The following is a 56,833-nucleotide window of genomic DNA, read 5'->3' as shown; positions in this document are numbered from 1 at the left end:
TGGCCGATGGAGAGAAGGCCGGTGAGTTCGACTACTATGTCCTGTCGCTTAGCTGGTCGCCAAACTGGTGCGCGCGCGAAGGCGATGCGCGCGAGTCGGATCAATGCGACGCGCGCCATGACCATGGTTGGGTGCTGCACGGGCTTTGGCCGCAGTTTCATCAGGGCTGGCCGTCGTATTGCAGCACCTCAGAGGCGCCACCCACCCGTCGCATGACGGGGGAAATGCAAGACATTCAGGGCAGTTCCGGTCTTGCCTGGCATCAGTGGAAGAAACACGGTTCCTGTTCGGGTCTCAGCGCAACGGACTATTTCGCGTTGTCTCGTGCGGCGTATGAAAGCGTTCAGCGCCCGCAGGTATTCCGCAAGCTGGACACGTCGGTCAAACTGCCCGCGTCGGTAGTCGAGGATGCATTTCTGAAGGCTAACCCATCCTTGGCGCCCGATATGATCACCATCACCTGCAAACAGGGTTACATCGAAGAAGTTCGCCTGTGCCTGTCCCGCGATTTGAATCCCGTGCCCTGCGGCCGCGACGTGATCCGCGACTGCACGGCCGAAGATGCGCTGTTCGATCCGATTCGCTAGAGCGTCTTGTTCTGGCAGTCCCGGGCGTAATCCAACGCCTTGGCGGTGCCTTTCAGGTCGATCGCCATGACGACCTCACCCGCAGGGTTGTAAACGGTCATGGACTTGTTCTGGGCGATTGCATTGACGAAGTCGCGGTCGGTGAAAAACACCGTCGCGCCGGGCACGCGATCCTGTTTGAACCCGATGGCAGTAGCGTCATAGCTTTTCCCATCCAGCTCGAACCGGATCGGATAACTCTGTCCCGGCTCGATATCACCCCAAGCCTTATTGTAGACTGTGAAATAACCGCGATTGTCCAGCGCGTCATAGCCCAGGCGAACCACCGAGAGGTCCTGATAGACAGTCTGGATCAGGCAGCCATTGCCGAGGTTCGGGTCCATCATGATGTTCCACCCCTCGACAAAACCTTTGTCGATCAATTCCTGCGACCAGGCGGCGGTGGCAGTGAAAGTGGCTAAAATCAGGGCGAGAACACGGCTCATATAATTTGCTCCGGACAAATGTACGTTAAAGTCCCCTCTTCCTAACCGTTATCCTCTTCTGCCCCAACGACATTTTGAAATCTGAATGAGGATGCCATTCCGAAATGGGCAGGGGCTTTCTTGAAGCGGGTTAGTTTTCGTTGAATGCTTTTCGTATCTGTCGAGCATTGATCAGCTCTTCGCGGACTTCCATCCGAGGCCGCCAGTCGTATCGTTTATCGGCATCGAGCTTTGACCAGAACAAGACGCCACCGTACCGCCAGGGGTCCAGCAATATACCATCGTGCACTGTATCGCCTCGTTTGCTGATCACGGCCGAATGATGGATGATCCTGAAGTCTGTTGGCGGAGAGGTGGCCCAATGCATGGTCAGCGTGCGGAAGTTTTCCTGGTTCAGGCGTTTTTGAAGATCCTCGGCCCAGTCGTTGCAAAGACCACGTTCTCGAAATCCATGAATGACCTTGGCATTGTGAATGATTGGTGGATCTGTGACCCGATATTCCTGTGCGAGTTGAAGTGAATAGCTGTGCGCGATTTGGGCCGCTCGCGTGGCCTCTTCCGGATCAACATCTGGTCCAAGTCCGCGAATTTCCGACGCCAGCCCATCGATATCAGATTGCTGGGCAGTTGGCTTTGTGGTGCATCCAGCAAGTGTTAAGGCAAATGCTGCAACAATTAGCCATGCAAAGATCTTTGGCATCTTTTCTCCAATGGAACAGGCAGCGTGCGCCCTGTCTCAGTAAGTTTGGACATCTACGTGCTTGGGTTCGGGCGTAAGCTTCGTTGGTGATTTTCCAATTGGCAAGCCTCAGCCGTCACAGTTCTTTTCGTGCCCTGAGTGCTGCGGAAATCGTACCGTCATCCAGATAATCCAGTTCGCCGCCGATCGGCACGCCTTGCGCCAATGACGTCAGGCGCACCTGACCCTCCAACTGATCTGCGATGTAATGGGCGGTGGTTTGGCCATCTACGGTGGCGTTCAACGCCAGAATAACTTCGGTGATCCCTTCGGCTGTCACCCGGTCTTTAAGGCGGGGAATGCGTAACTCGTCTGGGCCAACCCCGTCCAGGGCTGATAGGGTCCCGCCCAGAACGTGATAGCGGCCTTTGAAGACTGCAGCGCGCTCCATGGCCCAAAGGTCGGCGACATCCTCGACCACGCAGAGCTCTCCGGTCGCGCGGACTTCGCTGTCGCAGATGTCACAGATGTCGGTGGTGCCTACATTTCCGCAGTTCAGGCATTCACGGGCAGTGGCCGCCACCTGCTGCATGGCGTCGGCCAGAGGTGTCAAAAGCAAAGCACGCTTGCGGATCAGGTGCAGCACCGCACGGCGGGCCGAGCGGGGCCCGAGACCGGGTAGCTTGGCCATCAGGTCGATCAGGTTGTCGATGTCGCTGTTCGAACTCACCGGCGCGCTCCCGTAAATGGGCCGGGCGTTGAGCCCGGCCGATAACCCGTCAGGCGGGTGTATCAGAACGGCAGCTTGATGTCTTTCGGCAAGCCCATGCTTTCTGTTAGCCTGCCCATCTCATCTTGCGAGCGTTCAGCGGCCTTGGCCTGTGCGTCTTTGATCGCGGCCAGGATCAGGTCTTCGACCACTTCCTTGTCGTCCCCGTTAAAGATCGACGGGTCGATGTCCAGACCTTTCAACTCGCCTTTTGCCGAGGCAGTGGCCCTGACCAACCCTGCGCCGGATTCGCCGACAACCATGATGTTGTTTAGCTCTTCCTGCATATCCGTCATTTTGGTCTGCAAATCCTGTGCGGATTTCATCATCTTGGCCATATCGCCCAGACCGCCGAGTCCTTTGAGCATCGCTGTTCTCCTGCAAATCGGTTTGAGCCTTAAATACGGACGGCATCCGTGCGGCACAAGGGGCGAGGGGCTTCCCGCCCGTCGTCAAGGTATTTGGCAAGGCCCTTCTTACCGTTGAGCCCCGGTTTCGTTTCATCCAGTTTGGACAGTTTGGACGTCAGTCTTCCTCGAACGGATCCCATTCGTCCTCAACTTCGGGCAGGGCTTCTGTCTCGACCTTTGCTGCCCGTTGTTCCGGCGTTTCAATTCTAGTGATCCGGGCTTTGGGAAACTGCGTCAGAACGGCTTGAACCAAAGGATGTTCAGATGCAGTTGCTTTCAAGGCCAATTCGGAAGCATCGCGCACTTCACCAATAGTGGGCGCATCACCATGCGACACAATCGAAACGGCCCACCGATTGCCTGTCCAACGTTGCAGCGCGGATCCCAAACGAGGGGCCAAGTCTGTTGGGGCGGGTGCAGCCGGCGTAAACTCGATGCGACCCGGCTGGTACGAGACAAGGCGCACCCCGTTTTCAACCTCGACCAGCAACTTTACATCCCGATTTGAGCGGATCATTTCGACAACGTGCTCGAATGTTGGATAGCGCGCGAGTGCTGCTTGCACATCCTGCGCAAGCGCGGCAACAGGCGCACCGCCCGACCCGTGTGAGGCCGGTATGGCAGACGTCGAAATTGCGGCACTCGCCTGAACGGGAGCAGTGCTTTTTCCAGACACCGGGACACCTCCGCCCAGTCCACCAACAGTCGGAGGTGGCGAGTCTTGCAGCCTCTTGATCAGCTCTTCGGGGCTTGGCAAATCGGCCACATGGGTAAGACGAATGACAGCCATTTCCGCCGCCATCATGGCGTTCGGGGCTGCGGAGACTTCTTCCAGCGCTTTCAGCAGCATTTGCCACATCCGTGTCAGAACGCGCATTTGCATCGCCTCGGCCATTTGTTGACCACGGGCGCGCTCGTCCGGTGATACTGTCGGATCCTCGGCTGCATCGGGTGTGATTTTCACAACCGAAACCCAGTGTGTGATCTCGGCCAAATCGCGCAGGACTGCCAGCGGGTCAGCCCCTTCGGCATATTGACTGCTCAACTCTGTCAATGCCCCTGCTGCATCACCGCGCAGGATCATATCCATCAGATCCAGTACGCGTCCGCGGTCTGCCAGACCCAGCATGGCGCGCACCTGATCTGCGGTGGTCTCGCCCGCGCCATGAGAAATCGCCTGATCCAACAAAGAGGTAGCATCACGCGCCGAGCCTTCAGCGGCCCGCGTGATCAACGCCAGCGCGTCATCTGCAATCTCGGCGTTTTCGGCCGCTGCTATCTTGCGCAGCAGGCCTATCATGTCTTCGGGTTCAATCCGACGCAGGTCAAATCGCTGACAGCGCGACAGAACCGTAACCGGAACCTTGCGAATCTCGGTGGTGGCGAAGATGAACTTCACATGTTCAGGCGGCTCTTCCAACGTCTTGAGCAGCGCGTTGAAAGCGCTGGTCGACAGCATGTGAACTTCGTCAATGATATAAATCTTGTAGCGAGCGCTGGCGGCGCGGTAGCGGACGCTGTCGATGATCTCGCGAATATCGTTCACACCCGTGCGGCTGGCGGCGTCCATCTCCATAACGTCGACATGACGGCCTTCCATGATGGCCACACAATGTTCGCATTGCCCGCAAGGTTCGGTTGTTGGTTTGCCTTCGCCGTCGGAACCGATGCAGTTCATGCCTTTGGCGATTATGCGTGCGGTGGTGGTTTTCCCCGTGCCGCGGATGCCCGTCATGATGAAGGCTTGCGCGATCCGATCCGCCTCAAACGCGTTTTTCAGCGTGCGCACCATTGCGTCCTGACCCACCAGATCAGCAAAGGTTTCCGGGCGGTATTTGCGGGCGAGAACCTGATAGGCGGGGCTGGGTGCGTCGGTCATGTTTACTCTGGCGGATTCGGGGCTTCGGCACAGCGTAGTGGTCACCATCGCCCGCGTCCACAGCAGCGTGCGAGGATTTTTATTTTGGAATCGGACCGGATGCGCGTATTGCTAGAGGGGTACATTTCACGAACTATTTTTCGCGACGGTAATTAAAGGGGGGAGAGCGTTACATGTCTCAGCTGGTGATCTACGCCTTGCAAGTTGGAGGAGGCACGCTTGCCCTTACATCAATGCCCGGTCGCGGCGGGGACTACGCAGGTGATCTGGACACAATCTCGAGCTGGAAGCCGGGTCTTGTGATTTCTACGGCAACCGAAGTCGAGATGTTTCAGGCCGGCGCGCAGGACTTTGGCAGCGATATTCAAAGTCGGGCTAGCCGATGGGTTCATCTGCCAATCGAAGACTTTAACGCGCCACCCCGCACCGTTCTGGATGAATGGCCGTCCGTCAGCTCTGCCGTGCGCCATGCCTTGTCTGGAGGCGGTCGTGTCATGCTGCACTGTAAGGGCGGTTGCGGCCGGTCGGGAATGCTTGTTCTACGGCTGATGGTCGAATGTGGCGAACAGCCCGACAAGGCGCTGGTACGATTGCGCGCCTTGCGCCCCTGTGCCGTCGAAACAGACGAACAAATGGCATGGGCCGTCGGTTCGACCCTGGAAGAGGTGAGCGTCAGATCAGGTTGAGATTTGCACGGCCATCTGCACGGGTTCGCGAGGTTTAAGAGCCAAAACCTCGAGCATTGCGCAAGGCGGCGTTGCGATGATCCCGGATGGCATGGTCTGGATATCGGTGCCAAAGATCATGTTGGCATAATCGTCCAGCTGTTTGGTGTTTGCCGCGGCATCGGTGCCGCAAAACACGCGCATCTGATCGGGCTGGGCCCGAAACCGCGCAGTGCACCCCTCAGGACAATAGGTCAACTCGCTGCTGCCTTCGATTTCGAATTCCGAAGTGGTGACTGGATGAGCTTCTGCCATAGCCTGTGCCATCGCGCGCGCCATTCGGGCCAGTGCAGGGCATGTCTTGCCTGTCCGTTGACAAACGGTTGCTGTGTATTCGTGGGTTCTTGTCTTCCAGATCATCTTGCGCCCTCTGCGCGGCGGACAGGGGCTTGGATCAGGCAGGACGGCGGTGTGCTGTCAGGACCTGCCCGGACACCCCGCCCGAGTTTCGGTTACAGTTCCGATGGCAGGTCTCCTGACTTGCGGGTCATCGCTTTGCCGACCTTCCCGGCCATTGGGCCAGTGGTATTTCGGCATTGCTTTCCGCTTACAGTTGCGGGGGCAGTCGCGGATTTGGATCGTCCGGAGTATCCGGTCAGAACCGCACCGTGTTCCCTTTTCATCCCGACCCCTAGTAGGGGGCAGGAACCATCACACAATCGCTAGCGTCTGATTGTGCCCTGAGTCAAGCTGGACTTTATGTCTTGCGCTCCTACTCAATCCCAAGCGGACGTGTGGTCAACCTGAACTGGTGTTGACTCGGGTACAGGAATTGGTGCCATTTGAGCGTGGTGAACCGATTGGTTCAGTTTTTCCGAGGTCGCTATGTTGGACACACAGCAAAGGGTATTGACCGAAGACTTTCGGTTCCCGTCCGGGCCGGCGATGCTTTCGGCACGGCTCTATCGGCCAGTTTCCGAGCCAGAAATCGTTATTGTTCTAAACAGCGCAACCGGAGTTCCACGAGATTACTACCGATATTTTGCGCAGTGGCTGGCGGAAGAACAGGGCATGGCCTGCCTGACATATGACTACCGGGACTTTGGGCACTCTCTATCCGGAGATCTCAACAAATCCACAGTCACTATGGCAGACTGGGCGCTGATTGATATGCCCGCGGCCAGGGCCGAGATGCGCCGGCGCTTTCCGAAAGCGAAGCAATGGACCATCGGTCACTCGGTGGGCGCGATGCTGGGCCCGGTTCAACCCGACATTAGTCAGATCGACCGAATGATTGGGGTATGTTCGGGGCTGGTCACACTGAAAGATCACCCTTGGCCGTATCGTGCGCTGGCGTGGTTGTTCTGGTATGGGCACGCACCCTTGCTTGCGCGTCTTTTGGGGTACCTGCCAGGAAAGGCCATCGGGTTCGGCACGGACCTGCCAGCTTCGGTTTACTGGCAATGGCGCAAATGGTGCACGGCGCCATTGAATTACGTTCCTGAAATAGGCCTCGATTTACCGGCGGTCAAATGGTCAGAAACAGGAACTCCCGCAGACCTGTTTGCCTTCGAAGATGACGAGATGGTCCCTCCGGACGCAGTGTGGCGGCTGGCGGATCTTTACGGCCCTGACACCAAACAGCATCTTTTGTCTGCGTCTGAGTTTGGTCTAACCGAAGTCGGTCACATCGGGGCGTTTGCCCGCCGGAATGCGGCTGTCTGGCCTAGGTTGATAGCGTAAGGGATGGGCGCCGAAAACTCGGCGCCCAGATATCATCGGCCGTTGCGAGAGTTTTTGTCTTTCATCACCGAACGGACCATTTTGCCAAACGCCTTGTCGCGCGCGCGGGACTGGGCCACGGTTTCCGAGTTTCGCTGATCCTCACGTCGCAGTTTTCTCCATCGTTCCAGACGCGAAGCGTCCAGCACGCCGTCTTCAATGGCACCTTGAACTGCGCAATCTGGTTCCGCGATATGCTGACAATCCGAGAAGCGGCACTTGCTCGCCAACTCTAAAACGTCTGAGAACACCTCATCCACGCCGTCTTGCGCGTCTAGCAAACGCAAGGCACGCATTCCGGGCGTGTCAATCAGCCAGCCACCGTTTCGCATGCGATGCAGCGCGCGTGAGGTTGTCGTATGTCGACCATGCGCATCATCTTCGCGAATGCCTGCGGTTGCCTCGTCTTGACCCGTCATCCCATTGGCCAGTGTCGTCTTGCCGACCCCCGAAGATCCAACCAGCGCTGCGGTCTGGCCGGACGGGCACCAGGACAGGACCTGCTGGACTTCTGTCTGATCCAGCGCGTTGATTGCAACAACCGTCACAACAGGTGCCAAAGTCTGAGCTTGAGCAATGTATGTGTTCGGATCATCGCATACATCGGCCTTGGTCAGCACAATGACCGGATAGCATCCAGCTTGATTGGCCAGTGCCAAGTATCGTTCCAACCGGGGTAAGTTGAAATCAGCATTGCACGAACTGACAATAAACAGCACGTCGACATTTGCTGCTATCAGTTGCGCTTCGGCGCCGGTGCCGGCTGCGCGGCGTTTCAGGACGCTGCGCCGATCCAGCAGGGTCCGAATGCGATTGTGTTCGTCCGCCAGCACCCAGTCTCCGACCGCATAATCGCCTGTCGGTCGGTCAAGGGTGAGCAGAGGTGTTTCGCCATCCGTGCCCAGCCCGGTCAGGCGATCGCGATGAACGGCTGTGATACGAAACGGTACGCAAGACGAATTGGCCGCGTGTTGTGCGGCAAAGTGGTGGGACCATCCCAGGTCCGATAGAAATATGGACATTGTTCTGCCTGTGTTCAGGTACAGTAACCCGGACAGATGGCATGCGCGCACCTGTCGGCTATGTGTTCAGGCGGTTTGAGGTTCGAGTACTAGAACCGGGCTGCCCGAAGGGTGTCTGCTACAATCATAAAAGCCCTCCTTCGGCCAATGCTCTTTGGTGTCTAGCGTCAAGTGAGAGGTTGGACATCGACCCAAGCGGGGCTCGTTGTGGCTGCTTCCTTCCGGATCTGACCAGGTTGGCGAGGCGCTCGCCCGCGCCAACCTCTCAGGTGTCGATATAGGGAAAGCTTGAGAAAAAGACAACCCGTCAGAGCGTCAGGCGGATACGCACGAAACCATCCGCATCGGTGCCTAGCACCTGGGGCGAATACACATCCAACTCGCCCAGATGCCTGAGCGCGCCCTGGCCCGTCCTGAGAATCGCGCACGCACCTGATAGAGGCAGAATCGCAAAGGGATAGGGTGCTTGTTCCATCGGATCCGCTGGCAGGTGTTTTGACAAATAGTCCCGCAATGCGCTTTTTATATCCAATGGCGGCAAACTGATCGGTTGAGCGTTCGCAATGAATGGAAAGTGACCGCCGCCGTTGGCCCGGTAGTTGTTGAGGGCCACGACGAATTTCTGATCCGGTCGGAGCGTGTTTCCTTCAAACGTTACATTCTTGATCCGGCCATAGTTCTGATTGATCAGCGTCCCATCCGCGTCAAATCGAGGCGGTTTTGATGGATCGATTTGATAAGATAAGCCAAAGAGAACATCGAAATTATGCCCGGCCCGCCCGGGATTTATCAGGTTGTTTTCTGTACCCGGTGAGACTTGGTTGAAGGTGCCTGCAGACATCTCAAGCCAGTCCAAGACTTGTGCGCCGTTGACCTGTATTGCTCGCAGTTCATTGGGAAAAACATGTAAATCCGCAATATGGCGCAGGCAAATCTCTCCGGCAGGCACGTCAGTGTAGTATCGGGGACCCGAGCGAGCGCCGCACTTGTAAGGGGATGCTGCCGAAAGCATGGGTGGATTTTCCGACGCGGTGCCGCGCAGGAATGGGCGCAGGGCTGCGGCCTGTGCGGCGGCGACCAAAGCAAGCCCTCGGTCAGGTGCGCAAAAACTAAAGTAACTATGCATGTCTTGTGCAACCCGAGCGACGGGTTTCGCCACTGCTGCCCGCGTTTGGGTGTGCCCAGGTGTAATCAGATGGACTATGTCTTGGTCTTCAGGTGCTAAAACCCCAGAGCTGGGGGAGTGGATAGACCGCAACTCAACGCAGTGATCTTCAACGTGCCACTTATTGTCCGAATTGCGAGTTACACTCAGGTCAACAACGCCCAGATGGGATCCGGCAGAGCCTGGCATGATCACAGGCTTGCCATGGACCAGCCCGGCCAAATGATCGACGTGCTGAAGGCTTTCGTGCGTAGAGCCAGGAAGGGTCAAGTGGGTGTGCCCGGCAACAATTGCATCAACCCCGTCGATGGCAGCCAAAGGGATCACGGCGTTCTCCAACCCCGCGCTGGCATGGGTTTGCCCGAGACCTGAATGCGCAAGTGCAACAATCAGATCACAGCCAAGGCCCTGCAGCTTGGTTACAGTTTTTTGCGCCGCACTCAGGATATCTTCCGAGATCACTTTGCCTTGTAAATGGTGTGCTTCCCATCGTGTTGTCTGGGGTGGCAGTACCGAAAAGACGCCCACGCGAATGGCAGTATTCTGTCCGTCCAGCGGCACGACGCGGTCGAGTATCACATGATCCTGCCACCGCTGCGCGGAATTGCCTTGCCGATGCAAGTTACTACACAGAACTGGGCAGGGCGCCTGTGCAAGGATTCGGTCCAGCGCGTTCAGACCAAAGCCAAAATCGTGATTTCCTAGCCCGATTGCGTCGTATCCCAATGCCTCAAAGGCTTGCATCATTGGATGGGTGCCGTCATTTAGCGCCGCCCACTCGCCTAGGGGCGTGCCTTGAAGGGAGTCTCCGTTGTCAAACAACAGGACAATGTCGTCTTCCGCCTGTCGTCTGGCCGCGCGGATAAGACTGGCGGTTCGCGTCAAGCCAAGTGTTGGATCCGGCTTGTCTGAATAATAGTCGAAACTTGTTAGGTTCATGTGCAAGTCGGTCGTCGCTAAAATGCGAATACGCCCGCTTGGTGCCTTGGTCTGAATCGGCCTTGAGGGTCGTTGATTAGATCTCAATTTTCTACTTTTAGATGCTGCTGCTCAACCAAATACAATTAGAAGCATAATGAAGAAATTTTCGAGGCGACCATGAGGCTTTTTTGGCGGCATTGTCCGAATTCGTTGCCGGTGAATTGCGTTGCAACGAGGGCCTAGTCGTGGCAGCCCTGTGCGCAAGATCCAAAGGAAACTCAATGAAAAATGCGGAACAGGTGACTTTCGGCGGCTCTGGCCTGGATCGAGCCGCGCATCTTCGAAGCGACGCAGACAAGCTAACCGCGGCTGCAAGTGATCCAAACGCAAAATGCCTGCTGCTCTGGCGCGGCAAGGTTCTGGTAACCGGTGAAGCCCTGGATCAGCTTGGGTTTGTGCCAATGACACATGTCCTGGTCACCAATGGGCCCGGCGGCATCGTCGAAACGCCGATCTTTCTGGGGCTTGGCGAAAAGGGCGCGCCGTTCTTTGCGGCAGATATTTCGGATTGGACGGCCCACGGGCACGACCTCTCTGCTCTCGGCGCGTTTGTCGACAGGTCCGAACAACAGCACCCTGAATTGCCGGACGGGTATGTGTTTGCCGAATTGCGTCGAATCATGACCCGGCTACCCACTCGGGATGCCGAACTTGCCGCGACTGCCAAGGCTGTTATTGGATGGCACGAAACCCATCGTTTTTGCGCACGTTGTGGTGTTGCCAGCGATTTGTCTCAGGCCGGGTGGCAGCGCAGTTGCCCTTCGTGTAGCGGCCAACATTTCCCGCGAACGGATCCGGTCGTTATCATGCTGATTACCCACGGTGATTCTGTTTTGATGGGGCGTTCCCCCGGATGGCCCGATAAGATGTTTTCGCTGTTGGCGGGATTTGTCGAACCGGGAGAAACGCTTGAGGCTGCCGTGCGGCGCGAAGTGATGGAAGAAGCGGGTGTACCCGTCGGCGCTGTCTCATACCTCTCAAGTCAGCCCTGGCCATTTCCGGCGTCGTTAATGTTCGGCTGTGCGGGTGAGGCATTGTCGCGCGACATTGTCATCGACCCGGTCGAAATCGAAGAGGCAATGTGGGTCAGTAAGACCGAGATGATGCAGGCCTTTGCCGGAGAGCATCCGCAGATATTGCCGGCGCGAAAAGGTGCAATCGCACATTTTTTGCTGCAAAACTGGCTTGCAGATACGCTGGCCTGAGGAAACACTGAGCAGTAACTAAGATCAACAAAAGGCCGACATGCAGTTTTCAGCGCGTGAAGATATCGAAGCCCCCATCAACTCGGTGTTCGACATGGTCGCCGATTTTGAGCGTTTCGAGCGTATGGCGATGCGGCGTGGGATCGATGTGCGGCGCAGCGCAGATAGTTCTGTAGTTACGGCAGGAACAACATGGGAAACCGAGTTCAAGCTGCGCGGAAAGCCGCGTCAGATGTCGGTGCTGATGACAGATTGTGACCGCCCGTCACAAATGAGGTTTGAGGCAACCAGCAAAGGAATGACCGGGATTACGACGGTCGACTTTCTGGCGCTGTCGCAGCGCAGAACTCGCCTGAGCGTAGAGATGTCTCTGGCTGCCAAGTCTCTGCCGGCGCGTCTGTTGCTGCAGTCAATGAAGCTGGGACAATCCCGGTTTCGCAGGCAGTTTCAAGTGCGTCTGGGTGATTTCGCAAGAGAGCTGGAGCAGCGCCATTTGCATGGGTCTTGAGGCCCGTTTTGGGCGGATAAACAACCAGACAGGACCGGGTGTTTGAGCATCGTGATTTTTAGAACTGCGCAAGAAAGTGACGCCGAGGGGATCGCGAGCGTCTTGCAAGATCTTTTCGATGCGGGAAAGAGAAGAAAACCCTGCAGCGCTGAGTTTGTCTTGGGTCACTATATCAGTCATCCTGACAGCATTAGATGTACTCTGGCAGGTGATCAGAGCGGGCGCATACTTGGGTTTCAGTCTCTCAGGCATGCTGTCGCGGACAACCCTTATGACGTAGCCGTTGGTTGGGGCATAATAGGCACTCATATTCGACCCTCGGCTGCCAGGCGCGGCGTTGGACGCGGCTTGTTTGCCCTGACGCTTGATGCTGCACATGGCTTTGACCTGACCTTCATTGACGCAACGATTGGTGCGAAAAACGCTGAAGGCTTAGCCTATTATGAAGCTATGGGCTTCCGGGAGTATCGGCAGTTGGAAGATGCTGTGTCGAAAGTGTATCAGTTGCCGTCCTAAAACTGCGTAGTCGACGGACCTAGTTTCAGCAAGCGGGGTCAGTTGTGTCGCAGATCATATTCTTCCACGGTGCGTCCAGCAGCGGCAAAAGCACGATTGCCCGCGCCTTACAGCAACAGATCGAAGTACCGTTCTGGCATGTATCCATCGACCATTTAAGGGATGCCGGTGTTCTGCCGATGGCCCGGTATGGGACAGAGGACTTTGATTGGCTTTCAGACAGGTCTCCGATTTTTGACGGGTTCCACAAGTCTGTTTCAGCGTATGCCGATGCGGGTAACAACCTGATCCTTGAACACATACTCGACACACCGGGATGGGCGGAAGACCTTAAAACGCGTCTGGAGTCGCATGATGTTCTGTTTGTTGCTGTGCAATGCCCGATTTCGGTTCTGATCAAGCAAGAACGCCTGCGTGGTGAAAGACCCTTGGGACGTGCTGCGCGGGACCAGGAACGTATCCATGAGGGCAGGGTATATGACCTGGAGGTCAACGGAACGGAAGATGTTGCAGCCAATGTGGGCAGGATTCTGACCGCGTGGCGCAGAGGTGAGCGACGGTCAGAATTCAGCCATGAGTAATTGTGGACAGCGTTTAGCCGCGTGGTTGTGTAGCAGGATAAACGCCCAGGATTTCCACATTGGTCGTAAAGTGCTGTAGCTCGTCCATGGCAAGCTGCACATTTTGATCCTCGGGGTGACCCACGATGTCGGCGTAGAACTGCGTCGCCGTGAATGAGCCGTCGACCATATAGCTTTCCAGCTTTGTCATGTTGATACCGTTGGTGGCAAATCCACCCATCGCTTTGTAGAGCGCCGCAGGGATGTTGCGGACCTGAAACACGAAACTGGTGATCATGCCGTGTTCGCCCCTACGCGACTGGTCGGCCTGTCGGGACATGACAAGAAAACGGGTCGTATTGTCGCCGTGGTCTTCAATATTGCGGGCCAATATATTCAGGCCATAGATTTCTCCAGCCAGTTCGCTGGCCAGCGCAGCAGAATGGACGTCGCCGACGTCAGCAACTTCGCGAGCCGCTCGGGCGTTGTCGGGACTGACACGACCGCGGATACCGTGCTTTTTTAGGAAAGTCGCACACTGCGGCAGCAGCACAAGATGGGAATGAGCCTCGGCAATGTCCTCTAGCTTGGCCCCGGGAACACCCAGAAGGTTGATATGAACCCGGACAAAAGCTTCGTCGATGATGTGCAGCCCGCTATGGGGCAAAAGCCGATGAATGTCGGCCACGCGCCCATAGGTCGTGTTTTCAACCGGCAACATCGCCAAATCGGCCTTACCCGCGCGAACCGATTCGATCACATCTTCGAAGGTTCGGCAGGGCAGGGCCTCCATATCTGGGCGCGCGTTGCGGCACGCCTCGTGGCTATAGGCGCCGGGTTCCCCTTGAAATGCGATGCGATTGGTCATTAGGTCGATTCCGTGCAACAAGTTGGCAAATTGGGCGTTTAGTCGCGGTGTCTATACCTTGCCTCTCGTTAGGGGAAGCCTTAGACACCTGCGCAGACAGCTGAAATGGACACGCGATCAATGTTCGACACGATGACAGTTACCAAGGCCGCGGCAGGCCTGTTTGGCACTTTCCTGGTGCTGCTTCTGGCCAAATGGGGGGCGGATATCCTCTATTATGCAGGTGGTGGCCACGGCGATGCTGAGGCCGCATACATTATCGAAACCGAAAGCTCTGGCGAAAGCGCTGACGGCGAAGAAGTAGTTTTTGAGGACATGCTGGCTGCCGCTGACCCTGAGAAGGGGGCGAGAGTATTCCGCAAGTGCACCGCCTGCCACAAGCTGGAAGATGGCGCAAACGGCACTGGTCCTTACCTGTATGCGATCGTTGACCGCCCTGTCGCTTCGGCCAAGGGCTTTACCGGTTATTCTGCGTCAATGCAGGCCCACGGTGGCAACTGGACGCCCGAAGCACTGGACGCCTTCCTGGAACGCCCGAGCGCCTATATCTCCGGAACATCGATGAGCTTTGCTGGCCTGAAAAAACCTCAGGAACGCGCTGATCTGATCGCTTACCTGCAGACAATCGGCAACTGATTGCTTGCTGAAGATTGAAGAATTTCAAAGCCGCTGCCCCTTGCAGCGGTTTTTTTGTCTTAAGAAATCTTCACAAAGCGCTCACGCGTTCTAAACTTGCTACTGTAATCACTGGACCTTTAGCTAGGTTTAGGCGCATTAAGACGTTCCAAGGGGTGTAGGAGACGCGGGCATGACAGTTAGACGCAAGAAACCGGTACAGGGCGGTATGCAGCGGCGGACTGCACTGCAGCTTTTGGGCGGAAGTGCCGTTGCAGCATTGACGCCGAGCGTAAGAGGCGCATTTGCGGCGGCGAGCGAAAGTAGCGACATTATTAAGGCGCACGGGTACTCCTATTTTGGTGACCTTAAGTATCCGGCAGATTTTCCACATTTTGACTATGTGAACCCGAGCGCTCCGATAGGGGGCCAAATCTCGGTGTCTTCACGCGGTACGTTTGATGGGATGAACCGCTTTAACTGGCAAGGTAAAGCGGGCCTTTATTCTGGCCTGATTGCTGAAAGCATGTTCGGCAGCAGTCCGTTCGGGTCTGCCTCACCGGCGGATTCCATTACCGAAGCCTATGGTTTGCTGGCGGAATCCGTTGAATACCCGAGCACCAAGGAATGGTGTATTTTCTATATGCGACCCGAGGCGCGCTTTGCCGATGGTACACCACTGACAGCGCATGATGCTGCGTTCACCCATGATCTGTTTCTAGAACAGGGAATTCGCAGCTATGCGCGTGGCGTTAGCCAGCGCATCGAAGGGTATGAGATCATTGATGACCACACGATCAAATTCAACTTCGTAGATGGAATATCGCGCCGGTCTTTGATCTCGCAGGTTGGTGGCACGCCAGTGTTTTCCAAGGCGTGGTACGAAGAAACAGGTGAGCGACTGGATAAGCAAAGTCTGCAGACCCCCATGGGGAGCGGCCCTTATGTCCTCGATGACTATGAGCTCAATCGATACATAGTCTACCGCCGCAATCCAGACTATTGGGGTTGGCATCTGCCGATCAACGTGGGCCGACACAACTTTGAAACAGTGCGGGTTGAATACTTTGCGGATGACGCCGCTGAATTCGAAGCTTTCAAGGCCGGAATCTATACGTTTCGAGCCGAAGGCAGCACCAAGAAGTGGGCGACAGGCTATGATTTCCCCGCAGTAGAAAAGGGCTATGTTAAACGCGATAGCATCCCAGTAATGGTGCCACCGTCTCCGCAGGGTTTCATTTTCAACATGCAGCGCGAGCCATTCAAAGACATAAAGGTCCGTGAGGCGCTTGGGTTGGCCTATAATTTTGAGTGGACATCGGAGTCGCTTCAATACGGTCTGACCGAACAGCGCCATTCCTTCGCGGAAAACTCTGAAGTTGCAGCCGATGGCTTGCCGACCGAGCAGGAAACAGCTTTCCTGAATTCATTGGGTGATTTGGTTCCAGAAGAGATCTTTACGCAGGAAGCCGTTCGTGCCCACAGTTCGAAAGGAAACCGAACGGTAGATCGCGCCAACAAGCGAACGGCGCTGAGGCTTTTGTCAGAGGCAGGCTGGACGGTGTCGGCGGGTGGCAAGCTTCAGGATGCCGAAGGCAATCCGATGAAAATCACGATTATGCTCTCGGCGTCTACTTCCGATACGGCGGAAGCCATCGTAACGACGTATGCAGCTAACCTGGAGAGCTTTGGCGTCGCTGTGAATGTTGAGAAAATCGACAGCGCTCAGTGGATACAAAGGTATTACGACAAAGACTTCGACATGATTTTTTTCCGCAACCAGTCCTTCCTAGAGGCCGGGACGGGATTGAAGCAGTTTTATGGATCCGAGACTGCGGTGGTGTCATCCTACAACCCACAATCATTGCAAGAGCCGCTTGTGGACGCGATCATCGACGCAGCGCTGGAAACGAAATCCCGCGAAGATGAGATTGCAGCCCTAAAGTCGCTCGACAGGGTGCTTCGGTATTTGCGTATTCAGGTGCCCACTGGGTATGTGGCTGACACCTGGGTCGCCTACTACGATATGTTTGAACACCCCGAGGAACTGCCGCCGCTGGCTGTCGGGCAGTTTGATTTCTGGTGGTTCAATGAAGAGAAATACCAGAAACTGAGAGCTGCAGGCGCGGTGAGGTAACCAGCTTTGGGAGCGTATATTCTTCGCCGGCTGCTGCTGGTCATACCGACATTGCTTGGGATCATGATTGTGAACTTCACATTGGTGCAATTCGTACCAGGTGGACCAATCGAACAAATACTGGCCCAAATGCAGGGTGAGGGCGATGTTTTTGCAGGCTTCGCCGGGGGGGATAATGTTCAAACCGAAGAAACCTTTGGCTCTGACAGCGAGTATATCGGCGCGCGTGGTCTGCCAAAAGAGTTCATCGAAGACTTAGAAAAGGAATTCGGCTTCGATAAACCGCCGCTCGAGCGGTTTTTGAACATGATGGGCAACTATCTGACGCTGGATTTCGGCCAGAGCTATTTCCGCTCGATCAGTGTTATCGATCTGGTTCTGGAAAAGATGCCAGTTTCCATCTCGTTGGGCCTGTGGTCCACATTGATCGCTTATCTGGTGTCGATCCCGCTTGGAATTCGCAAAGCCATCAAAGATGGCACGCGGTTTGATACCTGGACCAGTGGTGCCATCATCGTCGCCTATGCCATTCCAGGCTTCCTTTTTGCAATCCTGTTGCTTGTGCTGTTTGCGGGCGGATCTTATTGGCAGATATTTCCGTTGCGAGGGCTGACTTCGGACAATTGGGAAAGCCTGAGCCTGTTCGGCAAGATCACAGACTATTTCTGGCATATCGCTCTGCCGATCATCGCCCTGACGATTTCGGCCTTTGCGACGCTGACCCTGCTGACCAAGAACTCGTTTCTGGATGAGATCAAGAAACAGTATGTTATGACCGCGCGCGCCAAAGGGCTGAGCGAAAGCAAGGTTCTGTACGGGCATGTCTTCCGCAACGCGATGTTGATCGTCATCGCGGGCTTTCCTGCGGTGTTCATCGGCGTGTTCTTTGGCGGTTCGATCATCATCGAAACGATCTTCTCGCTCGATGGGCTTGGCCGTCTTGGTTTCGAGGCCGCTGTCGCGCGAGATTACCCAGTCATATTTGGTACGTTATTTATCTTTGGCTTGATGGGGCTGGTTGTCGGTATCATCAGTGACTTGATGTATGTCCTGGTCGATCCGCGCATCGATTTTGAGAAACGAGAGGGGTAAATGGCACTTTCCCCTCTCAACCAGCGGCGCTGGCGTAGCTTTCGGCGCAATAGCCGGGCCTTTTGGTCGCTGATCATTTTCTCGGTGCTTTTTGGCTTGTCTTTGTTTGCCGAATTCATCGCGAATGACAAACCGATCCTGGTGAAGTACCGCGGTGAGTTCTACACGCCCATCTTCAACTTCTACGCCGAAACTGATTTTGGCGGCGACTTCCAAACCGAAGCAATCTATCGCGACCCTGAGGTCCGATGCCTGATTGACAGTGGTGGTCTTGAGCAATGCTTTGACGACCCTGACGGCATCATCGAACAGATTGATGCGGGTACATTCCAGGCTGACGGGTTTGAACGTGGCTGGGCCATCTGGCCATTGATCCCGTATTCCTTCAACACCAGCGTGGATCGCCCCGGAGCGGCACCTCTGCCGCCCAACAGCCAAAACCTGCTGGGCACGGATGATACCAAACGGGATGTGTTGGCCCGAGTGATCTATGGGTTCCGCCTGTCGATCCTGTTCACGCTGATCGTGACCGGCGCGGCCAGTTTGATTGGGATCTTCGCCGGGGCCATACAGGGGTTTTTCGGAGGCTGGCTTGACCTGATCTTTCAGAGGATCATCGAGATATGGTCGGCGACGCCGTCCCTGTATGTCATTATCATCATGTTCGCCATTCTCGGGCGAAGTTTCTGGCTCCTCGTAGCCCTGATGATACTTTTTGGATGGACGGGTCTGGTGGGCGTTGTGCGGGCCGAATTCCTGCGCGCGCGAAACCTTGAATACGTGCGTGCGGCACGGGCGCTTGGCGTGGGTAACATGACAATCATGTTCCGCCATATGCTGCCAAACGCAATGGTGGCGACGCTGACATTCATGCCGTTCATCGTGACGGGCACCATCGGCGGTTTGGCCTCTTTGGACTTCCTTGGCTTCGGGTTGCCCTCATCTTCACCGTCCCTGGGTGAAATGACCCTGCAGGCGAAACAGAACCTGCAAGCCCCCTGGCTGGCCTTCACTGCGTTTTTCACCTTTGCCATCATGCTGTCGCTTCTGGTCTTCATCTTTGAAGGCGTCCGCGATGCATTTGATCCGAGAAAGACCTTTTCATGAGCTTGCTGGATGTGAACAACCTTAAGGTCTCGTTCCGGCAGGACGGTCAGATATCAGCTGCCGTCAAAGGTGTCTCATTCACTGTTGATCGCGGTGAAACCGTCGCTTTGGTCGGCGAATCCGGTTCCGGAAAATCCGTGACAGCGCTGTCCACCGTGTCCCTGTTGGGCGACAGCGCGATGGTCGAGGGCTCTGTCAAATATGATGGCCAGGAAATGATCGGCGCCTCGGATCAGCGTTTGATGGATGTGCGTGGCAATGACATCAGCTTTATCTTTCAAGAACCGATGACCTCGCTCAACCCGCTGCACACGATCCAGAAGCAGATGGCGGAATCGTTGGCGCTGCATCAGGGTCTGACCGGGGATGAGGCACGAGACCGGATTATTGAGCTTATGATCAAAGTGGGCATACGTGACCCACAGGATCGGTTGGACAGCTATCCGCACCAACTGTCTGGCGGGCAACGACAGAGGGTCATGATCGCTATGGCACTGGCCAACAAACCCGACATCCTGATTGCAGACGAGCCCACAACTGCGTTGGACGTGACCATTCAGGCGCAGATTCTGGAATTGCTGGCCGACCTACAGAAGTCGGAAAACATGGGGATGTTATTCATTACCCATGATCTTGGCATTGTCCGGCGGATCGCAGATCGGGTCTGTGTGATGAAAGACGGTGAGATCGTCGAAACTGGTCCGACTGTCGAGATTTTTGATGACCCGCAGCATCCGTATACGCGCAAGCTACTTGCGGCCGAACCATCCGGCTCGCCCGACCCTGTGCCCGCTGACGCGGAAGTGGTTGCACAAACTGATCATCTGAAAATCTGGTTCCCGATCCAACGTGGATTTCTGAAACGCACAGTTGGCTACGTAAAGGCCGTCAACGATGCGACGCTGAGTGTGCGCGCAGGCGAGACCCTGGGTATTGTCGGCGAAAGCGGCTCGGGTAAGACAACACTCGCGTTGGCGATCATGCGGCTGATCGCTTCCGAAGGTGGAATCACCTATCGCGATCAGGATGTACGCCGCTGGTCCACGCGCGAGCTGCGGCGGCTGCGCAAGGACATGCAGATCGTGTTCCAGGATCCGTTCGGCAGCCTCAGCCCGCGTATGACCTGCCAGCAGATCATTGCTGAAGGACTGGCCATTCATAACGTCGATCCGCACCGGGCCCCGCGCGATTTGGTGGCCGAAGTAATGACCGAAGTTGGTTTGGATCCGGCCTCGATGGACCGATATCCACATGAGTTTTCTGGCGGGCAGCGTCAGCGTATCGCGATCGCACGCGCGATGGTTCTGCGGCCTAAACTTCTGGTGTTGGACGAACCCACCAGTGCGCTCGACATGACGGTGCAAGTTCAAATTGTCGATCTGCTGCGCGAGTTACAGCGAAAATACGGGCTGGCCTATTTGTTCATCAGCCATGATCTTAAGGTTGTGCGGGCGATGTCGCACAACGTCATCGTTATGCGAAATGGCGACGTGATCGAAATGGGCGCCGCCGAAGACCTGTTTGAAAACGCCCAGACCGACTACACCCGCGAACTGATTGCGGCGGCGGGCTGATAACCCACCGATTCTCCCGTCAGGCGTTGGCTGTTTCCCGTGTTGCGGTTTTAGGCACCGGCCCGCGCAGTTCTTCGTAATGGTCAAAGCTCAGCTTCACCCAACCGGTGCCTCGGGTGGCACTGGCGAGCGTTCGGTGCAGTTCATCTTCGGCCACTGCCGGCAACATGGCGTTGAATATCTCCCAGCCTGCGGCATTTGGGTTGCCCTCAAACCCCAGGATTTGCCCTTGCAACGTGCTGATTGTCGGCACGAGATCGCCTACGAAATCTGATGGCAGATGGATTTCCGCATTCAGGATCGGTTGCAGGACCACGGGTTTGGCTTGCGGCAACGCCTCGCGCACGGCAATTTTACCCGCCGTTCGGAAGGCGTAGTCCGAGCTGTCGACGTTGTGGTGTTTGCCATCGCTCAGTGTGACCTTCACATCGACCACCGGAAATCCTTCCGGACCCTGAACCAACGCGTCTTTGGCGCCATGTTCGACGGACGGGATATAGTTCTTGGGTACCGAACCACCTTTTACGACTTCTTCGAACTGGAACCCTGAACCGCGCGGCATTGGCGCAACCGAGATGACGACATCCGCAAATTGGCCAGCACCGCCAGATTGTTTGCGATGTCGCTGCCGGTGTTCGACGGTCGATTTGATGGTTTCACGATACGCGGTTTCCACCGGGTCGGCTTGGATTTCGATGCCGAAATCCTCGGCCAATTTGGCTGTCACCCGGCGCATATGCTGAGGGCCCTGCGAACCAAGAACCGCGTGTCCGCTCAATTCGTCCTGTTCCATATGCAGGCCCGGATCAATCTCGACCATCCGGGTCAAGGCATTTGAAAGACGTACATCATCACGCTCATGCGCCGGGGATACCACTTGCCGATGCCCAGCCGGGTGGGGTTCTGCCCATTCCGGGAGTGGCGTGGCCGAAGTGCTGTCATAAAGAAAGCCGGGGTTGAGGTGATCGGATTTCACCGCCAACCCGATGTGTCCAGCCCCCAAAGCGCTGATCTGGGTTTTGGCATCCAACGTGGTCAGATTGCCGACTGTCTCCCCGCCCAAAGCTTCATGCGCCTTTACACCATCACCCAGACCACGCAGCACGACGATCTTGCCGATGTGCTTTTTGACATCCGCGAAACCCGCAATAGAGCGGGCACTGTCCGCCGCCTCATCCCGGCCTGCTGCGATGTCAAACTCCGGGGCTTCATGCCGTAGTGCTTTCATCAGCCGGGTCAGACCATTGCCGTGGCTGGCCGCGCCCAGACAGGCTGGAATCAGTTGGTGGCTTTGCAACACTTGTGCGGCAAGGTCGTAGATTTCGGCGCTTGGCGGCTGCTTGTCTTCGATCAGTTGCTCTAACAAATGGTCGTCGTAATCCGACAGGGTTTCGAGCAACTCGGTACGGGCTTCCTGTTCGCGGTCTTCCACGGATTGCGGCAGCTCGATCAGGGCCGAGGGTTGCCCCTCCTGATACTTCCAGGCCCGTTCCGAGATCAGATCGACAGCACCTATGATCGTACCGCCATCACGGATCGGCACCTGACGAAGCGTGATATGGTGGCTGCAATAGGTTTGCAGTGCCGCGATGATGTCACGGATTCGTCCACTTGGGCTGTCCATCCGGTTGATGAACAAGAAACAGGGAATACCGGCTTCTTCGACCAGGCGCAGATAAGGGGCACATAAAACGGCGGCATCGGGGTCGGGTGGAACCACAATGACGGCTGCGTCCGAGATCGCCATGGCCGGGCCGACATACGCCAGCGCATCGCCACCACCATCCACGTCAACCGCGCACCACGGCTCGTCCAAATAAGAAAAACCGTGCAGGTGCACGGTTCCGGATACGTCGAACGTGGCGGGCCGGCCATCGAGGCGGCTGATGGCCTCGACCAGTGTAGACTTGCCCGATTGACTGGGCCCGAGGACGGTAAAAACGCGCATAGGTGCTGTCCCTCTTTCAGGTTGCAGAATGGATGCACGAAAGGAGTTGTCGAGCGCGTCAGCGTCGGCATGGATCGCCTGTAATCTAGCCTGCCTCAGGCTGTGGGGTGGTCAGTTTCCCCACGTCTTTAGTGTGGAGAAAAGCCAGGGCGTACGTCAAGCCCCGGTTCAGGAATGCTGCAGAGTGGCCGATATCGGCCCGCCCAATTCTGGTCAGATCGCCGAGCTGTGCCCGGCTTTGCTGAGATCATAAGCATCAAAGCTGCGGGCGATCATCCTGGTCAACGGGCGCGCCTCGGGCGGAACGAACAGCCCGTCCTCGTCAATGCGCAACAGTCCATCAAAGGTCGCGTTCGCGGCGCTATACATACCGTGTAACTCGGCAGCGGAGATATCGTGGTCCCGCAGGATCTCGGCTGTGTCGATCTGGAAATCGCACATCAGAGCCTCGATCAAACGCGCGCGCAAAACGTCCTGACCTTCGAACAGATGGCCGCGCGAGGTCGAAAACTGACCGTTGCGGATTGCTTTCGTGTGAGCAGACGTCGCCGGAGCATTCTGTGCGTATCCTTGCGGAAAGCGAGAGATTGAGCTGGCCCCAATCCCGATCAAAACTTCGGCCTGATCGTCAGTATAACCTTGAAAATTGCGTTTCAAACGACTCGCACGCAAAGCGTGGGTCAGGCCATCGTCATTTGTGGCAAAGTGATCAATTCCGATTTCGGCGTAGTTGTCCCACATAAACAGCCGCCGCGCGGTATCGAACAACTCCAGCCTTTGTTCAGGTGTGGGAAGCGCATCAGACGGGATCATCTGTTGCCGCTTCGCCATCCAGGGCACATGCGCGTATCCATAAAGCGCAACCCGATCGGGGCTGAGCGACAGCAGCTTTTGCACGCTTTCCGTCATCCGCGTTTTGGTTTGGTGCGGCAGGCCATACAGAATATCGGCGTTCAGGCTGCTGATTCCTCGGGCTCGGATCATATCGATCGCGTCACGTGTGGTGTCGTAGCTTTGGACGCGTCCGATGGCCTTCTGAATCTCATCATCGAAATCCTGAACGCCAATTGACGCACGGTTCATTCCCGCGTCGGCCAGCGCGTCCAGTCGCGCGTTGTCAATTTCATTTGGATCGATTTCGACCGAGAATTCTGCGTTTGGACCCATTGGTACGATGCCCAGAATGTGCTGTGCCAGATCGCGCATCAATCCCGGGTTTAGCAACGTCGGGGTGCCGCCACCCCAGTGCAGGCGCGACAGGACCACACCGTCTGGCAAGCGCTCGGCTAGCAGGTCCAGTTCTGCTTTTAGAACATCCACGTAGGCGATCACTGGATTGTCTGTTTGTGTTCCCTGCGTCCTGCAGGCACAGAACCAGCACAGCCTGCGGCAGAATGGAACATGGATATACAGTGAGATCTCGCTGCCCGGTTTAATCCCCGAAATCCAGTCGCCAAAACGACCCGCCCCCACGTCATTGTTGAAATGCGGGGCGGTGGGATAGCTTGTGTAACGCGGGACTTTCGCGTCAAATAGTCCAAGCTTTGCCAATTGTGGTTTCACTATCATATCGATACCCTTAGGTGAGATACGACTTAGCGACTTTGACAGAGATCAAGTGGAAACGCGCATGACCGTGAAGGCCCAATTTGACCACACCAATTGCGAGGGGTGCCCGATCCGGCATCGGGCTGTGTGCGCGCATTGTGACACTGATGAGCTCGAAGAACTTGAGGGCATCAAGTATTACCGAAGCTTTGAGGCCGGGCAGACAATCATCTGGTCAGGGGATCAGATGAGCTTTGTCGGGTCTGTCGTGTCGGGCATTGCGTCGTTGACACAGACCATGGAAGACGGCCGAACGCAGATGGTGGGCTTGCTGTTGCCAAGCGATTTTGTCGGTCGTCCTGGCCGCGAGACTGCCCCTTACGATGTGCAGGCAACAACTGACGTTGTGATGTGCTGTTTTCGTAAAAAGCCGTTCGAAGACCTGATGAACTCGACACCTCATATTGCGCACCGTCTGTTGCAGATGACGCTAGATGAATTGGATGCAGCCCGCGAATGGATGCTCGTGCTGGGGCGCAAAACCGCGCGTGAGAAAATCGCCAGCCTTTTGTCGATCATAGCGCGCCGGGATGCGTCGGTCAGTCAGAAGGCTCAGTCTGGGCCAATTGTGTTCGACCTGCCGCTGACGCGTGAGGCAATGGCAGATTATCTTGGCCTGACTCTGGAAACGGTAAGCAGACAGATATCAGCTTTGAAACGGGACAGTGTGATTTTGCTGGAAGGCAAGCGGCACGTCACGATCCCGGATATGGCGCGGTTGATGGACGAAGCTGGCGACGATTCAGATGGTGGTTTTTTGGTTTGATTATGTTCCTGCGTGACCCCGAACTGCAGCCGTGATCTACTGGTCGGGATGAAACGAATATCAGGAGCAGCGCATGACATTCAGTAGCCTATTGGCCATGATTTTGATCGGTGCAATCGCCGGTTGGCTGTCGGGCAAGATCATGGAAGGCCGGGGTTTTGGCCTGATCGGAAACATAATCGTCGGGATCGTCGGGGCCTTTCTTGCGGGTTTGATTTTCCCGGCACTTGGGTTCGCTGTGGGCGGCGGCTTGATCTCGTCGATACTGTTTGCCACGGTCGGAGCCGTGATCTTGCTGTTCCTGATCGGATTGATACGACGCTGATAGACAAGCCGCCTTGTCGGGCGGCTTGTTGAATTTCTCAGATCAGTGGGCGAGGAAGACAGGCACGACCGACTGTTCCAGCATATTGCGCGTTGCGCCGCCCAGAATGGCCTCGCGGAATCGCGAATGGCCATAAGCCCCCATGATGATCAAATCCGATTCGGTGTCTAACGCGTGACGGTTCAGAATGTCGGACACTCGGGTCATGGTTTTGCTGAGCACTTCGATCTCGCATTTCACGCCGTGCCGCGCCAGCATCTGGGATAACAGTCCACCGGGATCGGACCGATCCGGGCCATGGCGCGGAGGGTCGATCACCACGATATGCGCCAAGTCAGCGTGTTTGAGGAAGGGCAAGGCGCGGCGAATGGCTCGCATGGCTTCGACGCTCTCGTTCCAGGCAATCATCACTTTGCGCGGCACAGAAAACGGCTCGGCGTCGTTAGGAACCACCAGAACAGGCGCGTGACCTTCGAACATGGCCGCTTCGATTATCGGCTCTGCCTCGGCACCCCGATCCTCACCATAGGGATGGGGAAGGACCACCAGATCTGAGAACCGTGCCCTGTGTGCCACATGGCGCCCGATATCCGCAATTTGCGCAACGCCGTTTTCAGCAGACCAGCGAATACCGGTTTTTCCCAGAAAAGCCTTGGCGAAATTCAGCACCTCATCCGCTTCGGCGTTGGCACGGCTTAGCGTTTCCTGAAGGATCAAAGCGTTGGCGCCAGCATAGTAATAACCGGTCTGACTGCGATCCACGCCCAGACATAGCGCTTCGGCGTGGGCATCCTGTGCTTCGGCCAATGCCGCCAGCTGAGCCAATGCTGCCTGAGCTGTCTTTGTTTCGGTCATAACTGTGAGAAGAGATTTGTAGCCCATATCGACCTCATATTTTGAGCATTTGGTCCCATGCGACCAGGTAACCCATCCATCAGCTTATGCGTGTCATAGATTTCGGGCTATTGTCTTGACACAGATCAAAGCAGCATTGGTCGCTGTCCGACAAAACAGCAACCAGACAAAAGGGTCTTGCGCGGCGAGGGAATCGGAATCGTGTGAGGCAATTCAAAGGGACGCAAAATGTCGAATTACATCAAGCTGATCGTGCTTGGGCTGGTCGTGCTGTTCGCAGCGATCGGGACCAACTACGCACGGGATTTGGCGTATCAGGTGCATGCGGTACTGGTGATGTTGATTGCCGGTGGACTGTTCATCTGGACGCTACGCAACACTGATGAGCCAGATATCCTTGTTGACCGCTCGTCAGAGTACATGGATAACGTGATACGTTACGGCGTGATCGCGACGGCCTTTTGGGGTGTGGTTGGGTTCCTAGCCGGAACTTTCATCGCGTTTCAGCTGGCTTTTCCTGAGCTAAACTTTGAATGGGCGCAGGGGTACCTGAATTTTGGGCGCCTGCGGCCCCTGCACACTTCGGCCGTGATTTTTGCCTTTGGCGGCAATGCACTGATCGCAACCTCGTTCTATGTGGTTCAGCGGACCAGTGCAGCGCGCCTTTGGGGCGGCAACCTTGCGTGGTTTGTTTTCTGGGGATACCAGCTGTTCATTGTCCTGGCCGCGACCGGCTATGTGTTGGGCGGTACCCAATCCAAGGAATATGCCGAGCCTGAATGGTATGTAGATCTGTGGCTGACTGTCGTGTGGGTGGCTTACCTTGCTGTCTATCTGGGCACGATCGTCAAGCGGAAAGAGCCCCACATCTACGTGGCAAACTGGTTCTATCTGGCCTTTATCGTCACCGTCGCGATGCTGCATCTGGTCAACAACATGACCGTCCCTGTCAGCATCTGGGGTTCGAAATCCGTTATCGTCTGGTCGGGTGTGCAAGACGCCATGATCCAGTGGTGGTACGGTCACAACGCTGTGGGCTTTTTCCTGACTGCGGGCTTCCTGGGGATGATGTACTATTTCATCCCGAAGCAGGCCGAACGTCCGGTGTTCAGCTACAAGCTGTCGATCATCCACTTCTGGGCATTGATCTTCCTGTATATCTGGGCCGGTCCGCACCACCTGCATTATACCGCGCTGCCTGACTGGGCTTCGACGCTGGGCATGGTGTTCTCGATCGTGCTGTGGATGCCGTCCTGGGGGGGTATGATCAACGGTCTGATGACCCTGTCGGGTGCATGGGACAAACTGCGCACCGACCCGATCATCCGCATGATGGTGATCTCGGTGGGCTTCTACGGCATGTCCACTTTTGAGGGTCCGATGATGTCGATCCGCGCGGTCAACTCGCTGAGCCACTATACGGACTGGACCATTGGTCACGTGCATTCGGGTGCGCTGGGCTGGAATGGCATGATCACCTTTGGTGCTCTGTACTTCCTCGTGCCTGTTCTGTGGAAGCGCGAGCGCCTTTACTCGCTACAAATGGTCAGCTGGCACTTCTGGCTCGCGACCATTGGCATCGTTCTGTATGCCGCGTCTATGTGGGTCACCGGTATCATGGAAGGCCTGATGTGGCGGGAAGTGGATGCCAACGGCTTCCTGGTGAACTCGTTTGCCGACACCGTCGCCGCCAAGTTCCCGATGTATGTGGTCCGCGGTCTGGGTGGGGTTCTGTTCCTCGCTGGCTCGGTGATCATGTGCTACAACCTGTGGATGACTGTACGGAAAGCGCCGGCCAAAGAGGCCAGCCTGACCGTCGCGGTCCCGGCTGAATAAGGAGGGCCGGAGCAATGGCAATTCTCGACAAACATAAGATCCTCGAGACCAACGCGACCCTCCTGCTGATCTTCAGTTTTTTGGTCGTAACCATCGGTGGCATCGTGCAGATCACCCCGTTGTTCTATCTTGAGAACACAATCGAGAAGGTGGAGGGCATGCGCCCTTACACCCCTCTCGAAATGGCAGGGCGTGACATTTACATCCGCGAAGGCTGTTATGTCTGCCACAGCCAAATGATCCGTCCGATGCGGGATGAGGTCGAACGCTATGGCCACTATTCGCTGGCGGCTGAATCGATGTATGACCATCCGTTCCAGTGGGGATCGAAACGCACCGGGCCAGACCTGGCACGAGTCGGTGGCCGCTACTCAGATCAGTGGCATGTGGACCACCTGCGCGATGCGCAATCCGTAGTGCCGGAATCGGTGATGCCCAAATACGGCTTCCTCGAAAACCGCAGGATTGACGGCAGATACATCGGCGACGTCATGGCTGCGAACGCTCTGGTCGGGACACCTTATACCGATGAGATGCTCGAAAACGCAGCGCTGGATTTCCGGGCGCAGGCCGATCCAGACAGCGACTATGATGGCCTGTTGGAGCGCTATGGCGAAAAGGTCAATGTTCGGAACTTTGATGGCCAGCCCGAGCTGACCGAAGCCGATGCACTGATCGCTTACCTGCAGATGCTGGGTACATTGGTCGACTTCTCGACCTTCACCCCAGATGCAAACCGTTAAAGGAGGGTGTGATGGAAGAATACACGATCCTTAGGCAGTTCGCGGACAGCTGGATGTTGCTTTTGTTGTTCGTCTTTTTCATTTGCATCGTCATTTGGGTTTTCCGCCCCGGTGCAAGCAAAGAATACAAGGACACCGCCAACATCCCGTTCCGGCACGCCGATGCGCCAGCGCCCCTGCGGGGCGACGATGAAGCTGCGCTCCGCACGTGCGACAAATCCGCCGAATCCAAGGAGGCGAGTAAATGAGCAAGACACCTGAAAAACAGCCGGGTGATCCGAACACCACTGGCCACACCTGGGACGGGATCGAGGAATTCGACAACCCAATGCCGCGCTGGTGGTTGTGGACCTTCTATGTCACCATCATCTGGGCCGTCATCTACACGATCATGTATCCTGCATGGCCTTTGGTGCAGTCGGCGACTGCAGGTGTTCTGGGTTGGTCCTCGCGTGAACTGGTGCAGCAGGAAATGGTCGCCTTTGAAGAGGCAAATGCGCCGTGGAATGCCAAGTTGGTCGAAACCCCATTGGAAGACATCGCCAGGGATGCAGAGCTGCAACAATACGCGGTGAACGCGGGCGGTGCCGTATTCCGCACATGGTGCGCACAGTGCCATGGTTCAGGCGCGCAAGGCGCGACGGGCTTTCCGAACCTGTTGGATGACGCTTGGCTTTGGGGCGGTACGCTGGATGACATCGTGACCACCGTGAGCTATGGCATCCGTAGCGAGGAAAGCGACGACACACGGTATTCCGAGATGCCCGCTTTTGGCGAGATACTAGAGCCGGAAGAGATCACTCAGGTGGTGCAATACGTGATGTCGCTGACAAATGCCCAAAGCGATGATGCGGCTGCACAGGCCGGCAAGGTGGTCTTTGAAGACAATTGTTCGGCCTGCCACGGAGAAGATGGCGCCGGTGATGTCATCCAGGGCGCACCGAACCTGACAGACGCGATCTGGCTTTATGGCGGCAGCGAAGAGGCATTGACCGAAACGGTCAAGTACAGCCGCTTCGGCATTATGCCGCCCTGGGATACCCGATTGACCGAGGCACAAATCCGCGCTGTGTCGGCTTATGTTCACCAATTGGGTGGCGGCCAGTAACGGATAAAGAATACCTCCGGGCGGTCCACCGCCCAGAGGTTAGGGCACCGGCTGTTCCATCTGTTCGCGCGTTTCCAGAACAGCCGGTGCTACTTTTTTAGACTACATCTCCGACCGGATCCGGTCCAGACGCGTGACGGACCCACCCTCAATGGCGTGGAGCTTTGCCGCCGCGGGTGTCTTCTTTCCACCAATGCGCGTCCGGCAGCCAACGTCTTTGGGAGGTGTCTTCGCGACGCGCGTGATTGTCATCCGGCTCAAGCATTCGGGTGGCGTTCATGAAAGTTCTGGCAAAGATCGAGAGCATCGGGTCTCTCCTCTGATTGTGTTGGAACAGTCTCAGGATTGATCTTCGGGCTAAAAAATGCGACTCAATTGCAATTCTTATATGTAAGAGGAAATTACATATGGATTGGCTCAACCTGCCGCCGCTGGCTTCGCTCAGAGCCTTTTCAGCCTTCGCCGAAAAGGGTGGGGTAGTGCCGGCCGGGGCTGCGCTAAATGTCAGCCATGCTGCAATAAGCCAACAATTGCGTGCCTTGGAGAAGCATATGGGTGTCGCCTTGTTGGACCGAACTGGAAAGTCGTTGTCGCTGACCACAGAAGGGCAGCAACTGGCACGTGCTTTGCAACTTGGGTTTGGTTCAATCGGTACCGCTGTCGAGGATTTGATACGGACGGGCCAGGAGCGTCCGGTCCATGTTTCACTGACCGCATCCTTTGCTGCGTTCTGGCTGATGCCGCGCCTGCCGGTTTTTCAAGCCGAAAATCCTGACGTGAATCTGGCGCTCGACCCGACCCCGCACCTTGTCACGCTAAGTCCCGGTGGGGTCGATGTTGCAATCCGATACGGTGTAGGCGGCTGGCCCGGAGTCGACGCCGAGATGTTGCTGGAAACGCCATTTGTCATTGTTGCTGCACCTAGTCTGCTGGCGGGCCAGACCTCATGGACGCCAAAAGATCTTGGCCAGCTACCATGGCTAGAAGAATTCGGAACAACTGAGGCGACGACATGGCTGGCCAAACGCGGCGTGGATCATGGGCCCAGCGCCGGAAGTATCTCTCTTCCGGGGAATTTGCTGCTGGAAGGGCTTCGCGCGGGCCAGGGCGTGACGGCGACCGTGCGACATTTCGTCGAGCACGACATCGCTGCGGGGCGACTGATCGAACTGTATGCCGAACCTGAAGGCAGCGGATATCACGTTTTAACCGGTAAAACGCCTGTCAGACCCGCTGTGAAGACATTTGTGAAATGGCTCAAACGTCAGGCGCAAGAAATGTGCTAAAAGATGTTTGTTCGATGCGCGTTTTGACCCATGTCAAAGTCTATCAACACATGATCTGGAAAAAGCGTCGTCAGAACATCCATTAGTGGAGCCAGCCAGTGAGCGAGTCCGACCCCGCACCCAGCCTGTACGCCCCTCGAGAGCCTATCTTTCCAAGGCGCGTATCCGGTCCGTTTCGCAATCTGAAATGGATCATACTTCTGGTCACGCTGGGCATCTATTATGTGACACCATGGATCAGATGGGATCGTGGCCCCAGCCTGCCAGATCAGGCGGTCCTTTTGGATTTGGCAAACCGCCGGTTTTACTTTTTCTGGATCGAGATCTGGCCGCACGAGTTCTATTTTGTGGCGGGGCTGCTGATCATGGCGGGCCTTGGCCTGTTCCTGTTCACCTCGGCCCTTGGTCGCGTGTGGTGCGGCTATGCCTGCCCACAGACCGTCTGGACAGATCTTTTCATTCTGGTCGAGCGCTGGATCGAAGGGGACCGGAATGCCCGGCTGCGATTGCAGCGGCAAGAGAAGATGGATCTCCGAAAAGCCCGGCTGCGGCTGACGAAATGGGTATCCTGGTTTCTGATTGGTCTGGCCACGGGCGGCGCCTGGGTCTTCTATTTCGCCGATGCCCCAACCTTGGCGCGGGATCTTGTGACAGGCAATGCGCACCCGGTGGCCTACACGACTATGCTGATCCTGACAGGAACGACCTTTTTCTTCGGCGGGTTCGCCCGCGAGCAGATTTGCATCTACGCCTGCCCCTGGCCGCGTATTCAGGCTGCAATGATGGATGAAGATACGCTTGTGGTCGGCTATCGCGAATGGCGGGGGGAGCCTCGTGGCAAAGGTAAGCGGACGACCGATTCAGAGCTAGGTGATTGCATCGATTGTATGGCCTGCGTGAATGTCTGCCCTGTGGGCATCGACATACGGGATGGTCAGCAGCTCGAATGCATCACATGTGCCCTATGTATCGACGCGTGCGACGACATGATGGCCAAGATTGGCAAACCCCGAGGTCTGATCGACTATATGGCGCTGAGTGACGAGACCCGCGAACGGTCCGGTGAGCCACCCAGACGTGTTTGGAAACACGTCTTCCGTCCCCGTACAGTCATGTACACGGCGCTTTGGTCTTTGGTGGGATTTGCGCTGATGTTTGCCTTGTTCATCCGCTCGGACATCGATCTGACCGTCGCACCGGTGCGAAACCCAACTTTCGTGACCCTTTCGGATGGCACGATCCGCAATACCTATGACGTTCGGCTGCGCAACAAACATGGCGAGGACCGGTTGTTCAAGCTGTCTCTGGCCGGCGATTCTGCCATGAAACTGGCAATCGAGGGCACAGAAATTGATACTGTGAACGTCACCGCGGATACTGCACAATTGACCCGCGTTTATATAGTCTCTTCCAAGGATACGGCACCTGCGAGAGCTGATACAACGCCGGTACGGATCTGGGTGGAAGATCTGAGCAGCGGAGAACGCGCCTACAAAGACACCACGTTCAATGGACGAGGAAACTGATCATGGCTGAACGAAAATTCACTGGAAAGCATGCTCTTGCGGTTTTTATCGCTGCGTTCACCGTGATCATAGGTGTGAACCTCGTGCTGGCTTACAGCGCGGTCAAAACCTTTCCGGGGCTTGAGGTTAAGAACTCTTACGTGGCCAGTCAGGAGTTCAACACGCGTCTGAAAGAGCATCAGGCGCTGGGCTGGGAAATTCGGGCTGAGGCCAAAGGTGGGCTTTTGATCCTGCATATCACCGACCAAAGTGGCGCACCGGTTCAGGTGGCCGAGCTTCAGGCTGTCGTCGGGCGTGCAACCCATGTGCGCGATGATTTCACGCCTGATTTTTCGTTCGACGGGACAGCTTATGCCACACCCGCCACATTGGGTGAAGGAAACTGGAACGTCCGATTGGTAGCGCGTGATCGCGACGGAGCAGAGTTTGCGCAGCGCGTTCCGTTTTATGTGAAAGGCTAGGGCTGTGACAGCGCATCTTTCTTCCGGTACAGCGGCTTGTCCGGGTTGCATTGCTGCCCCGTCAGAGCCTGCGCGCCCAATTCCGGAAGATGTGCAAATTGCCCTGTCTCTGCCGGGCATTCATTGTTCGGCCTGCATTGCGACAGTTGAGCGAGAATTGAATGCCCATCCCGGGGTTGAAGATGCGCGCGTGAATCTGACGCTTAAGCGCGCCATGATCAAAGCTATACCCGAGACCTCGGCCGCTGATCTGATCCCTGTGTTGGAACGCGTAGGGTTTGAGGCGCATGAATTGGACCCCGGCGCTTTGTCAGCCACGCAGACCAACAAGGCCGGGCGCGATTTATTGATGAGGTTGGCAGTTGCCGGGTTCGCCTCAATGAATGTGATGTTGCTGTCTGTCTCGGTCTGGTCTGGGGCAAGCGATGCAACGCGCGACATGTTCCATTGGATTTCGGCTGCGATTGCCTTGCCAGCGATTGCCTTTTCCGCGCAGCCATTCTTTGCCAACGCCTGGAGTGCGCTACGCGTCAGACGGCTGAATATGGATGTGCCAATTGTGCTGGCGATTCTGCTGGCGCTGGTCACATCGCTTTGGGAAACTGCGCTTAGTGGCGAGCATGCATATTTTGACGCTGCTTTGACCCTGACCTTCTTTTTGCTGGCCGGGCGCTATCTGGATTATCGCACACGGGCCGCAGCGCGATCTGCCGCTGAGGAGTTGACAGCGCTTGAGGTTCCCCGCGCCATTCGTGTCGTGGATGGGGTCGAAGAAGAAGTCGCCGTGGCCACGTTGAATTTGGGTGACCTGATCCTCGTACGCCCGGGGGGGCGGATGCCGGTCGATGGTCAAATCGTTTCTGGCCAGTCTGAATTGGATCGCTCATTATTGACCGGTGAAACACTGCCCGTGTTTGCTGAAACCGGCCACTCGGTCAGTGCGGGCGAGGTTAACCTGACAGGGCCGCTTACGATCCGCGCGACGGCGGTGGGTGAAGATACCTCATTGCACCGCATGGCCGATCTGGTTGCGATCGCTGAATCCGGTCGGTCGCGATACACATCGCTTGCGGATAAGGCTGCCAAGCTCTACGCGCCGGGTGTTCACATCCTGTCAGCGCTCAGCTTTGTGGGCTGGTTTATCTATTCCGGTGATCTGCGAACGGCGCTGAACATCGCCGCAGCGGTTCTGATAATCACCTGCCCTTGCGCTTTGGGGCTGGCAGTACCTGCGGTCACAACTGCTGCATCGGGCCGGTTGTTTCGCAAGGGAATGCTGATCAAACATGCGACGGCGCTCGAACGATTGTCCGAAGTGGACACAGTTGTTTTTGACAAGACAGGAACGCTCACGTCAGGGACGCCCGAGTTGACAAATCTGGACGCGCATTCCCGCGAGGATCTTGAAGTGGCTCTTGCTCTGGCCGAAGCCTCGGCACATCCGCTATCTGCAGCGTTGGCCAAAGCGGCCCGTGTGGCGGGTGTAAAACCCGCCGATCTGCGCGAGATTACCGAGATTCCCGGATACGGAACCGAAGGTGAATTGCATGGTCAGCGTGTACGCCTCGGGCGCGCCGCCTGGGTGGGTGGTGAACAAAGTGTGGCAACCACCGCCTGGTTGGTAATCGGCGACAACGCTCCGGTGGCCTTCGAATTTTCGGATGCGTTACGTCAAGGCGCGTTTGATGCGGTTCAGGCGTTTCTGTCCGCAGGCAAAGAGGTCATTCTGATCTCGGGCGACTCGCAAGGCGCGGTGAATGCAATGGCCGACAAGCTGCGGATCGAAACGTGGATGGCTGAAGCCTTACCACGGGATAAGGCGCAACGCATTCAGGAACTCGGCAATCAAGGCCACCGCGTGCTGATGGTGGGTGACGGCCTGAACGACACCGCTGCACTTGCCGCAGCTCATGTTTCAATCTCTCCGGCATCAGCGCTGGATGCAGCCCGTGTTGCATCAGATATCGTGCTGCTGGGTAACGATCTTTCACCGATTGCAGAGGTCTGCGACACTGCTGTCAAAGCCACTCGGCGCATTCGTGAGAATTTTCAAATAGCGACCGTCTATAACGTGATCGCCGTGCCGCTTGCGGTGGCTGGTCTGGCGACGCCCTTGATCGCAGCCTTGGCGATGTCGACCTCATCGATTACGGTGTCTTTGAACGCGCTGCGGCTGAGGTGATGTGAATGGACGTTCTCGCCTATCTGATCCCGATTTCATTGTTTCTGGGCGGAGTTGGTCTGGTTGCATTTGTCTATACCGTGCGTTCAAATCAGTACGAAGATCCCGAAGGCGATGCGCGCCGGATCTTGAACGACGAATGGGACGATAAACCCAAGCCCTGATCAGCGCAGGCCCAAAACCAGAGTTGATCCAACTGCCCTTGAAATTGCCGCAATGCCCGGCTATGTCCCGCCCATCCGCTAGCAGAGAGATAACGCCAAATGGCTACCACCAACCCGATCCAGTTCATTCAGCAAGTCCGTGCCGAAGTTGCAAAGGTCGTCTGGCCCACGCGGCGCGAGGTGCTGTTGACCACGGTCATGGTGTTCATCATGGCAGCTTTAACGGCTGTGTTCTTCGCGCTGGTTGATCTGGGTATTCGTGGTGGTCTGCAGCTGATCCTGACCTCCTTCGGATAAGGCGGATCTTTCGGGGCCAAAACGCTGCTGAAATTGCAATGCAATTGCCTCTGCCCTCTTGCACAGTGCGCGATGTCAGAGTAGGTGACGCGGTACCTTTTGGGATAGGCGTGCGGCGATTCGGACTGCGCGCCGCTTTTTATTCCGAACGACGCGGTGGCTCCGCGACAGGATTTTAATTCAGGCTGTGTCCGAAAATGTGATGCGGTCTAATGCAAACAAGGACGACAGGTTCATGGCGAAACGGTGGTACTCGGTCAGCGTTCTTTCGAATTTCGAAAAGAAGATCGCAGAGCAGATCCGCACGTCGGTGGCTGAACAGGGCCTTGAGGACGATATCGACGAAGTGCTGGTGCCCACCGAAGAGGTGATTGAAGTGCGCCGGGGCAAGAAAGTCACGACCGAACGCCGCTTCATGCCCGGCTATGTGTTGGTTCATATGGAAATGTCCGATCAGGGCTATCACCTGGTTAACTCGATCAACCGTGTCACCGGGTTTCTTGGCCCGCAAGGTCGCCCGATGCCGATGCGCGACGCCGAGGTCAACCAGATCCTCAATCGCGTTCAGGAAGGTGAAGACGCACCCAAGCTGATGATCACCTTCGAGGTTGGCGAGAAGGTCAAGGTCAACGACGGCCCGTTCGAGGATTTTGACGGCATGGTCGAAGGCGTGGACGACGACGCTCAGAAGCTGAAAGTTTCGGTCTCGATCTTTGGTCGGGAGACTCCTGTCGAGCTGGACTTCACGCAGGTCACTAAACAGAGCTAAGCAAGTTTCTCGCGAAATTTGAAACGCCGCGATGCGACAGGCAACGCGGCGTTTTTTGTTTGGGCCCTACAGCGGTCGATACCGTTTTGCGTATCGCCTCATTGGGCCTGGATCATAGCCGCGCGCAAGAGTTGCGGGCGGTCAGTCTGCGACGGCAAGAAGACAGCTTGCGATCCGGCGTCCAGCGCCGAAAGGCTCGAATCATACCATTGCATCGCAAGATCCCGGCGTTCCTGAACGCCGAAGCCTTCACGCAGGTGATGCCCAACCAGCTCTCCATAGGCGGGTTCACCCATTGCAACAAGCATCAGCGCAGAGCCAACCGCGGCATCCATGTTGTCTTGACGGTAGCCCATCGCCAGACAAACTTTGCTCGTTGCGGCAAGATCTTCGGGGCTAAGCCCGGAGTCCAGTGCAAGCTTGCGTATCTGGGTTTCAGCCTCTGTTTTTGAGCTGATGGACAGAGCGTCAACTTGTGGTGCCAACATCTCACCATAGGAGTCACATTGCGCGGCCACCTGATCCGGCGTCAGCCCCTGGATGTCCTGCATAAGATCTTCGCCACGCGCCATCGCGTAACTACGGGCAAGGCAGAACTGCTCGCTGAGAGCGAAATCAGGATCAGACATGTTCGACAAAGTCGTGTAGCCACCATTGGTCGAGGTTTGCAGCATTACCCCGCTGCAGCGATTGGCCAGCGACGGGCCCCCGGTACCGCCAGAAAACAGGCTCGGAAGGCTCGCGGTTGTTGTTTCAGCGGTGTTTGTCTCGGGCTCGGCTGCTTGGGGCTTGATAACCGGGATAGCTTGAGCCGGAGCCTGAGGCGCCGCTGCCAAAGAAGAACCTGTTTGAACTTGACGGCGGTACTCCATCAGAAGCGGTTGGCCCGAGAGTTGAGTGGCCGCCTGTCCGCCGCTCGTTGCCCAGTAATAGGCCTGCTGCAGGAAGTCATACTGATAAGGCTGAAAGTCATAGCCACTTACAGGATAACCCATTGATGCCTGGTAGCGTTCGATCGCTGTGCGGGTGCCGCGACCAACCTGACCATCGACCCGACCAGCATTGTAGCCGAAGTAATTGAGGGCCGTCTGAGTCTGCGCACCTTGCGTGGTCGAAGGTATACCTTGCCGGTAGGTACGGGTGGTTCTTGTTGTTGTCCGGGCCTGCTTCTTTTTCTGCTGGTCCCTGCCGATCGCGTAGCCTATGACGCCGCCAACGACAGCACCGCCCAGGATTTCACCAGCGTCAGCCCGCGCGGTCTGCGGGGCAGTCGCGGTAAGAGACAGCGCGACCCCTAGCGTTACAATGAAACGAATGATCATAATTAACCTCCACCAAAAAAATATCCAATCTCGCAAAGTATAGCACAGCCGCCAGTATTGTCGTGTTACGTGCGCGAAAATCCTGGTTGGGGACTGCATATCTAAATTTTTTACTGTATTAATGGTTTCTTAGCGGCGTTCACAAACACATGCGCAATGGTCCGCATTCCGTGAGCCGGTGACAATCCGCTCAGCGTTCGATTCGATGTTATCGGATTGGGTCGCCGACCACTTGCCAACCCCAACGATCCCCTGTAGACGCCGCCTCTATCGTCTTTGGGCGAGATTCTCTCGTGGGAGATTGCCGGGATCGCGATCCCGGATCGGACCGCGCAACATAAACCGGGTGGGACGCGTCCCATCTACGTTGAAAGGAAAACCAAATGGCCAAGAAGCTTGCTGGTACAATGAAACTGCAGGTTCCTGCAGGTCAGGCGAACCCGTCGCCGCCAGTTGGTCCGGCACTGGGTCAGCGCGGCATCAACATCATGGAATTCTGCAAGGCGTTCAACGCCAAGACCGCAGACATGGAGCAGGGCGCACCTTGCCCGACCGTGATCACCTATTATCAGGACAAGTCCTTCACCATGGACATCAAGACGCCGCCTGCGTCTTATTACCTGAAAAAAGCAGCTGGCCTGAAGCCGGTTGGCAAGCGTAACCGCCCTCGTGGCGCGGAAAACCCAGGTCGTGAGACCGTGGCATCCGTGACCTCGAAGCAGGTGCGTGAAATCGCCGAAGCCAAAATGAAAGATCTGAACGCCAACGACGTCGAAGGCGCAATGCAGATCATCCTGGGCTCGGCCCGCTCTATGGGCATCGAGGTGAAGTAAGATGGCAAAACTCGGTAAACGTACGCGCACTGCGCGCGAAGCATTCGCTGGCAAGGCAGATCTGTCGGTCGAAGAAGCGGTTGCACTGGTCAAAGCCCACGCAACTTCGAAGTTTGACGAAACCGTCGAGATTGCTCTGAACCTGGGCGTTGACACCCGTCACGCAGACCAGATGGTTCGCGGCGTTGTTGGCCTCCCCAATGGCACCGGCAAAACGATGCGCGTCGCTGTGTTCGCTCGCGGCCCCAAGGCTGACGAAGCAAAAGAAGCTGGCGCCGATATCGTTGGTGCAGAGGATCTGATGGAAACCGTTCAGGGTGGCACGATCGAATTCGATCGCTGCATCGCGACCCCGGACATGATGCCCGTTGTTGGCCGTCTGGGTAAAGTTCTGGGCCCCCGCAACCTGATGCCAAACCCTAAAGTTGGCACCGTAACCATGGACGTGAAAGCGGCCGTGGAAGCAGCCAAGGGTGGCGAGGTTCAGTTCAAAGCGGAAAAAGGTGGCGTTGTGCACGCCGGTGTTGGAAAAGCTTCGTTCGAGGAAGCCAAGCTGGTCGAAAACGTCCGCGCCTTTATCTCGGCCGTGGCCAAAGCCAAACCCGCAGGTGCCAAGGGCACCTACATGAAGAAAATCGCGCTGAGCTCGACCATGGGCCCTGGCGTGACTTTGGACGTGGCGACGGCTTCGGGCGAGTAAGCCCTAGCTTTTAGCTGTTACAGAATTAGGCCCGGGCGGCGTGAGCTGCCCGGGTTTTTCTTTTCAGGGGGTCTATCGAAACGCCTGCTTCAGTCGAATTCCCAGCCGTGTGCGCATGTGGTCCTCGAAATCACTGCACTTGTGGTCAGGTTGGCACAGGCGCAGCCAGTCCTTCAGCAGTCGTCCTCGGATACAGAAATCCAGAATTTCGATGTTGATCGGGTGGCGGTACAGCCGAAAGAACATCTCTTTGTTGCGTTTGAGGATGCCGCTGCGGTCCACATCGGCGCCAGCGCCGTCCCGAAAGATATCGGATTTCAGGAAATCGACGATGTCGTAAACTGCCAGTTTGTCGCGCGCTTCGGTGAAGTCCAGCCCGATCGTTTGGCCCTGTCCCACGATCAGATTGAGGCCGTGAAAATCGCCATGCGAAAAAACCCGAATATCTGAAACGCCCTTTAGACGTTCAGCTTCGGCGAGCATGGTGTTGACCATCCGCTGGCTTTCTTCTGCAAGCTCCAAAGGCAGGGATTGGAACAGATCCTGAACGCTGTCGGTCATCCATTTTGGTCGAAACGCGTAGTCCTCAGCTGGGCGAAATCTGTGCAGATCATTGAGCCATGATCCTGCGCGGCGAAAAACCTGCGCAACCTGATCGTCATCTTTGCTGTTGTAGATCAGGTCAACCGCCGTAGGCCGGTCGATGAATTCGGTGACGAAAAAGGCGCCTCCGGGCGAGATGTAAATGGGGTGCACAACCTGCGACGTCTTGTTGCCGTCAAAATGGGTGGAAAGCTTCGTCAGCAGATCAAATTCGTCGTTAAGCCGCCCAGAGGCAGGAGACTCGGTATCGATCTTCAACGCATAGGTTCGCGTACCCGACTGAACTTTTAGAACCATCCTGGAGTTTGGAAAGCCGTGAGACCTGTAGAAACACTCGAATCGTGGCGTGTCATCAGCCGGAAGCTGACGCGAAAACTCGCCCACGAATTTAGATGCTAAGGCCTGTTCGCTTTCAGTGAGGTTGAACATTTCGGTTGGAAACTACATATCCCGGATCAGACTACCAGTACCGCTCGACTGGACCTGAGCCGGTAACCAGTGTCAATGGGTCCAAACCAAGAGGTGTTTATGATGCGCGTGGGCCCTTGTTGGCGAAGCCCGGCTGAAAGACACGGTCGGGCCAATTTACCCCTTGGAAACCCCGTGCGTCTGCCCTAAAGAGAGCTGCGGAGTAAAGCGTGCGATTCGTCGTGCGCTTTATTTTGTTTCGTCCAAGACGGTGGGTGGGTCCATCTGGCCCCTTAATTCCCTGCCTGAGACGGGTAAGACCAAAGAATTTCGAGGGTCCCACCCTCGGGCGAATTTTGGCTCAATCCCGTAACAACGGACCTGAACGCCGGGGCGTAAGCCGCGGCAAATATGAGCCGGGGTGAGATTTCACCCCAAACTTGGAGAGAACTGTGGATAGAGCCCAGAAAGAGAAAGTGGTCGAGGAACTCGGCCAAATCTTCGAAAGCTCTGGCGTCGTAGTGGTTTCGCACTACGCCGGTCTGACAGTTGCCGAGATGCAGGACCTTCGCGCACGTGCTCGTGACGCCGGTGGCTCCGTGCGTGTTGCCAAGAACAGGCTCGCCAAAATCGCCCTCGATGGAAAGCCATGTGAAAGCATTGCTGACCTGCTGACGGGTATGACCGTTCTGACCTATTCCGAGGACCCTGTGGCAGCAGCCAAAGTGGCCGAGGACTTCGCCAAGGAGAACCAAAAGTTCGAAATCCTTGGCGGTGCAATGGGCGAGAACGCTCTGGACCGCAAAGGCGTTGAAGCCGTTTCGAAAATGCCGTCTCGCGAGGAGCTTATTGCTTCGATCGTTGGCTGTATTGGCGCACCTGCTTCGAACATCGCCGGCGCGATTGGCGCACCTGCAAGCAACATCGCAAGCATCCTTTCCACCATCGAAGAGAAGGCGGAAGCTGCGTAAGCGGTTGGCACTGAATGATCTGCGTAGGGCATATGTCCTGACGTTGGAACACACACTGTAAACGGAAAGAGCTGATACAATGGCTGATCTGAAAGCACTCGCAGAAAGCATCGTGGGTCTGACCCTGCTGGAAGCACAAGAACTGAAAACCATCCTCAAAGACGAATACGGCATCGAGCCCGCAGCTGGCGGCGCCGTAATGGTTGCAGCAGGCGGCGACGCCGGTGGCGCAGCCGAGGAAGAAAAAACCGAATTCGACGTCGTTCTGAAGAATGCCGGCGCTTCGAAAATCAACGTGATCAAAGAAGTTCGCGGCATCACCGGTCTTGGCCTGAAAGAAGCCAAAGAGCTGGTCGAAGCTGGCGGCAAGATCAAAGAAGCTGTGTCGAAAGACGAAGCCGAAGAGATCAAAGGCAAGCTGGAAGCAGCTGGCGCCGAGGTCGAACTGGCCTAAGTCAGTCTTTTGGTGTGTCGCTGATGCACCGGAAATTTGGCTGGATCCGGAGAAATCCGGGTCCAGCCGAACCTGTCTTAGAAAGGACCTCTGACACAGGAGGTGTTTTCTAAGACGCGGTTCGCGGATCGGGAGGCCACCATTCGGGACGGTGGCCACGAATTGATCCGGACGTGTCGTCTCTAATGTGCAAGGCGCCGGGGCCCGACGGTGTCTTAGCCCGCTGAGAACATCGAAAGGTGACATCTGACATGGCTCAATCGTTCCTTGGCCAGAAACGTCTTCGGAAATACTACGGCAAAATCCGCGAAGTGCTGGAGATGCCGAACCTCATTGAGGTCCAGAAATCTTCTTATGATCTATTCCTGCGCTCAGGCGATGCAGAGCAGCCCGCAGACGGCGAAGGCATCAAAGGCGTGTTCCAGTCGGTTTTCCCGATCAAAGATTTCAACGAAACCTCCGTTCTGGAGTTTGTGAAATACGATCTGGAAAAACCCAAATACGACGTCGAAGAGTGCATGCAGCGCGACATGACCTACAGCGCGCCGCTGAAGGTCACTCTGCGTCTGATCGTGTTTGATGTCGATGAAGATACCGGCGCCAAGTCGGTAAAAGATATCAAGGAACAGGACGTGTTCATGGGCGATATGCCCCTGATGACGCCAAACGGGACATTTGTTGTGAACGGCACTGAGCGAGTGATCGTATCCCAGATGCACCGTTCGCCCGGTGTGTTCTTCGATCATGACAAAGGCAAGACCCACTCCTCGGGTAAGCTTCTGTTTGCCTGCCGCATCATCCCGTATCGCGGCAGCTGGCTGGACTTTGAGTTTGACGCCAAAGACATCGTCTTCGCCCGTATCGACCGTCGCCGCAAATTGCCTGTGACAACCCTGCTTTATGCTCTGGGTCTGGATCAGGAAGCGATCATGGACGCCTATTACGATACGGTTTCCTACAAGTTGGACAAGAAGAAGGGCTGGGTCACGCCGTTCTTCCCCGATCGTGTACGTGGCACGCGCCCGACCTATGATCTGGTGGATGCGAAATCCGGTGAGGTGATTGCAGAAGCAGGCAAGAAAGTTACGCCGCGCGCTGTCAAGAAGCTGATCGAAGAGGGCACTGTCACCAACTTGCTGGTGCCGTTCGATCATATCGTCGGTAAATTTGTCGCCAAAGACATCATTAATGAAGAAACCGGCGCCATCTATGTCGAAGCCGGTGATGAGTTGACGCTGGAGTATGACAAAGACGGCGATCTGATCGGTGGTTCTGCGAAGGAACTGATCGATGCGGGCGTCACCGACATCCCGGTTCTGGATATCGATAATGTCAATGTCGGTCCCTACATGCGCAACACCATGGCCGCAGACAAGAACATGGGCCGTGACACCGCGCTGATGGACATCTATCGCGTCATGCGTCCGGGCGAGCCGCCCACTGTCGAAGCGGCCTCGGCCCTCTTCGAAACGCTGTTCTTCGACAGCGAGCGCTATGACCTGTCCGCCGTTGGCCGTGTAAAGATGAACATGCGTCTGGCTCTGGATGCGCCCGATACACTGCGCACCCTGCGCCGAGAAGACATCGTGGCCTGTATCAAGGCGCTGGTGGAACTGCGTGACGGAAAGGGTGACATCGACGATATCGACCACCTCGGCAACCGTCGTGTGCGTTCGGTCGGCGAACTGATGGAGAACCAGTACCGCGTTGGCCTGCTGCGCATGGAGCGCGCGATCAAGGAACGCATGTCGTCGGTCGAAATCGACACCGTCATGCCGCAAGACCTGATCAACGCGAAACCGGCTGCTGCTGCTGTTCGCGAATTCTTCGGCTCGTCGCAGCTGTCGCAGTTCATGGACCAGACTAACCCACTGTCCGAAGTCACCCACAAACGCCGCCTCTCGGCGCTTGGCCCCGGTGGTCTGACACGTGAGCGTGCAGGCTTTGAGGTGCGCGACGTACACCCGACCCACTATGGCCGGATGTGCCCGATTGAAACGCCCGAAGGTCCAAACATCGGTCTGATCAACTCGCTGGCCACCTTTGCCCGCGTGAACAAGTATGGCTTCATCGAAACACCCTATCGCGTCGTCAAAGACGCCGAGGTGACCGATGAGGTTCACTACATGTCCGCAACCGAGGAAATGCGTCACACCGTGGCGCAGGCGAACGCGACGCTGGATGCAGATGGCAAGTTCATCAACGATCTGGTTTCGACCCGTCAGTCCGGTGACTACACGCTCGCCCCGCGTGAGAATGTGGACCTGATCGACGTCAGCCCGAAACAGTTGGTATCGGTCGCCGCATCGCTGATCCCATTCCTTGAAAATGACGACGCCAACCGCGCCCTGATGGGCTCGAACATGCAACGTCAGGCGGTTCCGCTGTTGCGTGCCGAGGCACCGCTGGTCGGTACCGGGATCGAGGAAAAAGTTGCGATCGACTCGGGCGCTGCGATTCAGGCGAAACGCGCCGGTATCATTGACCAGGTCGATGCCCAGCGTATCGTTATCCGCGCCACCGAAGATCTGGAGCTGGGCGACGCTGGCGTTGACATCTATCGTCTGCGTAAGTTCCAGCGTTCGAACCAGAACACCTGCATTAACCAGCGCCCGCTGGTCAAAGTGGGTGATATGGTTGGCAAGGGCGAAGTAGTTGCCGACGGTCCGTCCACCGACATAGGTGAACTGGCCCTTGGTAAGAACGTGGTCGTCGCGTTCATGCCGTGGAACGGTTACAACTACGAAGACTCGATCCTGATCAGCGAACGTATCGCGCGTGATGACGTCTTTACCTCGGTCCATATCGAGGAGTTTGAAGTCGCTGCCCGTGACACCAAGCTGGGCCCGGAAGAGATCACCCGCGACATCCCGAACGTCGGTGAAGAAGCGCTGCGCAACCTCGACGAGGCTGGCATCGTATACATCGGTGCGGATGTTGAACCGGGCGATATTCTGGTGGGCAAGATCACTCCTAAGGGCGAAAGCCCGATGACCCCGGAAGAAAAGCTGCTGCGCGCCATCTTTGGTGAAAAAGCGTCTGACGTGCGCGATACCTCGTTGCGCGTGAAGCCGGGTGATTACGGTACGGTCGTGGAAGTCCGCGTCTTCAACCGTCACGGTGTGGAAAAAGACGAGCGTGCGCTGCAGATCGAGCGTGAGGAAGTCGAACGTCTGGCCCGTGACCGGGACGACGAGCTGGCGATCCTTGACCGCAACATCTATGCGCGTCTGCAAGGTCTGATCCTGGGTAAGACCGCTGTCAAAGGCCCGAAAGGCGTCAAGGCAGGATCGGTGATCACCGAGGAACTGCTGGACATGCTGACCCGTGGTCAGTGGTGGCAGCTGGCGTTGGAAGACGAGAAGGACGCCCAGATCGTAGAGGCTCTGAACGAGCAGTACGAAGTGCTCAAGCGCGCTCTGGATGCCCGTTTCGAAGACAAGGTAGAGAAAGTCCGTCGTGGTGACGACCTGCCGCCGGGTGTGATGAAGATGGTTAAAGTCTTCATCGCCGTGAAGCGTAAGCTGCAGCCGGGCGACAAGATGGCCGGTCGTCACGGAAACAAAGGTGTGATCTCCAAGGTTGTTCCGATGGAAGACATGCCGTTCCTGGCTGATGGTACTCCAGTTGACTTCTGTCTGAACCCACTGGGCGTGCCTTCGCGTATGAACGTTGGACAGATCCTTGAAACCCACATGGGTTGGGCCGCACGCGGTCTGGGTCTGAACATCGACGAAGCACTGGGTGAATACCGCCGTTCTGGCGACCTGACCCCGGTTCGCGAAGCGATGAAGCTGGCCTATGGCGAGAATGTCTATGAAGAAGGCATTGTCGGCATGGACGAAGGTCACCTGATCGAAGCTGCGGGCAATGTGACCCGCGGTGTCCCGATCGCGACCCCGGTCTTTGACGGCGCCAAAGAGGCTGACGTCAACGATGCGCTGGTGCGTGCGGGCTTCTCGGAAAGCGGTCAGTCGGTTCTGTTCGACGGTCGTACCGGTGAGCAATTCGCGCGTCCGGTCACCGTTGGCATCAAGTACCTGCTGAAACTGCACCACCTTGTGGATGACAAAATCCATGCGCGTTCGACCGGGCCGTACAGCCTGGTGACCCAGCAGCCGCTGGGTGGTAAGGCGCAGTTCGGTGGTCAGCGCTTTGGTGAGATGGAGGTCTGGGCTCTGGAAGCTTACGGCGCCGCCTACACCCTGCAGGAGATGCTCACCGTTAAATCGGATGACGTCGCCGGCCGGACCAAGGTCTATGAGTCTATCGTCAAGGGCGAGGATAACTTTGAAGCGGGCGTACCGGAATCGTTCAACGTTCTGGTTAAAGAAGTCCGTGGTCTCGGCCTGAATATGGAACTCCTGGATGCGGAGGTTGAGGAGTAAGGGCCTCGGCCCTTCCTCCCGTCCCCCCTTCCGCAAAATTTGAGGTATCAAAATGAACCAGGAAATCACCAACAACCCGTTCAACCCGCTGACACCGCCGAAAGTCTTTGACGAGATCAAGGTTTCGCTGGCCAGCCCGGAACGGATTCTGTCTTGGTCCTATGGTGAGATCAAGAAACCTGAAACCATCAACTACCGGACTTTCAAGCCCGAGCGTGACGGTCTGTTCTGCGCGCGTATCTTTGGCCCGATCAAAGATTACGAATGCCTGTGCGGCAAATATAAGCGTATGAAGTATCGCGGCGTTGTCTGCGAGAAATGCGGTGTGGAAGTCACCCTGCAAAAAGTCCGCCGCGAGCGTATGGGCCACATCGAACTGGCCGCGCCCGTCGCACATATCTGGTTCCTGAAATCGCTGCCATCCCGCATCGGTCTGATGCTGGACATGACGCTGCGCGATCTGGAACGCGTTCTGTACTTTGAAAACTACGTCGTCATCGAGCCCGGTCTGACCGACCTGTCTTATGGCCAGATGCTGAACGAAGAAGAGTACATGGATGCGCAGGATGCCTATGGCATGGATGCGTTCACCGCGAATATCGGTGCCGAAGCCATTCGTGAGATGCTGGCCCAGATCGATCTGGAAGCCGAAGCCGAGCAGCTGCGCGCTGATCTCGCTGAAGCAACCGGCGAGCTGAAACCCAAGAAGATCATCAAGCGTCTGAAGGTTGTTGAGAGCTTCCTCGAGTCGGGCAACCGCCCCGAGTGGATGGTGATGACCGTGATCCCGGTCATTCCGCCGGAACTGCGCCCGCTGGTGCCGCTGGATGGTGGCCGTTTTGCGACCTCGGATCTGAACGATCTGTATCGCCGCGTCATCAACCGGAACAACCGTCTGAAGCGCCTGATCGAACTGCGCGCGCCTGACATCATCGTCCGCAACGAAAAGCGGATGCTGCAGGAATCGGTGGATGCTCTGTTCGACAACGGTCGTCGTGGCCGCGTAATCACCGGTGCCAACAAGCGTCCGCTGAAATCGCTGTCGGACATGCTGAAAGGTAAGCAGGGTCGCTTCCGTCAGAACCTTCTGGGTAAGCGCGTCGACTTCTCGGGCCGTTCGGTCATTGTGACCGGTCCGGAGCTTAAGCTGCACCAGTGTGGTCTGCCCAAGAAGATGGCACTGGAACTGTTCAAGCCCTTCATCTACTCGCGCCTCGAAGCCAAGGGTCTGTCTTCGACCGTTAAACAGGCGAAGAAACTGGTCGAAAAAGAGCGTCCCGAAGTGTGGGATATCCTCGACGAGGTGATCCGCGAACACCCTGTCATGCTGAACCGTGCGCCGACGTTGCACCGTCTTGGCATTCAGGCGTTCGAGCCGGTCTTGATCGAAGGGAAAGCAATTCAGCTGCACCCGCTCGTGTGCTCGGCCTTTAACGCCGACTTCGACGGCGACCAGATGGCCGTTCACGTCCCGCTGAGCCTTGAGGCCCAGCTGGAAGCGCGCGTTCTGATGATGTCGACCAACAATGTTCTGTCGCCAGCAAACGGCGCGCCGATCATTGTTCCTTCGCAGGATATGATCCTGGGTCTGTACTATGTGACGCTGGAACGCGAAGGCATGATCGGCGAAGGCAAGGTCTTTGGTTCGATCGAAGAAGTTCAGCATGCGCTGGACGCCGGTGAAGTGCATCTGCACACCAAAATCACCGCGCGGATCACGCAGATCGACGAGGAAGGCAACGAAGTTCAGAAGCGTTTCGAGACCACTCCGGGCCGTCTGCGTCTGGGAGCTCTGCTGCCGCTGAACAACAAGGCGCCGTTCGAACTGGTCAACCGCTTGCTGCGGAAGAAAGAAGTGCAACAGGTGATCGACACTGTCTACCGGTACTGCGGTCAGAAAGAGTCTGTGATCTTCTGCGACCAGATCATGTCGATGGGCTTCAAAGAGGCGTTCAAGGCCGGTATCTCATTCGGCAAGGACGACATGGTGATCCCGGGCGACAAGTGGGGCATTGTTGATGAAACCCGCGGTCAGGTGAAAGACTTTGAACAGCAGTACATGGACGGCCTCATCACTCAGGGCGAAAAGTACAACAAAGTTGTCGATGCCTGGTCGAAGTGTAACGACCGCGTCACTGATGCGATGATGGGCACGATCTCGTCTTCGGATCGGGCAGAGGACGGGTCCGAACAGGAGCCGAACTCGGTCTACATGATGGCGCACTCCGGTGCGCGTGGCTCGGTCACTCAGATGAAGCAGCTGGGCGGGATGCGCGGCCTGATGGCCAAGCCGAATGGCGACATCATCGAAACGCCGATCATCTCGAACTTCAAGGAAGGTCTGACGGTTCTTGAATACTTCAACTCGACCCACGGTGCCCGTAAGGGTCTGTCGGATACCGCTCTGAAGACGGCGAACTCGGGTTACCTGACCCGTCGTCTGGTGGACGTCGCCCAGGACTGCATCGTTCGCGAGATCGACTGTGGTACCGAGCGTGCGATCACGGCTGAGGCTGCGGTCAATGACGGTGAGGTTGTTTCCTCGCTGGCCGAGCGTGTGCTGGGCCGTGTCTCTGCCGACGATGTTCTGCGTCCGGGTACGGATGAAGTTCTGGTTGCCGCTGGTCAACTGATCGACGAACGTATGGCGGATACCATTGACGAAGCTGGTGTTGCATCCATGCGCATCCGCTCGCCTCTGACCTGTGAGTCGGAAGAGGGCGTCTGCGCCACTTGCTATGGTCGTGACCTAGCGCGTGGTACACGGGTTAACACCGGTGAAGCGGTGGGCATCATCGCCGCCCAATCCATTGGTGAACCTGGCACACAGCTGACGATGCGGACCTTCCACATCGGCGGTGTTGCCCAAGGGGGACAGCAGTCCTTCCAGGAAGCCAGCCAGGACGGTGTCGTTTCGTTCGAGAACCCGCAGCTTTTGGTCAATTCAGCAGGTGAAAGCCTGGTGATGGGCCGGAACATGAAGCTGGTGATCAGCGACGAACATGGCGAAGAGCGTGCCAGCCACAAGCTGGGCTACGGTTCGAAGCTGTTCGTTAAAGATGGCGCCAAGGTGGCTCGTGGCGACAAGCTGTACGAATGGGATCCCTACACCCTGCCAATCATCGCCGAGAAAGCCGGTACCGCGAAGTATGTCGACCTTGTTTCGGGCATCGCTGTCCGGGATGAGACCGACGATGCAACCGGTATGACCCAGAAGATCGTGATCGACTGGCGCGCCGCCCCCAAAGGCAGCGACCTCAAGCCCGAGATCATTCTGGTTGGCGAAGATGGCGAGCCGGTCCGCAACGATGCGGGCAACCCGGTTCACTATCCGATGTCGGTGGATGCGATCCTGTCGATCGAAGACGGTCAGCAGATCGAAGCTGGTGAAGTTGTGGCGCGTATCCCGCGTGAAGGTGCCAAAACCAAGGACATCACCGGTGGTCTGCCGCGTGTGGCTGAACTGTTCGAAGCCCGTCGTCCGAAAGATCACGCAATCATCGCAGAAGCCGATGGTTATGTGCGCTTTGGCCGCGACTACAAGAACAAGCGCCGCATCAGCATTGAGCCGGCGGACGAGTCGATGGAAACGATCGAGTATATGGTGCCCAAGGGCAAACATATCCCGGTCGCGGAGGGCGACTTTATCCAGAAGGGTGAATACCTGATGGACGGCAACCCGGCCCCGCATGACATCCTGTCCATCATGGGTGTCGAAGCGCTGGCGGATTACATGATCGACGAAGTGCAGGATGTTTATCGCCTTCAGGGCGTGAAGATCAACGACAAGCACATCGAGGTTATCGTGCGCCAGATGCTGCAGAAGTGGGAGATCCTGGATTCAGGCGACACCACCCTGTTGAAAGGCGAACATGTCGACAAGCAAGAGTTTGACGCAGCCAACGAGAAGACACTCTCGCGTGGTGGTCGTCCGGCTCAGGGCGAACCGATCCTGCTGGGGATTACCAAAGCCTCGCTGCAGACACGTTCGTTCATCTCGGCGGCGTCGTTCCAGGAAACCACCCGCGTTCTGACCGAGGCTTCGGTTCAGGGTAAGAAAGACAAGCTGGTTGGCCTGAAAGAGAACGTCATCGTTGGTCGTCTGATCCCTGCCGGGACCGGTGGTGCCACCCAAAGTGTCCAGCGCGTAGCTCAGTCACGCGATAACGTGGTGATCGAAGCTCGCAGGGAAGAGGCTGAAGCCGCCGCTGCTCTGGCTGCGCCGGTCATGGATGACGACATGGTCGGAGACGAGCTGGACGTTCTGGTGGAAACACCAGAAAGCCGCGAGTAAAGGCACTCTGATACCAAATGATGAGGCCCCGCGATTTCGCGGGGCCTTTTTTTGCTAACTATCAAACCGCGAGGTTCCTACTTCGCTGCAACAGCCGCTCCACAGCTCTTCTTTGAGCCCAAAGTGACCAATGCTGCGGAATTTCATCGGGGCGAACTCGGTTTCAGAACTGTCGGCAACTACTTTTTTCGAAAACTACTGAGCTTGCGGAGGGTCTTATGCAAAACAGTATCCTCTTTCTTTCTTCTATCTGAAAGCTCTTTGCCCAAGGCTTCCCTATCATCAGTATTTCCTGGCAGTCTTTTGACTTCGCCTGTTTCCCGGCCTTCATCATCATAACGTGACAATTGCCGCGACACCTCTTGCCTGAGAAACTCTGAGAATGTCGGCCATCTCGTAGCAACCAAATCGTAGTCACTGTTAATCAATTCGACTTCGCCAACGCTCGTGAGATACAGATGACCTTGCGAGTAGTAGGGGCCATTCATGGAACCCAAACCGAAGTGACCCTTCGGGATGAACTCTGGTCGGGTGTAGAAAACATTTTGGTATCCGATACTTACCGGTTGTCCAATACCTCCAGGTTCCCGGAGATTTTGGCCACCAGTAGCGCCGTGAAGTGAAATTCCCATGATATGTCCACCGTTAAACGATCCAAGAAAATCGCGATACGGTTGCGGCAAATATCGTTCGCTCTCCGCCTCTGCACTATCAAGCCTAGGGTCGGAAAGACCCGCATAAAATCGACACAGATAGGCGTGTGGTGCTTTGGTTGGAAGATGGCCGGTAGCGAATGCGCCCTCATCCGTTTCCAGATAACCCAGCCGGTCCCATCTACCGCGTATTGCTTTTGCGAGTTCTTTGATTGTCTTCGCCACATTTTCGTTACTCAAGGGCGTCACCATTTCCCGCTGTTGTCGGGCCTTAGCTACGAGCTTTGGCTAAAGGCCGCAATCTGATTGCCCTAATGGCGGCTTTTCCGCGATGCCGACTTTGAGCGAATACAGCAATTATTGCATCGCATCGTCGTTTTCTGGGTCGATACCCATTTTGACAAACCGTTTTCGGCTTCACCGAGAAGACCCCTGAACGATTGCCGATTTCACCTCGAGCACGGATAAAATCCACTTTGCTTGACTCCGGGAGATTGACATCTCTCCAGCTTGTAAGACCAATGCATCGACACCGTTACTTCGGACCCATTCGCCATGACACCAAACACAAAGGGCGCGCTGCTGATGATGGGCAGTATGGCGGCCTTTACCTTGAATGACACGTTGGTGAAAGTTGCTCTGCAGGACCTGCCTCTTTTTCAGCTGGTCGCAATCCGAGGGGTTCTGGCGGTTATCCTTGTTTATTTGCTGGCCCGATCCCTTGGCGCGCTGCACCTGAATTTTCCGCACCATGATAAGTGGCTGATCGCACTGCGTTGTATTGCCGAGCTCTCGGCGACGTTCTTTTTCCTGACCGCTCTGAAGAACATGCCTTTGGCCAATGTAACGGCTGTTCTTCAGGCGCTGCCCTTGACGGTCACTTTAGGTGCCGCGTTGCTTTTCTCGGAACATATCGGTTGGCGTCGCGCCTTGGCGATTGCACTCGGGTTTGCAGGGATGCTGCTGATCGTCAGGCCTGGTCCGGCCGGGTTCAGCGTGTATTCGGTTTACGCACTCATCGCGGTTGCCTCGGTGACGGCACGGGATTTGATCACGCGTCGCATGTCGGCCGACGTACCTTCTATGGTCGTCACGCTGGCGACGTCCGCATCAATTGCGCTGGCCGCGGCGGTTGCTTCGGTGCTCGAAGGGTGGGTTCCGGTTTCGGTCGCGACGGGATCGTTGGTTGCTGCGGCAGCCGTGTTCGTTTTGATGGGGTACTTGTTCAGCGTCATGGTTATGCGCCAGGGTGACGTCGGGTTCGTGGCCCCGTTCCGATACTCTAGCTTGATCTGGGCGCTGGGTTTGGGCTGGGCCGTATTTGGCGAATGGCCTGACAACTTGACGATGCTGGGCGCTGTGCTGATCGTGGGAGCTGGTTTGTTCACCTTGCTGCGGGGACGGTCACGTCAACCGGTCGAGTGAATCTTCCGGACCGTGTTTTGATCGATGGCAAAGCGCGCGACAAATTCGTTTTCGGCTTTAGATGATAAAAGCGGCAATTCTCGGGTGTCATTGCGTGCCTGATGGGAGTCGTTGAAACTGTTCAAGGCTCGCACCCACATTGGGGCGTCCGGAAAGCTGACCACGGGCATGAAGCGACCGATCCTGTTGTGCGTGAAGCTCATGATCGTTTGCGTGCACTTTCCCGCAACATACATTCCCAAACCCACGCCAAGAAGTGAGTTAAAGATCGGTTTTGCGCGCACACCGTCTGACCCGAACCGGGCAATAAACCCATTGTTAAAGTCGATGCCCACGGTTCTGTTGCGCTCGATCACCCCACGGCTGTCGTGGGCGGCAATACGCAGTCTTTCGACGAAGTCGACTGAAACGGCGTCATCGTCGTCATGGCGGAATTGAAGACAGGGCTTGTCCGGGTCTTTTCGGGATGAATTCAGCACCTCTTTCATCACCGTACGATGTTGGCCGGGTTCACGTCCGAGTATCCGGATTTGTCTGATACCAGCGGTCAAATCCATTAACCGGTCATAGGGCTCTTTCGGAAGGCAATTTCCGATCACAATCAGAAATTCGAAATCTTCGTCGGTCTGTTCCCGAATACAGGGCAAGGTAGAGGATTCGAACAAGCGAAACCGCTCGTCCAGTCGTGCGGGGCTGTACAAATAGCGCCGCCGCTCATCGATGGTTTCATGTTGGATTTGGTAGCCGCCAATCGCGGGATAGGAAAAGCGGCAGAGGCCGATGACTTGCATGATTTATCCACTGGCAGATCAATGCGCTGACTATGCCGATGTCATAGGTGGGCTGCAACCGACCAGGGCGCTGGAAACTTAAGACCTGCTTTGATAAATCAGTGCAATCAAGCTGGCAGGGTGTGCTGTTGACACTTCGGCCGACTCCCCCTATACGCGCGTCATCTCGGTACCGGGGGCCGCCCCATAACCGATTCCAGTAATGAACTGGTCAAGGCCCGAACACTTTTATCGTTCGCGCCCTCTGATAACAAACCGCGACGTTCACCTCGGAATGGGAACGCTCGCGGGTTTTGCGCTTGTGGACGCATAAGCGCAGCGAATTTAACCGCACGCATCGCGCGTGCATGTCATGTGTGTTGCAAAACGGGGATATAACCGGAATGCCAACGATCCAACAGCTGATCCGCAAGCCGCGGCAGCCGAAAGTAAAACGCTCGAAGTCCATGCACCTGGAGCAGTGCCCGCAGAAACGCGGCGTCTGCACACGTGTTTATACGACCACACCGAAAAAGCCGAACTCGGCGATGCGTAAGGTTGCCAAAGTGCGCCTGACCAACGGGTTCGAGGTCATCTCGTACATCCCCGGTGAAAGCCACAACCTGCAGGAACACTCGGTTGTTTTGATCCGCGGCGGCCGTGTAAAAGACCTTCCCGGTGTCCGTTACCACATCCTGCGCGGTGTTCTGGATACCCAGGGCGTCAAAGACCGTAAACAACGTCGTTCGAAGTACGGCGCGAAGCGTCCCAAATAAGAAGGAGAGGCTGATATGTCACGTCGTCACGCCGCCGAAAAACGCGAAGTCCTGCCTGACGCCAAATTTGGCGACAAGGTCCTGACAAAATTCATGAACAACCTGATGATCGACGGTAAAAAGTCGGTTGCAGAGCGCATCGTCTACAACGCATTTGATCGCGTTGAAGGCAAGATTAAGCGCGCACCTGTCGAAGTGTTCCACGAAGCGCTCGACAACATCAAACCGTCGGTCGAGGTTCGCTCGCGTCGGGTTGGTGGTGCAACCTATCAGGTTCCGGTCGAAGTGCGCCCCGAGCGCCGCGAAGCACTAGCCATCCGCTGGCTGATCACTGCTGCGCGTGGCCGCAACGAAAACACCATGGAAGAACGCCTCGCCGGCGAACTGATGGACGCCGTACAGTCCCGCGGTACCGCTGTGAAGAAGCGCGAAGACACCCACAAGATGGCCGAGGCGAACAAAGCCTTCAGCCACTACCGTTGGTAATTCCAGAGGCTTATCAAAATGGCACGCGATTATACACTCGATCATTACCGTAACTTCGGTATCATGGCGCATATCGATGCAGGTAAAACCACTTGCTCGGAGCGTATCCTGTATTACACCGGCAAATCCCACAACATTGGTGAGGTGCACGACGGTGCCGCCACCATGGACTGGATGGAGCAGGAGCAGGAACGCGGCATCACCATCACTTCGGCTGCGACCACCACCTTCTGGGAACGCACCGAAGACGGCGAAACCGCTGACTCGCCCAAGCACCGCCTAAACATCATCGACACCCCCGGCCACGTCGACTTCACCATTGAAGTTGAGCGTTCGCTGGCGGTTCTTGACGGTGCGGTTTGTGTTCTTGATGCAAACGCCGGTGTTGAGCCCCAGACCGAAACCGTGTGGCGTCAGGCTGACCGCTACAAGGTTCCGCGTATGGTGTTCGTCAACAAGATGGACAAGATCGGCGCTGACTTCTTCAACTGTGTTCGCATGATCGAAGACCGTACCGGCGCACGTGCTGTTCCGGTTGGTATTCCGATCGGCGCAGAGACCGAGCTGGAAGGCCTGGTTGATCTGGTCACCATGGAAGAATGGCTGTGGCAGGGCGAAGACCTGGGCGCAAGCTGGGTCAAAGCACCGATCCGTGACAGCCTGAAGGACATGGCTGACGAATGGCGCGGTAAAATGATCGAAGCGGCCGTCGAAATGGACGACGACGCGATGATGGAGTATCTGGAAGGCAATGAGCCCGACGTTCCAACCCTGCGCGCCCTGCTGCGCAAAGGCACATTGGAAATCGCGTTTGTTCCGGTTCTGGGTGGCTCCGCGTTCAAGAACAAAGGTGTTCAGCCGCTGCTGAACGCTGTGATTGACTATCTGCCCAGCCCGCTGGACGTTGTTGATTACATGGGCTTCAAGCCAGGCGACGAAGACGAAGTTCGTGACATTCCGCGTCGTGCGGATGATAACATGGCGTTCTCGGGCCTGGCGTTCAAAATCATGAATGATCCCTTCGTCGGTTCGCTGACCTTCACCCGGATCTATTCGGGCACCATGCAGAAGGGCGACTCGATCCTGAACTCGACCAAAGGTAAGAAAGAGCGCATCGGTCGTATGATGATGATGCACTCCAACAACCGGGAAGAGATCGAAGAAGCGTTTGCAGGCGACATCATCGCGCTGGCGGGTCTGAAAGACACGACAACCGGTGACACCCTGTGTGATGCGAAGGATCCGGTGGTTCTGGAAACCATGACCTTCCCCGATCCGGTGATCGAGATCGCGGTCGAGCCCAAAACCAAGGGCGACCAAGAGAAGATGTCCCAGGGTCTGGCCCGTCTGGCCGCAGAAGACCCGTCCTTCCGCGTGGAAACTGACATGGAATCCGGTCAGACCATTATGAAGGGCATGGGCGAACTTCACCTGGACATCCTGGTGGACCGTCTGAAGCGCGAGTTCAAGGTCGAGGCCAATATCGGTGCGCCGCAGGTGGCCTATCGTGAGACCATCGGCCACGAAGCGGAAATCGTTTACACCCATAAGAAACAGTCGGGTGGATCGGGTCAGTTTGCTGAAGTGAAAATGATCATCACACCAACAGAGCCGGGCGAAGGGTATTCCTTCGAATCTCGCGTTGTCGGTGGTTCGGTGCCTAAGGAGTACATTCCGGGCGTTGAAAAAGGGATCAGATCCGTCATGGATAGCGGCCCGCTGGCTGGCTTCCCTGTGATCGATTTCAAAGTAGCGCTGATCGAGGGTAAGTACCACGACGTGGACTCTTCTGTTCTGGCCTTTGAAATTGCCGCACGTATGGGTATGCGCGAAGGCATGCGCAAAGCTGGCGCGAAACTGCTGGAACCGATCATGAAGGTCGAAGTGATCACCCCGGAAGAATACACCGGCGGGATCATTGGTGACCTGACATCGCGTCGGGGCCAGGTGTCTGGACAAGAACCCCGCGGCAACGCCATCGCTATCGACGCGAACGTTCCGCTGGCCAACATGTTCGGCTACATCAACACTCTGCGTTCGATGTCGTCGGGCCGCGCCCAGTTCACCATGCAGTTCTCGCATTACGATCCGGTTCCGCAGAACATCTCGGACGAGATTCAGGCGAAATACGCATAAGCGAAATCAGGGAAGGGGCGTTCGACCTCTTCCCTTTCTCAATGACAGGAGGCCATCATGGCAAAGGAAAAGTTTGAGCGTAATAAGCCGCACGTCAACATTGGAACGATTGGCCACGTTGACCACGGCAAGAC

The 56,833-nt window shown here is 56.4% G+C and carries 52 protein-coding genes, 1 other RNA gene and 1 riboswitch (1 of these 54 cut by a window edge); of the genes, 35 read left to right on the top strand and 18 right to left on the bottom strand.

Features of this window, described 5'->3' with window-relative positions; all coding sequences use genetic code 11:
* Window positions 1-587: the 3' portion of a ribonuclease T2 gene (locus tag Q1B13_RS23335; protein ID WP_299084762.1), read on the top strand. 55 nt of this gene lie to the left of the window's left edge; the window shows 587 of its 642 coding nt (coding positions 56-642); its start codon lies beyond the left edge, outside the window; the stop codon is at window positions 585-587.
* On the opposite strand, the gene Q1B13_RS23330 is transcribed toward Q1B13_RS23335, so the two are convergent.
* The 5 genes from Q1B13_RS23330 to Q1B13_RS23310 form a co-directional block, all read right to left on the bottom strand.
* A complete protein-coding gene (locus Q1B13_RS23330) occupies window positions 584-1,072 on the bottom strand; it encodes a hypothetical protein (RefSeq protein WP_298937774.1) in 489 nt (162 codons plus the stop codon). The two genes, Q1B13_RS23335 and Q1B13_RS23330, sit on opposite strands and share 4 nt — an antisense overlap.
* A 130-nt stretch (window positions 1,073-1,202) precedes the next feature.
* Window positions 1,203-1,772 carry a hypothetical protein gene (locus Q1B13_RS23325; RefSeq protein ID WP_299084760.1) on the bottom strand — a complete coding sequence of 190 codons (570 nt, stop codon included), beginning with the start codon at window positions 1,770-1,772 and terminating at the stop codon, window positions 1,203-1,205.
* A gap of 115 nt (window positions 1,773-1,887) precedes the next feature.
* Window positions 1,888-2,481, bottom strand: coding sequence for a recombination mediator RecR (gene recR / locus Q1B13_RS23320; RefSeq protein WP_299084758.1), 594 nt, complete (start codon window positions 2,479-2,481; stop codon window positions 1,888-1,890).
* A gap of 62 nt (window positions 2,482-2,543) precedes the next feature.
* Window positions 2,544-2,888, bottom strand: a complete 345-nt coding sequence (locus Q1B13_RS23315; protein WP_299084756.1) for a YbaB/EbfC family nucleoid-associated protein — start codon at window positions 2,886-2,888, stop codon at window positions 2,544-2,546.
* A 157-nt stretch (window positions 2,889-3,045) separates the two neighbouring features.
* Window positions 3,046-4,857: a DNA polymerase III subunit gamma/tau gene (locus tag Q1B13_RS23310; RefSeq protein WP_299084755.1), complete on the bottom strand. Its 1,812-nt coding sequence runs from the start codon at window positions 4,855-4,857 to the stop codon at window positions 3,046-3,048.
* Window positions 4,858-4,982: 125 nt separating this feature from the next.
* Between Q1B13_RS23310 and Q1B13_RS23305 the strand changes: the two genes are divergently transcribed.
* Complete coding sequence (locus Q1B13_RS23305) at window positions 4,983-5,495, top strand: protein-tyrosine phosphatase family protein (protein WP_298937779.1); 513 nt, start codon at window positions 4,983-4,985, stop codon at window positions 5,493-5,495.
* Here Q1B13_RS23305 and Q1B13_RS23300 read toward each other — a convergent pair.
* Complete coding sequence (locus tag Q1B13_RS23300; protein ID WP_299084752.1) at window positions 5,487-5,894, bottom strand: hypothetical protein; 408 nt, start codon at window positions 5,892-5,894, stop codon at window positions 5,487-5,489. The two genes, Q1B13_RS23305 and Q1B13_RS23300, sit on opposite strands and share 9 nt — an antisense overlap.
* Before the next feature lie 87 nt (window positions 5,895-5,981).
* A riboswitch (cobalamin riboswitch) is annotated at window positions 5,982-6,202 on the bottom strand.
* Window positions 6,203-6,359: 157 nt separating this feature from the next.
* Between Q1B13_RS23300 and Q1B13_RS23295 the strand changes: the two genes are divergently transcribed.
* A complete protein-coding gene (locus tag Q1B13_RS23295; RefSeq protein ID WP_299084749.1) occupies window positions 6,360-7,217 on the top strand; it encodes a hypothetical protein in 858 nt (285 codons plus the stop codon).
* A 32-nt stretch (window positions 7,218-7,249) separates the two neighbouring features.
* On the opposite strand, the gene rsgA is transcribed toward Q1B13_RS23295, so the two are convergent.
* The 3 genes from rsgA to Q1B13_RS23280 all read right to left on the bottom strand — a co-directional run bounded on the left by rsgA (window position 7,250) and on the right by Q1B13_RS23280 (window position 10,469).
* Complete coding sequence (gene rsgA, locus Q1B13_RS23290) at window positions 7,250-8,278, bottom strand: ribosome small subunit-dependent GTPase A (protein ID WP_299084746.1); 1,029 nt, start codon at window positions 8,276-8,278, stop codon at window positions 7,250-7,252.
* Window positions 8,279-8,447: 169 nt separating this feature from the next.
* An RNA gene (gene ffs / locus Q1B13_RS23285) (signal recognition particle sRNA small type) lies at window positions 8,448-8,546 on the bottom strand.
* 39 nt (window positions 8,547-8,585) lie between these two features.
* Window positions 8,586-10,469 (bottom strand): bifunctional 2',3'-cyclic-nucleotide 2'-phosphodiesterase/3'-nucleotidase, encoded by a 1,884-nt coding sequence (locus tag Q1B13_RS23280; protein ID WP_299084743.1) that lies wholly within the window; start codon window positions 10,467-10,469, stop codon window positions 8,586-8,588.
* Window positions 10,470-10,645: 176 nt separating this feature from the next.
* Here Q1B13_RS23280 and nudC point away from each other — a divergent pair, with 176 nt between their 5' ends.
* The 4 genes from nudC to Q1B13_RS23260 are packed head-to-tail and all read left to right on the top strand — an operon-like array spanning window position 10,646 to window position 13,234.
* Window positions 10,646-11,629, top strand: coding sequence for an NAD(+) diphosphatase (nudC, locus tag Q1B13_RS23275; protein WP_298937784.1), 984 nt, complete (start codon window positions 10,646-10,648; stop codon window positions 11,627-11,629).
* A 40-nt stretch (window positions 11,630-11,669) separates the two neighbouring features.
* Entirely contained in the window at window positions 11,670-12,137 is a 468-nt protein-coding gene (locus tag Q1B13_RS23270) for an SRPBCC family protein (RefSeq protein ID WP_298937785.1), read from the top strand.
* Window positions 12,138-12,188: 51 nt separating this feature from the next.
* Window positions 12,189-12,653, top strand: coding sequence for a GNAT family N-acetyltransferase (locus Q1B13_RS23265; RefSeq protein WP_299084771.1), 465 nt, complete (start codon window positions 12,189-12,191; stop codon window positions 12,651-12,653).
* Window positions 12,654-12,697: 44 nt separating this feature from the next.
* The gene (locus Q1B13_RS23260; protein WP_299084741.1) at window positions 12,698-13,234 is read left to right on the top strand and encodes a chloramphenicol phosphotransferase CPT family protein; all 537 of its coding nucleotides are present in this window, start codon (window positions 12,698-12,700) and stop codon (window positions 13,232-13,234) included.
* Window positions 13,235-13,247: 13 nt separating this feature from the next.
* On the opposite strand, the gene Q1B13_RS23255 is transcribed toward Q1B13_RS23260, so the two are convergent.
* On the bottom strand, window positions 13,248-14,081 hold the full coding sequence (locus tag Q1B13_RS23255; protein ID WP_299084738.1) for a prephenate dehydratase: 834 nt from the start codon (window positions 14,079-14,081) through the stop codon (window positions 13,248-13,250).
* A 120-nt stretch (window positions 14,082-14,201) separates the two neighbouring features.
* On the opposite strand from Q1B13_RS23255, the gene Q1B13_RS23250 reads away from it, so the two are divergent.
* The 5 genes from Q1B13_RS23250 to Q1B13_RS23230 all read left to right on the top strand — a co-directional run bounded on the left by Q1B13_RS23250 (window position 14,202) and on the right by Q1B13_RS23230 (window position 20,606).
* Window positions 14,202-14,717: a cytochrome c family protein gene (locus tag Q1B13_RS23250; protein ID WP_298937820.1), complete on the top strand. Its 516-nt coding sequence runs from the start codon at window positions 14,202-14,204 to the stop codon at window positions 14,715-14,717.
* Window positions 14,718-14,889: 172 nt separating this feature from the next.
* A complete protein-coding gene (locus Q1B13_RS23245; RefSeq protein WP_299084735.1) occupies window positions 14,890-16,833 on the top strand; it encodes an extracellular solute-binding protein in 1,944 nt (647 codons plus the stop codon).
* Window positions 16,834-16,839: 6 nt separating this feature from the next.
* The gene (locus tag Q1B13_RS23240; RefSeq protein ID WP_298937790.1) at window positions 16,840-17,925 is read left to right on the top strand and encodes a microcin C ABC transporter permease YejB; all 1,086 of its coding nucleotides are present in this window, start codon (window positions 16,840-16,842) and stop codon (window positions 17,923-17,925) included.
* A complete protein-coding gene (locus Q1B13_RS23235; protein WP_298937791.1) occupies window positions 17,926-19,032 on the top strand; it encodes an ABC transporter permease in 1,107 nt (368 codons plus the stop codon).
* Window positions 19,029-20,606 carry an ABC transporter ATP-binding protein gene (locus Q1B13_RS23230; protein ID WP_299084731.1) on the top strand — a complete coding sequence of 526 codons (1,578 nt, stop codon included), beginning with the start codon at window positions 19,029-19,031 and terminating at the stop codon, window positions 20,604-20,606. Before Q1B13_RS23235 ends, Q1B13_RS23230 begins: the two co-directional genes overlap by 4 nt.
* Before the next feature lie 19 nt (window positions 20,607-20,625).
* On the opposite strand, the gene Q1B13_RS23225 is transcribed toward Q1B13_RS23230, so the two are convergent.
* On the bottom strand, window positions 20,626-22,554 hold the full coding sequence (locus Q1B13_RS23225; RefSeq protein WP_299084728.1) for an elongation factor G: 1,929 nt from the start codon (window positions 22,552-22,554) through the stop codon (window positions 20,626-20,628).
* 213 nt (window positions 22,555-22,767) lie between these two features.
* Complete coding sequence (gene hemN, locus Q1B13_RS23220; protein WP_299084726.1) at window positions 22,768-24,123, bottom strand: oxygen-independent coproporphyrinogen III oxidase; 1,356 nt, start codon at window positions 24,121-24,123, stop codon at window positions 22,768-22,770.
* 61 nt (window positions 24,124-24,184) lie between these two features.
* On the opposite strand from hemN, the gene fnrL reads away from it, so the two are divergent.
* Together fnrL and Q1B13_RS23210 are read left to right on the top strand one after the other, a co-directional pair.
* Window positions 24,185-24,928: a transcriptional regulator FnrL gene (gene fnrL / locus Q1B13_RS23215; RefSeq protein WP_298937795.1), complete on the top strand. Its 744-nt coding sequence runs from the start codon at window positions 24,185-24,187 to the stop codon at window positions 24,926-24,928.
* A 73-nt stretch (window positions 24,929-25,001) separates the two neighbouring features.
* On the top strand, window positions 25,002-25,253 hold the full coding sequence (locus Q1B13_RS23210; RefSeq protein ID WP_298937796.1) for a GlsB/YeaQ/YmgE family stress response membrane protein: 252 nt from the start codon (window positions 25,002-25,004) through the stop codon (window positions 25,251-25,253).
* A 42-nt stretch (window positions 25,254-25,295) separates the two neighbouring features.
* Here the strand turns inward: Q1B13_RS23210 and Q1B13_RS23205 are convergent, their stop codons facing one another.
* Window positions 25,296-26,135: a universal stress protein gene (locus Q1B13_RS23205; protein WP_299084724.1), complete on the bottom strand. Its 840-nt coding sequence runs from the start codon at window positions 26,133-26,135 to the stop codon at window positions 25,296-25,298.
* A gap of 201 nt (window positions 26,136-26,336) precedes the next feature.
* On the opposite strand from Q1B13_RS23205, the gene ccoN reads away from it, so the two are divergent.
* Genes ccoN through ccoP form a run of 4 tightly spaced genes read left to right on the top strand, consistent with a single transcriptional unit; the run spans window position 26,337 to window position 29,795 of the window.
* The gene (gene ccoN / locus Q1B13_RS23200; RefSeq protein WP_299084722.1) at window positions 26,337-27,944 is read left to right on the top strand and encodes a cytochrome-c oxidase, cbb3-type subunit I; all 1,608 of its coding nucleotides are present in this window, start codon (window positions 26,337-26,339) and stop codon (window positions 27,942-27,944) included.
* Between the two features lie 14 nt (window positions 27,945-27,958).
* On the top strand, window positions 27,959-28,687 hold the full coding sequence (gene ccoO, locus Q1B13_RS23195; RefSeq protein ID WP_298937799.1) for a cytochrome-c oxidase, cbb3-type subunit II: 729 nt from the start codon (window positions 27,959-27,961) through the stop codon (window positions 28,685-28,687).
* An 11-nt stretch (window positions 28,688-28,698) separates the two neighbouring features.
* On the top strand, window positions 28,699-28,935 hold the full coding sequence (locus tag Q1B13_RS23190; RefSeq protein WP_299084719.1) for a cbb3-type cytochrome c oxidase subunit 3: 237 nt from the start codon (window positions 28,699-28,701) through the stop codon (window positions 28,933-28,935).
* Complete coding sequence (gene ccoP / locus Q1B13_RS23185; protein WP_299084716.1) at window positions 28,932-29,795, top strand: cytochrome-c oxidase, cbb3-type subunit III; 864 nt, start codon at window positions 28,932-28,934, stop codon at window positions 29,793-29,795. Before Q1B13_RS23190 ends, ccoP begins: the two co-directional genes overlap by 4 nt.
* 148 nt (window positions 29,796-29,943) lie before the next feature.
* On the opposite strand, the gene Q1B13_RS23180 is transcribed toward ccoP, so the two are convergent.
* Window positions 29,944-30,102: a hypothetical protein gene (locus tag Q1B13_RS23180; protein WP_299084713.1), complete on the bottom strand. Its 159-nt coding sequence runs from the start codon at window positions 30,100-30,102 to the stop codon at window positions 29,944-29,946.
* A gap of 100 nt (window positions 30,103-30,202) precedes the next feature.
* Between Q1B13_RS23180 and Q1B13_RS23175 the strand changes: the two genes are divergently transcribed.
* The 7 genes from Q1B13_RS23175 to nusG all read left to right on the top strand — a co-directional run bounded on the left by Q1B13_RS23175 (window position 30,203) and on the right by nusG (window position 36,480).
* Window positions 30,203-31,081 (top strand): LysR family transcriptional regulator, encoded by an 879-nt coding sequence (locus Q1B13_RS23175; protein ID WP_299084710.1) that lies wholly within the window; start codon window positions 30,203-30,205, stop codon window positions 31,079-31,081.
* A 98-nt stretch (window positions 31,082-31,179) separates the two neighbouring features.
* Entirely contained in the window at window positions 31,180-32,607 is a 1,428-nt protein-coding gene (gene ccoG / locus Q1B13_RS23170; RefSeq protein ID WP_299084707.1) for a cytochrome c oxidase accessory protein CcoG, read from the top strand.
* Window positions 32,608-32,609: 2 nt separating this feature from the next.
* Entirely contained in the window at window positions 32,610-33,068 is a 459-nt protein-coding gene (locus tag Q1B13_RS23165) for a FixH family protein (RefSeq protein WP_298937805.1), read from the top strand.
* Between the two features lie 4 nt (window positions 33,069-33,072).
* Window positions 33,073-35,250: a heavy metal translocating P-type ATPase gene (locus Q1B13_RS23160; protein WP_299084705.1), complete on the top strand. Its 2,178-nt coding sequence runs from the start codon at window positions 33,073-33,075 to the stop codon at window positions 35,248-35,250.
* 5 nt (window positions 35,251-35,255) lie between these two features.
* Entirely contained in the window at window positions 35,256-35,414 is a 159-nt protein-coding gene (gene ccoS / locus Q1B13_RS23155; protein WP_298937807.1) for a cbb3-type cytochrome oxidase assembly protein CcoS, read from the top strand.
* Between the two features lie 99 nt (window positions 35,415-35,513).
* The gene (gene secE / locus Q1B13_RS23150; protein WP_120633940.1) at window positions 35,514-35,711 is read left to right on the top strand and encodes a preprotein translocase subunit SecE; all 198 of its coding nucleotides are present in this window, start codon (window positions 35,514-35,516) and stop codon (window positions 35,709-35,711) included.
* Window positions 35,712-35,946: 235 nt separating this feature from the next.
* Window positions 35,947-36,480: a transcription termination/antitermination protein NusG gene (gene nusG, locus Q1B13_RS23145; protein ID WP_298937808.1), complete on the top strand. Its 534-nt coding sequence runs from the start codon at window positions 35,947-35,949 to the stop codon at window positions 36,478-36,480.
* A gap of 98 nt (window positions 36,481-36,578) precedes the next feature.
* Here the strand turns inward: nusG and Q1B13_RS23140 are convergent, their stop codons facing one another.
* Window positions 36,579-37,802 (bottom strand): peptidoglycan-binding domain-containing protein, encoded by a 1,224-nt coding sequence (locus tag Q1B13_RS23140; RefSeq protein WP_299084702.1) that lies wholly within the window; start codon window positions 37,800-37,802, stop codon window positions 36,579-36,581.
* Between the two features lie 383 nt (window positions 37,803-38,185).
* Between Q1B13_RS23140 and rplK the strand changes: the two genes are divergently transcribed.
* Together rplK and rplA are read left to right on the top strand one after the other, a co-directional pair.
* Complete coding sequence (rplK, locus tag Q1B13_RS23135) at window positions 38,186-38,635, top strand: 50S ribosomal protein L11 (protein WP_085823307.1); 450 nt, start codon at window positions 38,186-38,188, stop codon at window positions 38,633-38,635.
* A 1-nt stretch (window position 38,636) separates the two neighbouring features.
* Window positions 38,637-39,335: a 50S ribosomal protein L1 gene (rplA, locus tag Q1B13_RS23130; protein ID WP_299084699.1), complete on the top strand. Its 699-nt coding sequence runs from the start codon at window positions 38,637-38,639 to the stop codon at window positions 39,333-39,335.
* Window positions 39,336-39,407: 72 nt separating this feature from the next.
* Here rplA and Q1B13_RS23125 read toward each other — a convergent pair whose 3' ends face one another.
* The gene (locus Q1B13_RS23125; RefSeq protein WP_299084698.1) at window positions 39,408-40,235 is read right to left on the bottom strand and encodes an aminoglycoside phosphotransferase family protein; all 828 of its coding nucleotides are present in this window, start codon (window positions 40,233-40,235) and stop codon (window positions 39,408-39,410) included.
* 563 nt (window positions 40,236-40,798) lie between these two features.
* Between Q1B13_RS23125 and rplJ the strand changes: the two genes are divergently transcribed.
* From rplJ to rpoC, 4 genes are all read left to right on the top strand, one after another.
* Window positions 40,799-41,317, top strand: a complete 519-nt coding sequence (rplJ, locus tag Q1B13_RS23120; protein ID WP_298937812.1) for a 50S ribosomal protein L10 — start codon at window positions 40,799-40,801, stop codon at window positions 41,315-41,317.
* 79 nt (window positions 41,318-41,396) lie between these two features.
* Complete coding sequence (gene rplL / locus Q1B13_RS23115) at window positions 41,397-41,771, top strand: 50S ribosomal protein L7/L12 (protein WP_170350962.1); 375 nt, start codon at window positions 41,397-41,399, stop codon at window positions 41,769-41,771.
* Window positions 41,772-42,022: 251 nt separating this feature from the next.
* A complete protein-coding gene (rpoB, locus tag Q1B13_RS23110) occupies window positions 42,023-46,159 on the top strand; it encodes a DNA-directed RNA polymerase subunit beta (RefSeq protein ID WP_299084695.1) in 4,137 nt (1,378 codons plus the stop codon).
* A gap of 52 nt (window positions 46,160-46,211) precedes the next feature.
* Complete coding sequence (gene rpoC, locus Q1B13_RS23105) at window positions 46,212-50,453, top strand: DNA-directed RNA polymerase subunit beta' (protein WP_299084692.1); 4,242 nt, start codon at window positions 46,212-46,214, stop codon at window positions 50,451-50,453.
* Between the two features lie 179 nt (window positions 50,454-50,632).
* Here rpoC and Q1B13_RS23100 read toward each other — a convergent pair whose 3' ends face one another.
* Window positions 50,633-51,346 (bottom strand): SMI1/KNR4 family protein, encoded by a 714-nt coding sequence (locus Q1B13_RS23100; RefSeq protein ID WP_299084689.1) that lies wholly within the window; start codon window positions 51,344-51,346, stop codon window positions 50,633-50,635.
* 315 nt (window positions 51,347-51,661) lie between these two features.
* Here Q1B13_RS23100 and Q1B13_RS23095 point away from each other — a divergent pair, with 315 nt between their 5' ends.
* A complete protein-coding gene (locus Q1B13_RS23095) occupies window positions 51,662-52,531 on the top strand; it encodes a DMT family transporter (protein ID WP_299084686.1) in 870 nt (289 codons plus the stop codon).
* On the opposite strand, the gene Q1B13_RS23090 is transcribed toward Q1B13_RS23095, so the two are convergent.
* Complete coding sequence (locus tag Q1B13_RS23090; protein WP_299084683.1) at window positions 52,516-53,322, bottom strand: putative rhamnosyl transferase; 807 nt, start codon at window positions 53,320-53,322, stop codon at window positions 52,516-52,518. The two genes, Q1B13_RS23095 and Q1B13_RS23090, sit on opposite strands and share 16 nt — an antisense overlap.
* Before the next feature lie 383 nt (window positions 53,323-53,705).
* Here Q1B13_RS23090 and rpsL point away from each other — a divergent pair, with 383 nt between their 5' ends.
* Genes rpsL through fusA form a run of 3 tightly spaced genes read left to right on the top strand, consistent with a single transcriptional unit; the run spans window position 53,706 to window position 56,699 of the window.
* Window positions 53,706-54,077 (top strand): 30S ribosomal protein S12, encoded by a 372-nt coding sequence (gene rpsL, locus Q1B13_RS23085; protein ID WP_005621086.1) that lies wholly within the window; start codon window positions 53,706-53,708, stop codon window positions 54,075-54,077.
* A 15-nt stretch (window positions 54,078-54,092) separates the two neighbouring features.
* Window positions 54,093-54,563 carry a 30S ribosomal protein S7 gene (gene rpsG / locus Q1B13_RS23080; protein WP_113791688.1) on the top strand — a complete coding sequence of 157 codons (471 nt, stop codon included), beginning with the start codon at window positions 54,093-54,095 and terminating at the stop codon, window positions 54,561-54,563.
* Window positions 54,564-54,581: 18 nt separating this feature from the next.
* The gene (gene fusA / locus Q1B13_RS23075; protein WP_299084680.1) at window positions 54,582-56,699 is read left to right on the top strand and encodes an elongation factor G; all 2,118 of its coding nucleotides are present in this window, start codon (window positions 54,582-54,584) and stop codon (window positions 56,697-56,699) included.
* Window positions 56,700-56,833: the final 134 nt, after the last annotated feature.

The organism is uncultured Ruegeria sp., assembly GCF_947489545.1.
Lineage (GTDB): Bacteria > Pseudomonadota > Alphaproteobacteria > Rhodobacterales > Rhodobacteraceae > Ruegeria.
This window is presented reverse-complemented; position numbering and strand designations above follow the sequence as displayed.

What these genes read in the sequence shown, in the direction of transcription:
- Q1B13_RS23330 (WP_298937774.1), bottom strand. Translation starts at nt 1,072, where the DNA reads ATGAGCCGTGTTCTCGCCCTGATTTTAGCCACTTTCACTGCCACCGCC.
- Q1B13_RS23325 (WP_299084760.1), bottom strand. Translation starts at nt 1,772, where the DNA reads ATGCCAAAGATCTTTGCATGGCTAATTGTTGCAGCATTTGCCTTAACA.
- Q1B13_RS23315 (WP_299084756.1), bottom strand. Translation starts at nt 2,888, where the DNA reads ATGCTCAAAGGACTCGGCGGTCTGGGCGATATGGCCAAGATGATGAAA.
- Q1B13_RS23310 (WP_299084755.1), bottom strand. Translation starts at nt 4,857, where the DNA reads ATGGTGACCACTACGCTGTGCCGAAGCCCCGAATCCGCCAGAGTAAAC.
- Q1B13_RS23305 (WP_298937779.1), top strand. Translation starts at nt 4,983, where the DNA reads ATGTCTCAGCTGGTGATCTACGCCTTGCAAGTTGGAGGAGGCACGCTT.
- Q1B13_RS23300 (WP_299084752.1), bottom strand. Translation starts at nt 5,894, where the DNA reads ATGATCTGGAAGACAAGAACCCACGAATACACAGCAACCGTTTGTCAA.
- Q1B13_RS23295 (WP_299084749.1), top strand. Translation starts at nt 6,360, where the DNA reads ATGTTGGACACACAGCAAAGGGTATTGACCGAAGACTTTCGGTTCCCG.
- rsgA (WP_299084746.1), bottom strand. Translation starts at nt 8,278, where the DNA reads ATGTCCATATTTCTATCGGACCTGGGATGGTCCCACCACTTTGCCGCA.
- nudC (WP_298937784.1), top strand. Translation starts at nt 10,646, where the DNA reads ATGAAAAATGCGGAACAGGTGACTTTCGGCGGCTCTGGCCTGGATCGA.
- Q1B13_RS23270 (WP_298937785.1), top strand. Translation starts at nt 11,670, where the DNA reads ATGCAGTTTTCAGCGCGTGAAGATATCGAAGCCCCCATCAACTCGGTG.
- Q1B13_RS23255 (WP_299084738.1), bottom strand. Translation starts at nt 14,081, where the DNA reads ATGACCAATCGCATCGCATTTCAAGGGGAACCCGGCGCCTATAGCCAC.
- Q1B13_RS23250 (WP_298937820.1), top strand. Translation starts at nt 14,202, where the DNA reads ATGTTCGACACGATGACAGTTACCAAGGCCGCGGCAGGCCTGTTTGGC.
- Q1B13_RS23245 (WP_299084735.1), top strand. Translation starts at nt 14,890, where the DNA reads ATGACAGTTAGACGCAAGAAACCGGTACAGGGCGGTATGCAGCGGCGG.
- Q1B13_RS23235 (WP_298937791.1), top strand. Translation starts at nt 17,926, where the DNA reads ATGGCACTTTCCCCTCTCAACCAGCGGCGCTGGCGTAGCTTTCGGCGC.
- Q1B13_RS23230 (WP_299084731.1), top strand. Translation starts at nt 19,029, where the DNA reads ATGAGCTTGCTGGATGTGAACAACCTTAAGGTCTCGTTCCGGCAGGAC.
- Q1B13_RS23225 (WP_299084728.1), bottom strand. Translation starts at nt 22,554, where the DNA reads ATGCGCGTTTTTACCGTCCTCGGGCCCAGTCAATCGGGCAAGTCTACA.
- hemN (WP_299084726.1), bottom strand. Translation starts at nt 24,123, where the DNA reads ATGATAGTGAAACCACAATTGGCAAAGCTTGGACTATTTGACGCGAAA.
- fnrL (WP_298937795.1), top strand. Translation starts at nt 24,185, where the DNA reads ATGACCGTGAAGGCCCAATTTGACCACACCAATTGCGAGGGGTGCCCG.
- Q1B13_RS23210 (WP_298937796.1), top strand. Translation starts at nt 25,002, where the DNA reads ATGACATTCAGTAGCCTATTGGCCATGATTTTGATCGGTGCAATCGCC.
- Q1B13_RS23205 (WP_299084724.1), bottom strand. Translation starts at nt 26,135, where the DNA reads ATGGGCTACAAATCTCTTCTCACAGTTATGACCGAAACAAAGACAGCT.
- ccoN (WP_299084722.1), top strand. Translation starts at nt 26,337, where the DNA reads ATGTCGAATTACATCAAGCTGATCGTGCTTGGGCTGGTCGTGCTGTTC.
- ccoO (WP_298937799.1), top strand. Translation starts at nt 27,959, where the DNA reads ATGGCAATTCTCGACAAACATAAGATCCTCGAGACCAACGCGACCCTC.
- Q1B13_RS23190 (WP_299084719.1), top strand. Translation starts at nt 28,699, where the DNA reads ATGGAAGAATACACGATCCTTAGGCAGTTCGCGGACAGCTGGATGTTG.
- ccoP (WP_299084716.1), top strand. Translation starts at nt 28,932, where the DNA reads ATGAGCAAGACACCTGAAAAACAGCCGGGTGATCCGAACACCACTGGC.
- Q1B13_RS23180 (WP_299084713.1), bottom strand. Translation starts at nt 30,102, where the DNA reads ATGCTCTCGATCTTTGCCAGAACTTTCATGAACGCCACCCGAATGCTT.
- Q1B13_RS23175 (WP_299084710.1), top strand. Translation starts at nt 30,203, where the DNA reads ATGGATTGGCTCAACCTGCCGCCGCTGGCTTCGCTCAGAGCCTTTTCA.
- Q1B13_RS23165 (WP_298937805.1), top strand. Translation starts at nt 32,610, where the DNA reads ATGGCTGAACGAAAATTCACTGGAAAGCATGCTCTTGCGGTTTTTATC.
- ccoS (WP_298937807.1), top strand. Translation starts at nt 35,256, where the DNA reads ATGGACGTTCTCGCCTATCTGATCCCGATTTCATTGTTTCTGGGCGGA.
- secE (WP_120633940.1), top strand. Translation starts at nt 35,514, where the DNA reads ATGGCTACCACCAACCCGATCCAGTTCATTCAGCAAGTCCGTGCCGAA.
- nusG (WP_298937808.1), top strand. Translation starts at nt 35,947, where the DNA reads ATGGCGAAACGGTGGTACTCGGTCAGCGTTCTTTCGAATTTCGAAAAG.
- Q1B13_RS23140 (WP_299084702.1), bottom strand. Translation starts at nt 37,802, where the DNA reads ATGATCATTCGTTTCATTGTAACGCTAGGGGTCGCGCTGTCTCTTACC.
- rplK (WP_085823307.1), top strand. Translation starts at nt 38,186, where the DNA reads ATGGCCAAGAAGCTTGCTGGTACAATGAAACTGCAGGTTCCTGCAGGT.
- rplA (WP_299084699.1), top strand. Translation starts at nt 38,637, where the DNA reads ATGGCAAAACTCGGTAAACGTACGCGCACTGCGCGCGAAGCATTCGCT.
- Q1B13_RS23125 (WP_299084698.1), bottom strand. Translation starts at nt 40,235, where the DNA reads ATGGTTCTAAAAGTTCAGTCGGGTACGCGAACCTATGCGTTGAAGATC.
- rplL (WP_170350962.1), top strand. Translation starts at nt 41,397, where the DNA reads ATGGCTGATCTGAAAGCACTCGCAGAAAGCATCGTGGGTCTGACCCTG.
- rpoB (WP_299084695.1), top strand. Translation starts at nt 42,023, where the DNA reads ATGGCTCAATCGTTCCTTGGCCAGAAACGTCTTCGGAAATACTACGGC.
- rpoC (WP_299084692.1), top strand. Translation starts at nt 46,212, where the DNA reads ATGAACCAGGAAATCACCAACAACCCGTTCAACCCGCTGACACCGCCG.
- Q1B13_RS23095 (WP_299084686.1), top strand. Translation starts at nt 51,662, where the DNA reads ATGACACCAAACACAAAGGGCGCGCTGCTGATGATGGGCAGTATGGCG.
- Q1B13_RS23090 (WP_299084683.1), bottom strand. Translation starts at nt 53,322, where the DNA reads ATGCAAGTCATCGGCCTCTGCCGCTTTTCCTATCCCGCGATTGGCGGC.
- rpsL (WP_005621086.1), top strand. Translation starts at nt 53,706, where the DNA reads ATGCCAACGATCCAACAGCTGATCCGCAAGCCGCGGCAGCCGAAAGTA.
- rpsG (WP_113791688.1), top strand. Translation starts at nt 54,093, where the DNA reads ATGTCACGTCGTCACGCCGCCGAAAAACGCGAAGTCCTGCCTGACGCC.
- fusA (WP_299084680.1), top strand. Translation starts at nt 54,582, where the DNA reads ATGGCACGCGATTATACACTCGATCATTACCGTAACTTCGGTATCATG.